Genomic DNA, 54,288 nt, shown 5'->3' on the forward strand with positions numbered 1-54,288 from the left:
TCACCTGGAGACTCGTTACCCAGCTCTGTGAGGGCGGCTGCGGGCACACCTCGCCCGTGGACCGGGCCCCCCGCGCGGTCGCCCCGCCGCCGGTCGCGGCCGACTCCGGGGCGTGGGCCGGGACGCACGGTGCCGTGCACGGCGGGGAGGCGCTGGTGCGGATCACGGTCCAGGGCCGGTCGCCGTCCGACGCCGTCGTCCTCCATGCCCTGCACGTGCGCGTGGTCGACCGCGCCGCGCCGCTGCCGTGGAGCGTGTACCGGATGGACAACGGCTGTGGAGGCGCCGTCACCCCGCGCCACTTCGCCGTGGACCTCGACCGGCCGCGCCCGCTCGCGAGGCCCGTCGACGGCCTCGACGCCTCCGGCGCCGAGGTCCGGAAGATCCCGGCCGTCTCCTTCCCGTACAAGGTCACCTCCTCCGACCCCGAGGAGCTGCTGGTCTCCGCGCGGACGGCGGGCTGCGACTGCCGCTGGTACCTGGAGCTGGAGTGGAGTGCCGGGGGCCGTACGGGGATGGTGCGGATCACGGACGGCGGGAAGCCGTTCCGCACGAGCGGGACCAGGGGGAGGCCGGCGTATGTGCACGACTCCGCCGATGGGCGCTGGATCACAGACTCGGACTCTGGACAGACCAGGTGACCGATGAGTAACTTCGACTGACATAGGCTGAGCAAGCGCTTAGACACTCCTTTCTCCATCTCGGATATCGCACGCCTAGCGGTGAAGCTCCTCGGTGACGACTGGCACGCCGAGTCCGGCTACTGGGGCGTGCCCGGCGAGATCACCACCCTGGACGGCGCCCGGTTCATCGTGGGCGTGGACCACAAGGGCGACGTGGCAAGACCCACCGCTGCGACATATTCGACCGCAATGGCAACATCGGGCCCACCGTCACCCGGGGTGTTGTTCGAGGGCGACGACCTGGGCAAGTGGCTTCAGCGGCAGAAGAACCCGGGCACCTGGGCGCAGCTGTCGAGCGAGCAGCAGGAGCGGCTGTCGAAGCTGGGCGTGCAGCCCGCTCAGGCGCCGTCTCCCGCCCCGGCAGCCACGCGCACGACGAAGGGGTCCGAACAAGGGCAGCGTTCCAACGGGGCCTGGCAGCCCTCACACAGTGGGTCGAGCGGAAAGGTGACCGGCCGGTGCCGAGGGGCACAGCGAGCGGCTCGCGGTCGACGGTGAGGCGGAGCCGGTGACCGTGAAGCTGGGCATAAGGATTACGAACACGAAAGCGAGAAGGAACCGGCTGGACGCCGAACAGCTCGCCGCGCTCGCGAAGCTGGGCATGCAGTGGGTGAGACCGGTGCCGACCATCCAGGCCGTCCCGGCTCAGCCCGCGCCCTCGAAGCGCCTGCCGCAGCGTGACCACCACGATGAGTGCGACAAGATGCTGCACGAGGGCGGCACGTGCACCTGCGACCTCATCGAGCGGCTGGGGCCGCCGTCCGAACGCGAGGACCCCTACTGGGACAACCTCTGACCACAACCACCACGCCGACCGGACCCCGGGCCTCTTGAGGCCCGGGGTCTCGTACGTCACGGCACCGGTGGGTCGGACGAGGCGGCCGGTCACGCGGCGCGGGCGGCTCCCCCGGCTCGGGTCTGCTGGCGCAATGCGGAGCGCGCGGTCGGCACCGAGGGAGCACTCTCCCAGTAGGGGTGCCACCACAGCCGTACGGACAGGCGCAGCAGGCACGGCGAGGGGCGGTGGTATCGCGGGGGCGGGGGGCGGCGAGCGCGTTGTAGCCACGGAGCAGCGGCGGGTCTCACGGGCTCTCCTGTCGAAGTGCCGTCTTGGGGCGTGGGGAGAGCCCTGCGGCTGGCGCCGCGCGGATGCGTCGCTCCGGAACGACTCCGGGTGCGGGAAGCGGTCCGGGGAAGCGGGCCGGTCGGAAGACCGGAACCGCGCCCCGGGCCAACTTCACAGTTCCCCCTGAGCCCCGCCGAGTCCCTGATGGGCCTGTGACAGGTCAGGCCGCCCAGCTTCCGTTGGAGAGGGCATCGGAACGGAACTCGAAGGCGAACAGTGCGCCGTCTTTCACGTCGGTGGCGATGGTGGTCCACTGCCCGCCGGTGGTCAGGGTGTAGTTGGACTGGCACTGCAAGGCTGCGTTGACCTCGAAGCACACCTTCACATACCGGTTGGTGTTGGACTTGATGTTGATGTCTGAGCAGGCGCTGGACGTTTTGAAGAGGGTGCCAGCAGGCAGCCAGTTGGTACCGGCGGGCTTGCTGTAGCTGTTGGCGTAGCTGTAGCAGGAGGTAACGGCGGCCTGGGACGCGGGGGCGAGCATCACGCTGCTGGTGACCAGGGCGGTCGTCGCGGCGGCGGTGGCGGTGATGCGGCGTATGTTCATGGCGCTGGTTCTCCTCGAAGTCCGTGCACGGATGTTCTACGGTGATGCCCGTTGGTCCCCGGCCCCCGGCGGGCTTGCCCGGCTACGAGCGGGAAGGCAGGAGGGGCAGGGATCAGACCGATGCGTAGGCTGAGGCGCAACGCGCTCCGGTGCTTCCGGGGGATTTCGTGCCTAGGCAGACGTAGACGCGGACCGAGGTGCTGGCGTTGGTGCCCTCCCACGAGTCCAGGGTCGTTCCGCCGGAGGTCGAGGTGTCGTCCACGCCCAGTGGGCCGTTCGGGGTGAAGCTCCCGTGCTGGATGTAGGCGCGGGCAGCGACGCCGTCGGCCTGGTAGTCCTCGACAAAGTTGTAGTAGGACTGGTTGAGGCGCCAGTAGTACGGCGCGGAGGAGCTGGAGCACAGCGTCGCCTGTACGTGGCCGCCGGGAGCTCCCGCCGAGTTGGCCACAGTGGCCCTCAGCGTCGTGCAGCCCGCCGCTGCGTGTGCGGAGGCGGGCAGGGCGAGTCCCAGGCCGGCCAGGACTGTGAACGAAGCGGCGACAGTCGCGCTCTTCCGTCTCAGGTATCGGTTGGACAGTCGAATGGGCACAGACTTCTCCCTCGAAGGAATCTCACTGGAATTCGCCGACCGCACCCCCTGCGTGGTGGGTTCGGCGAGAGTGGACGTGCTGGAGGACGGTGCGGCGTTGCGGTGAGGCTGGCCAGGGGGTGACTCACATGGTTGCAGCGCGCCCGCTGGCTGGAGGTTGGCGTTGCCACGTCGGTAGGTGCGTGGGTGTCTGACGGCGCGTTGGGGTGTGCTGGGGCCGGGTTCCGGCCCGATGCTCAGCTCCGGGTGGGCTGGTGGCTGTTCTCGGCCCGGTTGTTCAGGCCCTGGTGGGAGCGGTGCTCGATCGAGGGCATCAGCTCCCGGTGGGCGGTGCCGTAGAAGCGGAGCTTGTCGGTGACCAGCACCCTGGGCACCCGCTGCTGCTTGTTCACGAGCTTGGCCAGGAACCGCCTGGCGGCCTTCGCGTCCCGCTTGGACTGCAGCAGGACGTCGAGGACGTTGCCGTCCTGGAGATGCTGCCGCACACCGTTGATCTTGACGAACACTTCGTCGAGATACCACGTGTCGCCGGGCCGGGGCCGCCGGCGGCGCAGTCCGTCGGCATAGGACCGGCCGAACGTGGCGCACCGACGACGCACGGTCTCGTGGGAGACGAGCACGCCGCGCTGAAGCATGAGCTCCTCGACCTCGCGGAAGCTGAGCAGGAAGCGGAAGTACAGCCACACGCAGGGGGAGATGCCCTCCACCAAGGTATCGGTGCCCCTGGTACGACGACGGCGCGCTGTCCACGGACGACCCCGCCCCGCATGACCAATCACAAGATCATCCCAGGCCGGTCAGTCAACGTGACAGTGCCCCAGGGCGAGTCCCGGAGGGCGCAGCGGATACGCATGAGGTTCCCTTTCGTCGAGGTGACCGGGCGGTGCCGGGGCACCGCCGGGCTATTCCGGGCGGCGGGCCGCCCGGTTCTGGACACGTCGGCAACGATGTACGGCCGACCTTGCGCAAACCTTGCGAGAAACCCTGCGCGGCAGGTCACAGTGGTGCCTTCCGGGTCGGTACCGGCGTGAAGGGGGAGCAGGGCATGCTGGAGTTCCGGTTACTGGGCACGCTCGAGGCATGGACCGGGGGGCAGCCGGTGGCCCTGGGGCATGCGCGGCAGCAGTGCGTTCTCGCGGCCCTGCTGATCGACGTCGGCCGTCCGGTGTCGGCCGGCCAGCTGCTCCACCGGGTGTGGGACGACCGCGCGCCCCACCGGGCCCGGGACACGCTCTACGCCTATCTTTCCCGCCTGCGCCGCGGGCTGGAGCCGCACGGCGTCCGGCTGGTCCGCCGGTCCGGCGGCTACGTGCTCGACCTCGGCGAGGCCGCGGTGGACCTGCACCGCTTCCGGGACCTGTCGGACCGGGCCCGACGGGCGGCTGCGGACGAGCAGGCGGAGGCACTGGGGCGGGAGGCGCTGGGGCTGTGGCGGGGCAGCGCGTTCGCCGGGATAGACGCCCCTTGGTTCAACGCGCAGCGCCAGCTCCTCGACGGCGAGCGGTTCGCCGCCCAACTGGAGTTGGTCGAGGTCCGGTTACGGATGGGACAGGCTGATCGGCTGGTGAGCGAGTTGGTGGCCCGGGCCGAGGCGCATCCGCTCGACGAGCGGGTGATCGGGCAGCTGGTCCTCGCCCTGTGCCGGTGCGGGCGGCAGGCGGAGGCGTTGAAGGAGTACGAGCGCGCCCGGCGGCGACTCGCCGACGAGCTGGGGGTGGACCCCGGCGCAGCGTTGCGGCAGCTGTACGGGCGGATCCTGGCCGGGGATCCGGATCTGTCCGGCGATCTGGATCCGGCCACCGCCCGTGTGGACGCGCCGTTCACCGGCGAGGAAGCGGAGGACGACAGTGGCGCTGTGGCGAACCCCGTGCCGGGGCGGCAGCTTGTGCCCCGGCTGCTGCCGGCGGACCTCTCCCTGTTCGTCGGCCGTGACGCCGAGGTGGACGAGGCCTGCCGGCTCCTGGGCGCGGACGGGCCGGGGCCGCTCACTCTGCTGGTCACCGGCCCCGCCGGGGTGGGCAAGACGGCCTTCGCCGTACGCACGGGCCACCGGCTCGCCTCCCGCTTCCCGGACGGTCAGCTGCATGCGGACCTGCGCGGCTTCGGCGACGAGCCGGCCGATCCGTTCACGGTCCTGGGCGCCTTCCTCCGCGCGCTCGGTGTCCGCGGCGGGACGGTGCCCGCGGAATTGACCGGACGCATCCATCTCTACCGCTCCCTGCTGGCAGGGCGGCAGGTACTCGTCGTCCTGGACAACGCGGCCGGGGCCCAACAGGTGCGCGACCTGCTGCCGAGCGGCGCGCGGTGCGCCGCCGTCGTCACCAGCCGCACGACGCTGGCGGAGCTGAGCTGCCGCCGGCTCCCCCTGGACGTGCTGGACTTCGAGACCGGGCTCGTCCTGCTGCGCGAGATGCTGGGCCCGGAGCGGACCGACGCGGAGCCCGACTCGGCCCGCTCCATCGTGGAGACCTGCGGTGGCCTTCCGCTCGCGGTGTGGGTAGCCGGCGCGCGCCTGGCCGCACGACCGCACTGGCCCCTGGCCCACGTGGCCCGCGCCCTCGCCGACGAGGAGCGCAAGCTCGACGAGCTGGCCGTCGGCCACATCGCCGTACGGGCCAGCCTCGCGCTCACCTACCGGCAGATGGCCGCGCCGGCACAGCACGCGCTGCGGATGCTCGCGCTGCTGCCCGGCCCCGACTTCACCACCTGGGCGCTGACCGCACTGCTGGCCGTGGACCTGTCCGAGGCGGAGGCCGTTCTCGATGATCTGGTCGAGGTGCACCTGGTGCAGATCGGATCGACCGGCGCCACCGGAATCCGCTATCACCTGCACGACCTGGTACGGCTGTTCGGCCGGGAACGAGCAGACCACGACGTCCACCACCAGGACCGCGCGGCCGCACTCACCCGGCTGCTCGGGGCCAGCCTCCACCTCGCCGACCTCGCCGCGGACACCCTCAGCGTCGACTTCCAGGGCATCTCGCAGAAAGAACTGGTCTCCTGGCGGCTCTCCCCGGCGGACACAGGCCATCTGCTCGCCGACCCGCTGGCCTGGTTCACCGACGAGCGCCAGTTCCTCATCGCCGTGGCGGAGCAGGCGCTGGACAGAACGGAAGCCGCACCCGCCGCCGGGCTGGCCACCGCCCTGACGACCCTGTTCCAGGTCGGCGGCCACTTCGATGACTGGGAGCGGCTGCAGAACCGGGCGCTCGAGGCGGCTCTGCGCAACGGCGACCGGCACAGCGCCGCAAAGCTCCACCGGTGCCTCGGCGAACTCACCACCATCCTCGACCGGTACCCCGAGGCGCTGAACCACTTCGAGCAGGCGCTGCTGCTCGCCGAGGAGCAGGGGCCGACCTACCGGGCGGGGGCGACCGCCGGGCTGGCGTACGTGCACCGGCTCCTCGGCCAGTACTCCTCGGCCGTGTTTCACTTCGAGAGGGCTGCCGAGCTGGCCAGGCAGGCGGGCAACGTCAACTGTCTCGTCTACGCCACCAACGGCCTCGGCGTCATCGACCTCGAGCAAGGCCGTGTCGAGGCAGCCGTGGAGCGGTTCACGGAGTGCCTGCGGGCCAGCCGGGTCGCGGGCTACCGGCCCGGGGAGGCTCAGGCGCTGCGCTGCCTGGGCCAGAGTCACCGCGCGCTCGGCGCCTACCCGGCCGCCGCCGACGCCTACCGGCAGGCGGTCGCGATCAGTACGGACCTCGGCGACCACCTCACCGCCACCCACGCCGCCTGCTGGCTCGGGGACGTCCTGGTCCGCCAGGGTGAGCATCACACAGGGCGCCGTCTGCTCGCGCAGAGTCTCTGGACGTACCGGGAGTTCGGCAACCTGTGGGGCGAAGCGGCCACGCTGTACGCCCTCGCAGAGGCACAACTCGCGGCCGACCGCCCGGCGCTCGCCCGCAGACGCGCCGAAGCCGCGGTCGAGCTCTGGCGACAGATCGGCTCCCACACCTGGCTCGCCGTCGCCCTCGACACCCTGGCCACCGCGTACACCCAGGCCGGCGACCACCCGGCCGCGACCCGCGCCCGCGACGAGGCCGCGGGACTCCGGAAGCCTTGAGCACGCCGCGGGAGGGCGGGAAACGGGCCGGCCCGGCTGCACTCTGCCGGCTTCATGCCGGCAGACCACCTGGGGATCCATCGCCTCATGACAGTGGAATCCACTGCCCGTGTCATCCCCCAACCACCCAAACCCGGGGGACGGCCGGATCCAGCCGAAATCGGTGGTCCGGGCGGAGAATCAACCCGATGACCACATACCGCCGCCCGCTGGGCACCGGATCCTTGCGCACCGACACCGACAACCCCGGGTTGGCACCCGGCCCGGGCGTTCACGGTGTCGGCTCTGACGGCGTAGCGGTCGGTGTGGGGCAATTGATCCGCTGGGTGGGCATCACACCGCCTGCTGACGAGGCGACGCGTAGCTGACCCTTGTCTGGTTACGGGCGGCTTCGAACTGTCTATTCCGCTGCGGACCAGGTCCGATGCGCGGCATCATGACGCCATGCGAGGTGACGGGCGCCACACATACGCAGAAGCACCAAGGCGGCCGCCATCTCGTGCTTGCGCAGGCATTGCTACGAGGGATGCCGCACGGTTGCACGGAGCGGCCGCCTACGTCGACGTGGGCGCGTATGTGGCACAGGTGATGGTCGCCGCCCAGGGCGCCTGGATGATCGCCGATATCGAGACCACCACCGCCCTCACCTGCGAGCGGGTGATCCTGGTCGACGTGACCGACGGGCGGCGCGACTTCTACGTCACCGAGGGGGCCGCCTTCCGAACGGGGGTCCGCGCCCGTCACGAAGCCTTCCTGCGGCAACAGGGCGGAACCCGCCCCCGCAACCTCAACTCGAACCACACAACGGTCCGCCCCCGCACATCGCCGAGTGGCGCGGCGCAAGCATAGTTACGCTCCGGTGGTGCCGGAAACGACGCAGGGGGAAAATTCGCTGCCGGCGCGTCCCGGCATGAGCCCCGGACACACCTCGTCTCCGGTACGCACGGCCCGGCAGCACCGAAAGAGGAAAGGGGCGATCATGTCGACCAGCAGTGCACACTCCCCCGCCATCAGCCTGTCCAAGGTCATCGAGCGTGCTCCTGATCTCGTGAACCTGTACAAGGCGGCCGGTGGCAGTGTCCGCTCGCACGGGCTGGAAGGAGTGCGGGCCGCGGTCTACCTGGTGCTGGACCGTTCCGGGTCGATGCGCCCCCACTACCGGGACGGCACCATGCAGCACCTTGCCGAACAGGTGCTGTCGCTGTCCGCGCACCTCGATGACGACGGAGTCGTGCCGGTGGTGTTCTTCTCCACGGACGTCGACGGATCCTCCGACCTGACGCTCGGCCGGCACCACGGCCGTATCAACAAGCTCCACGAAAATCTCGGCCACATGGGCCGCACCAACTACCACTGGGCCATGGACGAAGTCATCGACCACTACATAGCCTCCGGCAGCAAGGACCCCGCACTCGTCATCTTCCAGACCGACGGCGGACCCACCAGCAAACTCGCCGCCGAACGCTACCTGTGCAAAGCGGCCCGCCTACCCCTGTTCTGGCAGTTCATCGGCTTCGGCGACCCCGACGACAACGAATTCGCGTTCCTGCACAAGCTCGACACCCTCGCCGTCCCCGCCCACCGTATCGTCGACAACGCTGGCTTCTTCCACGCCGGCCGCACCCCCCGCACCACCGAAGACCACCAGCTCTACGACCAACTCCTGCACGATTTCCCCCAATGGCTGACCGCCGCCCGCACCGCCCGCATCCTGCAATAGACAGAGAGCACCAACTCGCAGTACGTGCACCACTCGGCCGACAGAGCGAGACGTCCGACCAACGCCCGGTGATACGCGCTACGTCCCGAGCAGCTGTATGAGCGCGTTACCCGGAGGGGGCTGACCACAAAGATCCACCTGGCCTGCGAAGCCCACTGCCGGCCACCCGTCTTCGACGCGCTCGACGACACATACAAGCAGCGCAACTCGGATGCCGCTCCGGATCGGGCCGCCGGGCGGTGGCTGAGTTAGGGCTCGTGGAGGCGGCACGGTCGTCGGCGGTACACCGACCTCCGGCGTACCGCCGACGACTGTCCCTGGTCAGAGTTGGGTGGCTTGGGAAGACCTGCGGTCCCAGGCGGCCCGGTGCGCCGAACGCCGCGTGCAGCATGGGACCGTACCCGCACCTATCAGGTCGGCTTTGCCGCGTACCTGGCCGACGCGCTGGACTTCTACGGACAGCAGCCGACTCTCTCCGAGACCGTCTCCTGGGAAGCCATGAAAGGAGCCCATTAGGTTGCGTGCTACGGCTCCGAGGGCTGACCTCGATGGCGACTTCGATGTCCTCCTCGACGACGGTGGGGCCTTCGATCGGCGGGAATAGCTGGCGGCCCCGGCCTGTTCGGTCAACAATGATCCGGCGGACGCGCCGACGGTACGCCGCGCGGGAGAGGGTGACATGCAGGGGGCGATACTCGGCGGCCGCTATCAGTTACGGGAGCCGCTCGGCGCGGGCGGCATGGGGACCGTTTGGCGGGCCAGTGACCAACTGCGCCGGCGCAGTGTCGCTGTGAAGACGCTGACGGGTTTCGTCGGATCGGAGACCTCCGAGCTGGCCCGCAGGTTCCGCCGGGAGATCCAGGTGGCCTCGCTGCTGCGTGACCCGCACATCGTGGAGGCGCACGACTCAGGCGAGGCGTTCATCGACGGACGTCCACTGCTGTACCTGGTGATGGAGGAGATCCCGGGTGAGCCGTTGAACCGGCTGCTCGGTGCCCGCACCCCGTCTCTCACGGAGATCACCCGCTGGGGCGACGGGATCTGCGCGGCGTTGTCGGTCATGCACCGGGCGGGGGTCGTGCACCGTGATCGCGGGAGATGTACCGCATCGCCGACTTCCGGCTACGCGGGACGTCCCGAACCCCACCGCCCGGCGTGTGAGCGACGGTTCTCCGACGTACTGCGAAGACCCGGCGCGATGCTGCTGAGCAAGGGAGCGCCCCATGGCCCGAGTTGTGGCCTCTGACCGGCTGCCGCAGTGTTCGCGGTGTCGCAGCCCTCTGCTCACCGCCCCCGACCCCTCCGGCCAGGGAAAGAACCCCTACCTCTACGCCGAAGGCGACCCCGTCAAATGCATCGACCCCAGGGACTCCTCAGCCTCGGTCATAGCTGAGGCGGTCACTCTGTGGGGAGACATTGAGACTGCCTACGCATTTGGAAGGCGTACCAGGGCGCCGGCCCTGCGATCCGTGTCCCGATCCGTGGCAAGCACCTCCTCGGCTGGCGCCGAACCACGACTCGGTGATCGTTCCACCGCCAGCCCCGGCCACCCAGAGGTGGCAGATGCGACTCCAGCAACGACCACTCGCGGTTCGTCAGATCCCCCCGCCCCATGCCGAACCAACGAGCAACCAGTCAGAAGGTCACATGATCCGCCGGACACCGTCTAGGGCGCCGGTGTTAACGGGACGGTCCCGCTCCTGAGTTCACTCCTCCGGCTCGGCTGCCACGATGCCCAGCAGCCCAGGAAACCGCTGCTCGATGTCGGCCCGGCGCAGGGTGGCCATCCGGCTGTTGCCCCGGTCGACCTGCCGGATCAACCCGGCCTCGCGCAGTGCACGGAAGTGGTGCGTGACGGTCGCCTTGGACACCGGCAGCCCGAAGGAGCTGCACGTTCGCGCCGCACCGTCGGGTTCGGCCGACAGCTCACGCACCACTCGGCGGCGCAGCGGATCTGCCAGCGCGGAGAGTACCGGGCCGAGCTCGATCTCCTCGACGCCCGGATGGCCTTCACTGTCGGGCATGCGGGACACCTCCCTTCAGGTATGAATTGCATCGTACCTGCAAGTTCGCTAGTGTCCGACAGGTACGAGATTCACTGTACCTATCTAGGGAGAGGAACCTGCATGACTCAGCCATTCGCACTCGTGGGCACCGCACGCCCCAAAGCTGAACGCGCCGAGGAGTTGAAGCAGCTTCTGCTCTCGTTCGTCGAGCCGACACGACAGGAGCCCGGCTGCCTGGAGTACCACTTACACGAAGATCGCAATGACCCCGGCGTCTTCGTCTTCTACGAGGCGTGGCGCTCCCAGGCCGATCTCGACGCCCACCTGGCCCTCCCCCACATGCAAGCCTTCTGGGAGCGGCGCATGGACTATCTGGAGACCGACCTCGACGTTCACTTTCTCACCATGCACAGCCCCTACCAGTCGGCCGGCCGGACAGGAGCGCGGCCTCAGGCACCCCAGTGACGCCGCGCCGATTCGAGAGCCTCAACCGATCTCGCCTCTGCCGTGCAAGTCGGCCGCATCCAGTGCGGCGGCACTCTGAGCGCGATGACGTGAGAATCCGCCAGCACGGCTGAGACCCCGCAAGAATCCGCCAGCCGGGATGCGACGGGACACACGGCGACTCCCTTTCTCGGTAGTGGACGTGATCACGTAACGGTGCCTCGGTGAACATGTCGTAACCGAAGGTGTCCGCTGGTTGCGGGCGCACGCCTGAGAGGGAAGATCCGTGCATTCGTGAGTACGGGTCAGTCGACCTGGACGCCGATTACGCAGGTGTCGTCGTCCGTGTCTGCTCGGCTGTGGGTCAGCAGGCGGTCCAGATACGTCTCCAAGTCCGCCGTAGGAGATCCGACCGTGTCGATGAGCTGATCGAGGGAGTACTCGACCGAACTGTCCCTCCGCTCGATGAGGCCGTCGGTGTACATCAGTACGCGGTCTCCGGACAGCAGGGTTACTCTCTGTTCCTCGTACGGGGCCTCGGGGACGGCGCCCAACAGGATGCCACGTGGCAGAGGCAGGGGGGCCGCCTTTCCGTCGCGTACGAGGACGGGCGGCGGGTGGCCGGCCCGCGCCCAGCGCAGGCTCCTGCTCTTCGGGTCGTAAAGGGCGCAGATCGCGGTGGCCGTGACATGCTCGGTGAGGTGGTGTGCCACGGTGTTGAGCCACGTCAGGAGCTGACCAGGGCCGGCGCCGGTCACCGCCAACCCTCGCAGGGCGTTGCGCAGGACCACCATGCTCGTCGCCGCCGTGATGCCGTGCCCGGCCACATCCCCCACGCACAGCAAGATTTGTCCCGACGACAGCCTGACCAGGTCGTACCAGTCTCCGCCGACCAGGTGGTCCGTCTCCGCGGGCCGGTACCGGACAGCCGCGCGCAGTCCCTCGGAGAGCAACGGTCCCCGGGACGGCGGCATGATGGCGTGCTGCAACTGAAGCGTGAGGCGGCTGCGCTCCGCCGACTGCTGCTCGGTGTGGGCGAGTTGGTCACGGGTGGCGGCGAGCGCCATCTCGGTCCAGTGCTGGGACGAGATGTCCTGGTAGGCGCCCCGCACGGAGACGACGCTTCCGTTCTCGTCGAGGACGGGCTCGGCGACGACCCGGATGTGACGGGTGACGCCGTCGCTGCGCCGCAGCCGGAACGCGGTGGACGCGGGGCGATGGTGGTGGAAGAGCATACGCAGGAAGCGGCCGAGGGCGGTCCCGTCGTCGGGATGGGCGTGCGCGGGGAGTTGTTCGAGCGGAACCGGGCCGGCTGTGGTGGGAAGGCCGAAGAGGGCGTACATCTGGCTGTTCCAGGTGACCTCGCCTGTGTCGCCCTGCTCCTCGAACCCGCCCAGCCGGCCGAGGCGCTGGGCGTGGTGGAGCAGGCTGGCCAGCCGGGCGGCCTCATCGTGAACCCGCCAGACGAGCAGCAACTCGTCACCGTGCCGGCTGATACTGATTCGGACCGAGACGGAGATCGGCAGGTCGTCCACGAACGAGGTGAGGGTCATACGGTCGGCACGGAACGGCTCTCCTGTCGCGTACGCGTACTCCAACTTGTCGAACAGGCCGCCGCTGTCGCCTGCGAGCGGGTAGGTCTCCAGCAGGAGGGCTCCGCTGACGGCACTCCTCGGCCGGCCGGCGAAGTCCGTGAATGCCGGGTTGACGTGATCGATGACGAAGTCGGTGAGGGTGCCTTGGGAGTCGAGGCGCGGCCGAAGGATCAGCACGGCGTCGCTCAGCCCGTCGGCGAGGTCGACGAGGTCCGCCCGGGAGCGGCCCGGGTCGGCGTCGCCGGCCCGGTGGGCCTCGTTTGGGGTGGGTCGGGAGTCCAGTGTGTGGGCGCACAGATCGGCCAGTGCCTGGATCTGTCTCTGGAGCTGGGGTGGTTGCGGTGCCAGGGGGGAGGGCCAGCTGATCTCCAGTACGCCGAGGATGCGCCCACCGGTCCCGGCGGGAACGGTGACGCGGCCTCCGTCAGGGTTGACACGCTGGCCGATGGAGGGAAGACCGGCCTGCGAGAGCGAGGTGACCCACACCGTTTCGCGCTCGGTCAGAGCGCGACGGGCCGGGGTCGCCACCCCGGGCGGTACGTAGTGCCAGCGCCGGGCCTCCTCGTCGGTGAATCCTGCCACGCCGGCCAGGGTCAGCGAGGCGTCCGGCCCCGCCGACCAGACGGCCACGCCGGTGGCTCCCAGGGGTGTGAGCGCGTGCTCGAGGATGGACCGGGCCACTGCCTGGGTGTCGTCGGCGGCGAGGGCGCCGCTCTCCGCGCTGCGCAGCCGCACGGCAAGGGTCGCGGAGGAGGTCCCTGTGTCGCCGGCCTCGGTGAGGAAGCGGTTGGCGGCGTCGGTGACCCGGTCCCGGGCCGCCTGATTGACGATCTCCGCCGCAAGTTCCAACTGAGGTACTTGCGCCTGCTCCGCGAGATGCTGCAGTTCGCGGGCAGCCTGTTGGGGGCCGCAGCGCAGACGCTCGATGAAGATGCCCTTGGCCAGCTCGACGAGGGCGCGTCCGTCGGCGGCAGCGTGAGCTTCGCGTACTTCACGCCGCAGCCGGTCGACGGTCGCGGCGAGCCGCCCGATGTTGGGTGTCACGTCGGACGACGCGGCACCGAAGGAGGCGCCTCGTTCGTTCTCCGCCGGTTCCTGGCCGGAGCCTTCGGGGAGCTGGTGAGGGTGCATGGGAGTGCTGCTCCAGTGGTGAGTTCATCTGTCGCGGTGCCGGCGAGGCGAGGGACGTCGGCCCCCCGCCCGCTCAGACTCGGAGCCAGTGACGCACGCGCGTGATCAGATCGTCGGCGTCCACCGGCTTGGTGACGTAGTCGCTGGCGCCCGAGGCCAAGCTCTTCTCACGGTCGCCCGGCATCGCCTTGGCCGTCACGGCGATGACGGGCAGGTCCGCGTACTCGGGCATGCCCCGGATTGTGGCAGTCGCGGCGTATCCGTCCATCTCCGGCATCATCACGTCCATCAGCACGAGATCGATGGCGGGGTGGGTGGTGAGGATGTCGAGCCCGCGGCGGCCGTTCTCGGCGTGGAGCACGTGCATGCCGTGCAGTTCCAGAATGCCGCTCAGGGCGTAGACGTTGCGGGCGTCGTCGTCCACGACCAGCGCCGTACGTCCGGCGAGCGCATCGTCGATCTCCGGCGCGGTGGGTCGTGCGCCCTCGTCGGCACGGACAAGGGACAGAGCGTCGCCCGGCTGGTCGGCGGACAGGTGCAGGGCGATCCGCTCGCGCAGCTCGTCCAGGCTCGACAGCAGTTCGAGCGGCTGCCGACCGGCCCGGTCCAGCAGGGTCCGTTCCCAGTCAGGCTCAAGGCGACGACTGTTGTGTGCGAGGACGGGCACCCCGCGTAGGGCGGCATCGCCGTCCATCGCCGACAGGAAGCGTGCGGCGGCGCCGTCGGGCATGTCGAGTTCCAGGACGACGCAGTGGCACGGGTCCATCGCGAGGACGCGCGCCGCCTCCTGACTGCCGACGGCCGTGATGATCTCCGCGGGGCCTCGCGCATCGCCGAGGTCGCGGGTTCCGGCGACATCGGCCGCGGCGCTCTCCGCGACGAGGGACAGGAGGCCGTGGGGCCTCTCCTCGAGGACCAGTAGCCGCTTGCGCGGCCGGGGCGGTTCCTCCGCGACCGGCTCGGGCGCGCCGGAGGCACGGCTGGGAGCGCCGGAGACCAGTTGCCGTTGGCCGCCCTCGATCACGAGGCGTCCCTCGCCGGAGTCGTCGAAGCCGGGGCGTTCAACAGGAAGGTACAGGGAGAAGACGCTGCCCTCCCCGGGGACGCTCTGCGCGGTAACGGCGCCGCCCAGCAGGTACGCGATCTCCCTGCTGATCGAGAGGCCCAGCCCGGTTCCGCCGTACTTGCGGCTGGTCGTTCCGTCTGCCTGCTGGAACGCTCCGAAGATCGTCTCCAGTTGGCGCTCCTGGATGCCGATGCCGGTGTCCTTCACGCGGAAGACGACGGCCGGGGAGCCGGGGCGCACGTTCTCGGGCAGGTCTTCCGGGAGAGCCGGTTCGATGAGCAGCTCGACCCGGCCCTGCTCGGTGAACTTCACCGCGTTCGAGAGGAGGTTGCGCAGCACCTGTCGCAGCCGTGAGTCGTCCGTGACGAGTTCCGCCTGCACGCCTTCGGATGTACGGATCGCGAATTCGAGGCTCTTCTGGGTGGTCAGCGGCCGGAAGGTCGCTTCGACGTAGTCCAAGAGCCGCTGGAGCGAGACGCGCTCCGGCATGACGTCCATCTTCCCGGCCTCGACCTTCGAGAGGTCCAGGATGTCGTTGATCAGCTGGAGTAGGTCGGACCCGGCGGAATGGATGATCCCGGCGTACTCCACCTGCTTGGGGCTGAGGTTGCGGGTCGGGTTCTGTGACAGCAGCTGGGCCAGGATCAGGAGGCTGTTCAGGGGGGTCCGCAGTTCGTGGCTCATGTTGGCCAGGAACTCGGACTTGTACTTGGAGGCGAGGGACAGCTGCTGTGCGCGGTCCTCCAGCTCCTGCCTGGCCTGTTCGATCTCGAGGTTCTTGGTCTCGATGTCCCGGTTCTGGGTCGCCAGGAGCGTCGCCTTCTCCTCCAACTCAGCGTTCGAGCGCTGGAGTTCCTCCTGCTGCACCTGCAATTCCCCTGACCGCGACTGCAGTTCTGCCGCCAGGCGCTGGGACTCCACCAGCAGTTCGTCCGTCCTGGCGTTGGCGACGATCGAGTTCACGTTGACACCGACGGTCTCCATCAACTGGCCCAGGAAGTCCCGGTGCACGGCAGTGAAGGGGGTGACCGACGCCAGTTCGATGACACCGAGGACCTGGTCCTCGACCACGATGGGCAGGATCATCAACCCCGTCGGCTGGACGGAGCCCAGGCTGGAGGAAATGGCGACGTAACCGGCGGGCAGTTCGTCGACCGCGATCGTACGGCGACTGCGGGCGGCCTGCCCGACCAGGGACCGCCCGAGCGTGAACCTGGTCGGCAGCGCTTGGTCGGCCGGGTATCCGTAGGAGCCGATGAGTTCGAGCTCGGTGTCACCCGCCCGGTCCACCGCCAGGTAGAAGGCTCCGTACTGGGCACTGACGAGCGGGGTCAGTTCGTCCATGACGAGTTCCGCCACGACGACCAGGTCCCGGTGCCCCTGCATCAGGCCGGAGACCCGGGCCAGATTGGTCTTCAACCAGTCCTGGTCCCGGTTGGCCCGGGTGGTCTCCCGGAGGGACTCCACCATCGAGTTGATGTTGTCCTTGAGCTCCGACACTTCACCGGAGGCATCCACGGTGATGGAGCGGGTGAGGTCACCCTCGGCGACCGCGCTGGCAACCTCGGCGATGGCGCGGACCTGCCGGGTGAGATTGCCCGCCAGCTCGTTGACGTTCTCCGTGAGCCGTTTCCAGGTGCCGGAGACGCCCTCCACCTCGGCCTGACCGCCCAGCCGGCCTTCACTCCCGACCTCGCGGGCGACGCGGGTGACCTCGGCGGCGAACGCGGAGAGCTGGTCGACCATCGTATTGATGGTCGTCTTGAGTTCGAGGATCTCGCCCCGGGCGTCCACATCGATCTTCTTGGAGAGGTCGCCGTTCGCGACCGCCGTGGTCACCTGGGCGATGTTGCGGACCTGCCCGGTGAGGTTGTTCGCCATCGAGTTGACGTTCTCGGTGAGGTCCTTCCACGTACCCGCGACGTTCGGCACCCGGGCCTGGCCGCCCAGCCGCCCTTCGGTGCCGACCTCGCGGGCGACCCGAGTCACCTCGTCCGCGAAGGCCGACAGGGTGTCGACCATCGTGTTGATCACTCCGGCGAGCGCCGCCACCTCGCCCTTGGCCTCGACAGTGATCTTCTGGGAGAGGTCGCCGCGCGCCACGGCCGTCGCGACCTGGGCGATGGACCGCACCTGGCCGGTCAGGTTGGAGGCCATCACGTTGACGTTGTCCGTGAGGTCCTTCCAGGTCCCGGAGACGCCTCGTACGGTGGCCTGCCCACCCAGGTTGCCCTCGGTACCGACCTCGCGGGCCACCCGTGTGACCTCGTCCGCGAACGCGGAGAGCTGGTCGACCATCGTGTTGATGGTCTCCTTCAACTCCAGGATCTCGCCTCGGGCGTCCACCCGGATCTTCTGGGAGAGGTCTCCCTGGGCGACAGCTGTCGTGACCTGGGCGATGGACCGGACCTGCGCGGTGAGGTTGTCCCCCATCACGTTCACGGATTCCGTGAGGTCCTTCCAGGTGCCCGAGACACCCTTGACGTCTGCCTGACCGCCGAGCCGCCCCTCCGTACCGACCTCGCGGGCGACGCGGGTCACCTCGTCCGCGAACGCGGAGAGCTGGTCGACCATCGTGTTGATGGTCTCCTTCAACTCCAGGATCTCGCCGCGCGCCCTGACCGTGATCTTCTGGGAAAGGTCTCCCTTCGCGACCGCCGTGGCCACCTGGGCGATGGACCGCACCTGCGCGGTGAGGTTCCCCGCCATGAAGTTGACGGAGTCGGTCAGGTCCCGCCACGTGCCGGAGACGCCCTTGACGTCCGCCTGGCCGCCCAGGATTCCCTCCGTTCCCACGTCGCGGGCCATCCGCGTCACTTCGTCCGCGAACGAGGAGAGCTGGTCGACCATCGTGTTGATGGTGTTCTTGAGCTCCAGGATCTCACCGCGGGCGTCAACGGTGATCTTCTGGGACAGGTCGCCCTTGGCGACGGCAGTGGTCACCTGGGCGATGTTGCGGACCTGGTCCGTCAGGTTGCCCGCCATGAAGTTCACGGAGTCCGTCAGGTCACGCCAGACCCCACCCACCCCCGGGACCTGGGCCTGGCCGCCGAGCCGCCCTTCGCTGCCCACCTCTCGGGCGACACGCGTGACTTCGTCGGCGAAGGCGGAGAGCTGGTCCACCATCGTGTTGACGGTGTTCTTGAGTTCCAGAATCTCGCCCCGGGCATCCACGTCGATCTTCTGGGAAAGGTCACCCTGCGCCACGGCCGTGGCCACCTGCGCGATGTCGCGGACCTGAGTCGTGAGGTTTCCCGCCATGGCGTTGACCGAGTCGGTGAGATCGGCCCACGTACCGGAGACGGCGGGGACCTTGGCCTGGCCTCCGAGTGTTCCCTCGGTACCCACTTCTCGGGCCACCCGGGTCACTTCCGACGTGAACAGCGACAATTGGTCGACCATGCCGTTGAAGACCGTAGCGATCTCGCCGAGCAGGCCGTCGGCCTCGTCCGGCAGGCGCGTGCCGAAATCCCCGTCCCGTACGGCCGTGAGACCGGCCAGGAGCTGCCGCAGCTCCGGCTCGCCGACCGCACCGGCCGCAGGTACGCTCTTCCCCCGCTTCGCTGCCTGCGAGCTACCCACCGACATACTGCCTCGTTCCTTCGGTCCCGGCCCGTCCATCCGCCCCCCCAAGTATTGCCGACAAGTATTGCCGACTTCGACCATGCCACCGGGGTGGGGAGGAGGGGCAATCTGTCCACCGGGCGGACCGGAGGAAGACGCCTGCGATGCGGTGTCCGGCCAGGTAGATGGTGGGGGTCTTCTCGTAGCGCGTGGCGATGCCCCGCCACTGTTTCAGGCAGTTGACGCACCGCTCGACGATGTCGTGCTGCGTTTAGGTCTCGCGGCCGAAGGCCGGCGGCCTGCCGCCTCGGCTGCCCCGACGAACCCGGTGCCTGCGCTGGTCCGCGAGGGCGGGGATCACTACCCGGATGCCGTGTCGGCGCAGGTGGTGGCGGACCGCGCGGGATGTCTTGTCGGCCAGGATCGGATCCGGCCTGGCTTCCCCAGTGATAGCAGTCTCCTCCCTGACCTTCGTCCGCCGAGGATCCGGGGGTAAGCGGAGGGTGGCGGGATCGACGCACGGGGGCAAACCGACGGAACGGACAGCGCACGGTGAGGACCGGCAGGCGCTACGGGGCGACGTCATCTCGGCGTCCGGGGTGTTCGAGGGCAGCGAGGACATCGCCATTGCCCGCGGTCTTGTCCTCAGCTTCCTCGCCGGCGTGCAGGCCACGCACGGGCTGCCGGTCTCCGAGCGCGCGATGGGCACAGTGCGACTCGTCGTCGGTGAGCTGGTGACCAATGCCCGTCAATACGCGCCCGGCCCCCGCCTCCTGACCCTGGAAGTCAACGGCGGCAGCGCAGCCGAGGTGACCGTACGGGACAGCGACCCGACTCCGCCGGCGATCCTCCCGCCCGACCCGACCGGACGGCGACGCCCGCCGCGGCCCACGCGGCCGGTGACCCGGTCAAGGGCCGGCCGAGGCGCCCGAGGGTCGTCCCCCGGACGTGGCGGTCTCCAGCACGGGCGGCTCGCGCCACAGGACCTCGGGGGGGTCGGGACGGGCGCGAGGGCCATCGCCTCGACGTCGATACGCGCCTGATCGGCGTCCACCTTGAGGAACACGTCACCGACGCGCAGAGTCGCGCGCTCGGAGTGGGCGATGACGACTCGAACCTCGTCCATGGGCGACGAGTATCCCGGCGACGGTCGCGGAAGTCGCCGGGTCTACCGCGCGCGCCCACGCGGCTGCCGGAGTCCTGGAGGGAGCCGTCCAGCCCCCCCTGCCGCCCGGACCGCGCGACGCCTGATTCGCGCACTCCAGCCCTGAACTGCCGCTCGTAGCGGGCCCATTGACAGAGGCAACTTCTGACGGGATTCTGCGAGAGCGCTCTTCTATCGATGGAAATTGGCACCGCCACCATCGCCATCGCCATCATCGGATCCCCCCACCCAGGAGCGAGACCATGAGCGACCCCACGCGCAAGCCCAGGAGACCCTTCCGCCACCCGTCCGCCCTCGGCGCACTCGCGCTGGCCGGGGCCCTCGCCGCGACACTGGTCCTGTCGCCGCCCGAGACCGCCCAGGGCGCGCCGCCCGCCCCGGAAGCGGCTCCGCAGGGGCAGACCGGTCTGCGTGCGGCCGACCCCAGCGTGCTGAGGGTGGGCAGTACGTACGTCGGTGTCCAGTCGACCGGCGGCGGCATCGTCGTACGGCAGGCGTCGTCCACGGACGGGCTGGCCACCTCGCCCGCCCGGCAGGTCTGGGCCGACAGCAGGGGGCGCGGGGAGGTCTGGGCTCCTGAGATCGTGATGGACGGCGGCCGGTACTACATCTACTTCACGGCCGGTGCCGGCGCCGCCCACCGCATGTTCGTCATCAGCTCCGCCTCGCCTGACAGCGGGTACGGGGCAGAGTCCCAACTCGCCCTCCCCGAAGGCAGATGGGCCATCGACGGCACTCTGTTCACCTTCGAGGGGCAGCGCTGGTTCGTCTGGTCCGGGTGGGCGGGCGACACCAACGTCGAGCAGAACCTCTACATCGCCCGGATGAGCAGCCCGACCCAGCCCACCGGCGCGCGGTACGTCATCTCGCAGCCGCGCGAGAGCTGGGAGCGGGTGGTCGGCAACCCGTTCATCAACGAGAGCCCCGAGGCGATCAAGGACCCGAACGGGCAACTGCACATCGCATACTCCGCGAACGGTAGTTGGAGCGAGCAGTACTGTCTGGCGGACCTGCGCCTGCGCAAGGGCGGCGATCCCACGTACGTGTGGGACTGGTACAAGTCGAACGGGTGCCTGTTCGGCTCCAACCGCGCGACGATGATGGCCGGTTGGGACCCGACGCTGTACGTGAACGGGCCCGGCCACCACACCTTCGTCCTGCTGCACGGCGACATCGACACCAGCCCGCCGGCCGGCCCGAGGTTCCCTTCGATGTACCACGCGGTCGCGAAGGGCACCCCGTACTCCTGGGCGAACCGCCACTGGTACACCGGCACGTTCGTCTGGTGGGGCGACACCACCTACTCCCGCGCCAACGTCCCCGGTCCCACGTCCGACAAGGGGTGGAGCCTGAAGTTCTTCGAGTGACGCCCCCCGGAGCGGCGCACGCCCTCAGGCTTCCGCCTCGCCCCACCCCTCGACCGCCACATCGTCGCCCACCGGCAGTTTCCCCGGCCGCACCACGGCGAACTTCGCACCGAACACCACCCGTCCCGCCGAGAAGCGCCGGTAGTCCGCGAGCATCCGCAGCGGCTCCGGCCCGCCCCGGGGCCCCGGCCTCCTGGTCGACCAGGGTGACCGCGCAACGCACGGCGAGCTTGTAGCCCAGCTCGGCCGCGCCGATGGTCGCGCGGCGGATCCGGTCCTCGGCGTGGGGTTCCACCGCCCAGTCCCCCCTGGCGCCCCCCGGGGACGCTGTCGACGACGATGTCGGGCGGAAGCGGTCCATGGCCAGGGGCGGGGCGCCGCGCTCGGCCGGCCGCGTGTGCAGGCGGGCGAGGGAGGCGCGGGAGAGCACGTGGACGGCGCCGCTGTCGGCGTAGCCCGTCATGCCGGGGGTCAGGCCGTCGGTCTTCCGTCGGGCTCCGGCGGTACGCGGACCAGACGGCTCGGGGTGCCGAGGAAGTCCGTGAGCCAGGCGGCGGCCTCGTCGCCCTGGTCGATGCCCTGGTACGTCGCACCGAACAGGTCCATGCCGCAACGCCCTGCCCGCGGACCTGCTGCCGTCGGGTCCGCGGGCAGGGGGTGCCAGGCCACGCACACGATGATCGACGGGTTCTGCGCCACACCAAGAGAGAACCGCACGTGCCGTCCGGACCAGCCCCATTCCACCCCGGAGAGCAGAAGCGGCGCCGGCCACCAGCAGCCACCCTCCATGGCGGACCATGCACGTCACGGAGGCCACGGACGCGAGTTCGACCCCCACCCCTCGCCCCGTGTCCGCGCTGACGCCTACGAAATAAAGGATTCTTCAGTCAGCCGGACCACAGGAAATGCCTGAAGCCTGATCTCACCCTTACTGCCGCCCGTCGAGAATTCAGCCAGGATCGCCGTACTTGCGGCGATCCCCACAACCCCGGAGACGGGGCGCCTATGACTCCCCTTCCTCCCACGACTCATCCCCAGAACCCTCATTACGTGCAGAACATGTGACCGACCAGCGGGCTTCAAAGATCTGTTAAGACTTGGTCCACGACCGTAAAACTGGCGGAAAGCGTTTTGGGATGGTGAAGCGGACATCACCAGGGCAAGGGTTGAGCATAGGAGTTGTCCAGGTCGGGTGCATTTCACTGCTGTGATCTCACCGGCCATGTGATGATCCGGTCCCGTCGGCAGAGCAGATCGCCGGAGCGGGGAGGCCGTCCGATCTCACCGGAGGTCACGCCCCTCCCCGGCGCCCGCCCCTCACCCTTTCCGGAACAACCCCTCGATCTCCCCCGCGAAGCCCCGTGCGATCGCGTCCCGATTCAGCTTCAGCGGCGGCGTCAGGTGACCGTTCTCCTGCGTGAAGTCCACCGGCAGGACCGTGGACTTGCGAATGTACTCGGCGCGCGAGAGCAGGCGGTCGGCCTCGTCCACCGCCTTCTGGAGCGTGGTGCGCAGATTCTCGTCGTGGACCAGGTCGCGCATCGGGATGTCCTGCTTCTTGGTCGTCCGCCGCCAGTGCTGGAGGCCGTCCGCGGGGTGGTGTCGGTGGTGGTGAGAGTCAGTCGCGCTGGTCCAGGAATGGGGGTTACGGGGCTGGTACAGGCCTTCCGTGGTGCCTTTCCATGCCACGCGTTCGGACTTGCGGACATGGCACCACGGAGGGCCTGAAGGGTCACGCCTCTTGCGGGTGGCCGCCGTCTCCTTCGACCACCAAACGCTCGCTCCCGGCCTCTTCATCGCCTTCGGCGATGGTGACGTCAATCCGTCCGTCACCGGTGGTGTCGAACTGATAGAGGTCGGCTTTCCCGTCCCCAGTGGTGTCGATCATCCACACGTCGGGCTTCCCGTCACCGTTCGCGTCAGCACTGAGAACGACATGATGCTCATCGCCCTGAGTCTCGATCACTTCTTCACCCATACCCGTTGTGGTGTCCATGACGGCCGGATGCCCGCGGACGAGGAGCCGAAACGAGCACCTTCAGACCAGGTGAGGAGACGACGCCCCGTCGCCCGCTTCCGGAAGCGGCTATGCCCCCGAGCTCACTTCACGGGCAGCTGCTGCTGTGGGGGCGTCAACCACTCCAGGTGACGCAACGCGCATGGGACGGCTCGCACCGTTCGGACTCGATTTCCCTTTGATACGCCTCGTCCACATTGACCGACTCCCCACCGCCACTGCAGGCGAAAACACAAGCTGGGTAGACCGGCTGCAGCCATACCAACAGGTGGTTATCAGGGGAGTCAGCCCTAATGCAACAAAGGGGTACATCCACGTAAGAGGACCCGCGGCAGGAAGGATCCCACCGGAAAGCGTACGGCCGGAACCTTCCCACCCCGCCCCTACGGGACCTTCCCACCGACGAGCCCTTCCTGGCATTCCCCATCGTTGACGTCGCCGGCCGAATCCGCCGCGCTCCCCCACCTTGGGAGCGCGCTTCCGGGCTGGATCTCCAGCCCCTTTCGGCGCCCACTGCAAGGGCTTGGCCATACAGCGGACGGCGGGCGGGGCAGCTCGCCCGTGTCGCGTTTCTGTGTAGCTGATGCATCAGCTGGATGCGGCAACTGCCGTTGGCGAAAATCATGCGGCGCCTAAAGACCTTCTCGGCAGCAAGAATATCTCCTCCGAACCGAAACGGTGGGTCCGAAAAGAAACCCGTGAGAAATGGACTCCAGATATCAGAAATCCGAATTTCCACCGTGCGGAGGTACCGGAGCCGAACGGCCCCAGGGCCGGGCGGCGGAACCGCCCACTGGGGTCGGCAACGTCTCCTGGCTTGGGAGCGTCACGGCGGGGCGCGTCCCCGGCTGTCTCACCCTCTCAGACCCGGACCGCCATATTCGAGCGCTACCACCGCGGGTCGCGCCACGACCAGGACCAGCTCACCACCTGAGCCCCGCCGCCCGGCGTGCCAGTACCTCCACCTGGGCAGTGGTCGTGGCCGGCCCGGCTCCCGCCTCGGATACCGTGTAGCACTACGGGGTGCCATAACGGATGTGACGCCCCTCACCGGAGGTAGTCAGCGTATGAGTTCAAAGCGCAGCAAGAATCCAGCCCTGCCCGTACTTGACGACGCATTCCGACTGGCGTCGGTCAAGGACGCCGAAGAGTCCACCCGTGACTTGGCCGCGCGGCTGGCCACCACCGAGCTGCGCCGCGTTTCCCACCCGGGCCGGCTCACCTGGGAGCCCACCGATGAGGCCGAGCCCGTGCCGGTCCCGCCGACTGTGGTCGACGGTGACGGGGACCTGTGGCTGCGGGACCGGGGCACTGGCACCTGGACAATGCCCGAGTTCGACCCGAAGGAGTTCCCGGCCCGCTGTGGCGAGGTTCTGACGTGGGACCAGCTCGCCCGCGAGTTCGGCCCGCTGACCGCACTGGCCGACGACCGCCGCATCGGCGGCGGCCGGCGTCGCTGACCGCGCAGCCTTTCAGGATGGTCGCGCCCCCTGGAGCTCCCGCTACAGGTAGCTGGGAGCTCCAGCTCACCCCGCAGCCCGACGATGGCGGCGAGCAGGTGAGCGTGGTGGCATGCGACCGCCTCGAGCAGCGCGGTGCGGGCCTGGCGCCACCCGATGTCCTCGGTGCGGCCGGCGTCGGTGGACCTGGCGGGTAGCGGTCGGCCTCCAGTTGGCGTGGTGAGCGCGCGGCCCGGCTCGCCGATCGACTGCTGCCAGTCGGCCAACTGCCCGAACAGGCCGCACCAGCTCGTCGAGGGCGGCCTCCGGGCCGGCGCCGGAGACCAGCGCTTCTGCGCCGGTCTCGGCCAGGCCGTCTTCGTCCAGGTCCTCGAGGGCCTCACGCCACGGAGCGGCGCAGCATCGAAAGGGGCCAGGGCAGCAGTGCCTGGAGCTCGTCAGCGTGGGCAACGATCCACACCGCTTCGCGCAGCTCCGCCTCGCAGGCGGCGGCAAGCTCGGCTTCGGCCACGTCGAGAGCCGTGCACACCGACCGGCGGCACAACCGGCTGCCAGAAACCGCTTGTGGTGGCTGAGGGCTGGGACCTGTCGGCGGGCTCGGCTCCCATGACGTTCAGTGCCACCTGGCCGACGGCTCCGCCGGTGTGTTTCGAGGACCTTGTCTGCGGCAGCGGCGTTCGACAGCACCGTCTCGGCCGCGCCGATCGTGCGGGCCGACTTCAGCGTCTCCTCACCCCGGGCCGGGGCCGTCATCCGCTACAACTGGATAGTGACGTGGTCTCGCCCACCCGCGAGTGAGCCTCGACGCCCGACTACGGGGAGCCCTGTTCCTGCCGCCTACGCCAGTACATGGACGCCCGGCGCGGGTGCTGGCGCTGGCCTGGGCCAACCGCTCCAGCAGGCGGGCCGTGTGTCGGGCCGCCGGGAGAGGGCGGGTGCGCGGAGAGTGGAAGTATGCTTCCGGACATCCGTCGTCGCTGGACCGCCCGTCTCCGTAGAGCAGCCCGGTGGCGTGGTCTGCCACCGGGAGACGAGCGCGAACCTCTGCTCGTGCGCTACGGCAGGGCGGCCTGGATCCTTCCCGCAGCATTCCTGATCACCATGGTGCTGGTCGGTGAGCTGACGGGGCCCTCCATCCGGGTGGGCAACTGGCTGATGATGGCTCCCCTGCTGGCAGCAGGAGTGGCCTCCCCCAAGGTCACCACAGCGTTCGGTCTCCTTGTGCTCATCCTCAACAGATGGGCCGACGCGACCTTGCCGACGACAGACCTACGGACCGAGGACTTCCTGCTGGAGATTTTCGCGGTCCTGCTCGCCATTGTCATCGCGGTGCTGCGCGCACAGGCCCATTCCTACGTACTCCATCTGCGGAGCGCTGCGGATACCACCCGCCAGGTGCTGCTGCGCCCCATCCCACAGGGCTGGGGCGGCATGGAGTCGGCCGCCCGATACCTTGCGGCCGACGTCGAGGCCCGGGTGGGCGGCGACTTCTACGAGGTGCTGGCCACCCCCCACGGTGCGCGCGCCCTCCTGGGAGACGTCCAGGGAAAGGGCCTGCCGGCCGTCTCCACCGCAGGGGCGGTCGTGGGCGCCTTCCGGGAAGCCGGCTACCACGAGCCCGACCTCCACGTAGTGGCCAGCCGCATGGAATGGGGACTGCGCCGGCACAACTCGCTGCGATCCGCGTGGGGAGATCAGGAAGAACGCTTCGCCACTGCCGTGGTGATCGCCTTTCCACCCAGTGTGGACAGCATTCAGGTGGTGAACTTCGGACACGAGGGCCCACTCGTGATCGGCCCCCGCGGCGTGCGGCGACTACCGCAGGAGCAGGGCCCGCCGGTCGGTATGGCAGAGCTTACCGACAGCCCGCCAGTGGTCTGCCGACTGCCTTTCGACCAGCAGGAGACCATCCTGCTCGTCACCGACGGCGTGACCGAAGCACGCAACCGAACCGGCGAGTTCTTTCCCCTGCGCCAGTGTCTCGAGCAACTGCACGTCGCCCACCCCGACGGAATCGCCCCCTCACGCCTGCTCAGCCTCATCGTCGACGCCCTCCTCCACCACACCGGTGGCCGCCTCACCGACGACGCCGCCCTCCTCGCCCTGCGTCCGCTTCCCGCACGAACAGGTCACCACAGCCGCGGCCATGACGGTACGAACTACAGTTAGCGCCGTTCGTTCGGTCCACTTCCGACGCAGCAGACCGGACAGGTTCCAGCAGGTCCGGATCACCTACCGCGGCTTCCTCTCAGAACTGCTGAGGACCCAGTGCGACGACCGGGCCCGCGCAGGACGGAAAGGCAGCCGGCGCCCGTTCCCGTCGGGCACGAGGAGGGCCTTGACGCCGAACCAGGACCTGGGCGGCTTCCACAGCAGCAGGTGACCAGCACCCCGGTACTGCTCGACTACCAGCATCACACCTGGCTGGAGAACACCGCCCCCTGGCCCAGGTCATCGCCGAGGAGAGCGGCCTTCCCGCCGACGACCCAGCCAGCACCGCCCTCGCCCGCTTCGCCCTCGAAGCACCCCGCATCGCACGCGACCACCCCGACACCGCCGCGGCTCTCAACGCCGCCTTCGATCTCCTCGAACACGGCTGGCAGAACACCGCCCTGGCCCGACCGGCGCAGCAGAACGAGCACGTCACCACATTGTCCTGAGACCTGCACGAGCAGGTACCCGAGTGGGACAAGACCTTCGGCGACGCCCGGCTCTGCCCGGCCATCGCCGATCGCATCACCTTCCGCCGCACCCTGATCCGGACCGGCACCGATTCCTACCGGTTCCAGGCCACTTAGATTCCCTCTTCCCACCACAATGAACCCGGAAGAACATCCGCCGGGAGAGGCACAGCAATGCACAGCAAACCGGAGAACGGCGTCATCGGAGGCGACCTGACCTGCCTCATCCCGGCCACCGAAGCACATCTGTCTCTGCTCGCTGGCTGGTTCGCCGACCCCGAATTCGTACGAAACTGGGGCGGACAGCCCCTCACCCGCGACGAAGTCGCCGCGAAGTACACGGGACGACGCCGCCCCGACGTGGAGTCCTTCCTGATCCTCGCCCGGACCATCCCGGTCGGCTATGCCCAGTACGCACCCGCAGGCCCCGGCCAGGGCAGCATCGACATGATCCTTCTGCCTCAGGCCCAGGGCAGAGGCCTCGGCCCCGACGCAGCCCGCGCACTCGTCCGGCATCTTCATACGGTCCTGGGCTGGACGCAGGTGACCGTCGATCCCGAAGCATCCAACACCCGCGCCATCCGGGCCTGGACAAGAGCGGGCTTCCGCCCGGTCAGCCGGCAGGGGACCCAACTGCTGATGGAATGCCGCCACGACCACAGCATCTCGCCGACGGAGACTCACGGCGAGACCTTCCCGCCCGGGGCCTGAACATAGACGGGCCCCAAGCCACGTCTCGCCAGTGAGGCAGCCCAGGGCCCACCCCCCGAACACATCGACACCCCCACAGCCTCGGCTCCGGACACTCCACTCAGCGGGGAGCGCCCCGGGGCGCTCCCATCCCCGCCGGCCCCACCGTGAGCACCCTCCAGACCACCTTCGTCCCTACCACCGGCCTTCAGGACTCCTTCCTCTCCCTCGTGCGGCACCGCAGCCACGAGACCGCGCGCATCCGTGCCTTCTGCCAGCCCTGGCCACCGTCGCCGACGTCCCGGGGTGACCACGCGGCCCCGGATACACGGTGTCTCTGGCCCGTCGCATCCCCGAGCTCCCCACCCCGGAGCAGGCGCGCGGCCGCCAAGTGCCCGAGTTCAACGTCCCCTCACGCCACACGGTCGTGACGTCGGTGTCGCCGGCGAAGCACCCACGGACGATGGCGGCCGGGGTTGCCGACCGGGGCGGGGCAAGGCTCTTGTCTCTTGCGTCGCCGACGGCGTTATGGAGGCCGGCACCCACATCGGCAAGATCATCGTGACCGTCCCACACTGACAGGGGACAGTCGCCCCCTACCGAACCGGAACGGATCCGCAGGGACGACGTGATGCGTCAGACGCATCCCCACACCTGCTACCTGATGGGCTCCTCGATGACCGGCTCCCGGTCGTCGTCGACGTCGACGTCGACGTCGGCGAACTCCGGCTGCGGAGCGGGGACGACGGCGGCCGGGCGCGGCGCGGGGAGCACGACCGGGGTCACCAGCTCGTCCACGACGACGACGACGTCGGCGGGCGGCGGCGGCCGCGGCTCGAACTGGCCCCAGCAGCAGTGATGCGGCCGGCCGCCGCAGCCGCGTTGATCTTCATCTCAGAAACTCCGCACCTTCCCTTCGTCGAAGAGCTGGATATCTCGTCCGGGCTGCCGCGGGGTCCCGGCCGTGAGGAAGCCGCACCAGCTCGGAGTCGTCGTCGGCCTGGTACAGGTAGAGCCGCACGGGGCGGCCTCACAGGGACATCCAGCAGTAGAGCTGATCGCCGGCGTCGTGAGCCCGTCTAGCAAGCAGGATGAGCTCTTCGGCCAGTGGCTGCATGTCTTTGACGCGTGCTCCCCGCAGTTCCTCGGCTCGCACCCACCTGGCGACGACAGTGGGTACTTCGGAGTCGCGTACTCCTGCCAGAGTGTCTCGTGCCAGGGGGCGGAGTTCCGATACCCACGGTCCCGTCACCCACGGGTCATCCTCAGTCTCGGGGCTGTTCGGGCCGGGAGCCGGGACGGTCGGCCACACGGTCGTCCCTTCCACCAGATCCACTCGCCACTCGATCTGACGGATAGCAGCGATCAGCAGGGCCAGGATGACGGCCGGATCCACGCGCTTGGCTTCGACTCCGTCGAACACGGGGGGCTTCGTGCACAGTGGTGACCCACCATCCGTCTGCTCCAGCGCCCGCACAACCGACGCGGCATCCACCGCGCGGAAGTAGTCAGCCAGACCGCCCATCGCTCTTCTCCCGTTCTCCGGTTCAGCCCTTGACCGTCCGCGCCGAGACCCCCTCGCCCAGCACGAGCAGTTCGGCCGCCTTCGCCCGCTCGCGTTCCGCCGGCGAACGGCAGACCGAGTCGTACTCGGACTTGACCCGGGCCCCGGCCGGGGCATCCGGCCGTGATGGCGGTGTTCACACCGTACGCACTGAAACAAGCGTGCTCGACAACTGGTGGCAGTGTTCACCGGCAAGCACAAGGACCGCCTGGTCAAAGCCGCCGGGGTGGCCTCGGTCGATCTCGTCCGCGCAGGCGACACCTGGCGGGCCGCCCACTCCCGGTGCACCCGCCGGCACGACATCGTCCCCTGCCGGCCGGTAAGCCGCCGGTGAGGGCCGGGACCTGCAGCCGGTCAGCTTGACCGGTCCTCTGCCGGCTCTCAAGCTCGCCAACTGGTCCGCGGAACGCGTGGCCACTCCGTCGCCACTCCCACGAACGGGCGGTCCACCAGCGGGTCTCCAACGCTGCTGCCACGATGCTGGACCATGTGGACCTCAAAAGAGGCGCAGGGCAAGTCGATCCCGCCCATCGTCATCGACGCACGGCTCGGCTCCGAGTGAGGTACCGCCGCGGGCGCCGCCGCGTGGCGCCCGCGGCTGCACGTGGTCCTGCTCGATCGGGGCCGGCGCATGATCCGGGACAGAGACGGCTCCGGGAGGCACCACGGCCAAAGGCCGAAGCCACCTTCGGCCGCCGGCGATGCGCAGCGGCCGAAGGGGCTCCCGGGTCTCGGTTCAGCTCGGTGAGGGTGTGGGCGCGACAGGCCCCACAGCGTCGTCGATCACGGCCTGGGGCACCTCAGCGGGCGGCTTGCCCTTCTCGATGCGGTCGACGACGGGGGCGATCGCGTCGTACATCCGCTGGGAGAGCTCCTTGATGGAGCGGTCCGCGTATACGCCCTCGCTGATGTCTTCCTCCAGGGTCTTGAGGTAGTCCACGAGCTGGGCGCCTGTGAGGGTGATCTCGACCAGGCGCCGGTCCTTCGCGGGCCCGCTGAGACTGCGAGGCTTGGCGTCCTCATGCGAGTCAGCGTTGACGCGACCGGGTTTCGTCCGGTCCCACAGGTCCTTGGTGCAGACGATCTTGAAGGAAGCGACTCCGGCGGCCTTCCGGAGGCGCTCCGAGTGCCCGGCGGGCGGATCATCCGCGCAACCGGTTACAAGAGTCAAGGCGGTAACGGCGGCCAGAACGACGGCGGCGGCACGACGGTGACGGCTGCGGATCAGGTTGGTGAGCACCGGCCGATCATCTGCACCCGAGCGTCGGGCCGAACGGAGTTTGTCGCGAGCTCACCAGAACGGGTGACGTGGCGGACTCGGCCTCATCGACGCACAGAGCGGTGGCGTGCTCCGCTCTTGCTCCGGGCCCGCTCCGCCACACGAGCTGGGACGTGCCGCACAAGGCCGCCGTACCCCATACGTGATGAACTGTGGTCCGGCTTCGAGACGTTGATCTCGTCTCGAACAAGAGAGTGGGAGGAACCGTGGACCTTGGTGGGGGGACGTGGCAGCGACTGACCGCCTTGGTGCTCGTCATGGTGGTAGCGGCCGGGTGTACGGGGCAGGGCGAAGGCGCGGGCGGCGGAAACGACGAAGACCTGCTGCGGAACCACGACTGGACGCAGATGCCGGGCACCATCGCGCGGGACGACATCCTGCGGGTCAGCGCATCGGATCGGCACATCGTGGAGCAGGACTCCTCCGGCGGCCAGCCCAACCCCCCGCTGAACCTGGCCGGCCCGCATCTGAGAACCGATGGCGACTTCACCGTCACCGCGCGCATGTCCGGTGTGGGTGACGATGACGGCGACTCATGGCTGCGGCTGTACGGACGGGTACCGGTCATCTACGACGAGTGGCGGCAGGAGCGGCCCTCACTCCGCGTCGGCGTGACCGCCGACGGACAGGTGAAGGTACAGATATGGGACGGCGAGGGCGATGAGCCGGCCACCTCCAAGGATTTCGACTGCGGCTGCTCCGGGACGGTGACGCTCGCCGTGTCGAGCATCGGTGACACCTTCCGCGTAGAAGCCGACGGGCGGCGGCTGGGAACCGTGCAGGACCCGGGGGTGTTCGCCGAGGGCACTGTCTGGTTCGGTCTGGAAGCGGACGCGGGCGAGGACGAGCGCCGCGAGGGGTGGCGTCTGACGCAGTTGACCGCGCGGGCGGAGAGCGGTGACTCGCTCCGCGTGATCAGGGCGCCGCAGCTACGCCAGGAGCGGTCCGACGACTCGCTGCGGGCGCGGGCCGCAGACGTGGGGCGGCCGTTCGACGTCGGCGCCGCCCTGGCCGAGAACCCGCTGTTCACCGACTCACGTTACCGGGCGCTCGCGGGGAGCCAGTTCTCCATGCTCACTCCGGAGAACGCGTTCAAACCACAGTTCCTCCACCCACGCCGGGGCCTCTACGACTTCCGCGACGCCGACCTACTCGTACGCTTCGCCCGCGCGAACGACATGAAGGTGCACGCGCACACCCTCGTCTGGCACGAGGCTCTGCCCGACTGGATGCGGGAGAACGACGACCCCGAGGAGGTGCGCCGGGCCATGCTCCGGCACATCGCCATGGTCGCCGGGCACTTCAAGGGAAAGGTCGCGGAATGGGATGTGGTCAACGAGCCCATGTCCGACGACGAGAAGAGCTACACCAACGGGGATCTCGGTCTGCGCTCCGAGCAGAGCCCGTGGTTCGAGGCCATGGGCGAGGAGTACATCGACGAGGCGTTCAGGGCCGCCCACCGGGCCGATCCGAAGGCGCGGCTGTTCCTCAACGAGTACGGGGTCGAGGAGGAAGGCGAGCGGTGGGACGCCCTTTACGATCTGGTCGATCGGCTCAGGGAACGCGGCGTACCGATCGACGGCGTGGGTTTCCAGAACCATGAGTACGCACCCGGCGACCGCACCGACCCGGAGACCTTCCGCAGCCATGTGCGGGATCTGGCCGAGCTCGGGGTTCAGGCGCGGGTGTCGGAGATGGACGTCTCGATAGGTGAGGACGAGGAGGACGGGCGGCAGACGCAGGCTGATGAGATGGCGGGCAAGCTGCGGGTCTGCCTGGAGGAGCCGAACTGCACATCGTTCTCCACATGGGGATTCACCGACCGGTACGGTTCCACCGCCGACACCAAGGTCTACCCTCCGCGCCCGGCCGATTCCCTGCCGTGGGACGCGGCTCTGCGGCCGAAGCTGGCGTACGAGCGCCTGCTCGAGGCCTTTGACGAGGCGTGAGGAATCAAGGCGCGATCTCTCGGCCGAGTGGGACCGGCTGTCCGCGGAGGCCCGCCGGGAGGTGGACATCCTCGTTCCGTGATCACAGATCGGAGCCGTCCTGGAGGGCCCCTATCACCGGCCTGAGCCGGCGGCAGTCCGGCAAGCTGACGATGGTGGCGGTCGCCTCGGGCCTTTTGGGACCGTGCCTGAGCACGGCCGTCGACGATCGCGGCCCTGTTGGTGACGGCGAAACAGTCTCGATTCGTTGCACGATGTCGGCGCTGGTCGCGCTCGGCTGATGGTGCGGCGGTCGGGGATCTGTCGGGCAGCCCGGTCTCGCCGTGCTTGCCCCAGCGGTTCACCCATGTGGGCGCGCGTGCGCGGGAGATGCCCGCCTGCGCGAAGAGGGGCGCGTCGGAGTGGGTCATAGCTTGCCCACGAAGAAGCTGGTGCTGGCTATCGCGAGGAGCAGGTAGCCGCCCGGGAAAGCGACGTTGTGGAGGACACCTGCGTGGACGTGAGCCAGGACCGCGCCGATGAAGAATGCGGTCAGGCCAGCCCCTGCCGCCAGGCCCAGCCAGTGGACCCCGAGAAGTCCCACGAGAAGGCCGACAGCGCCCGCGAGCTTGAGGGTCGCCAGGTACGGCAGCGCAGCTGCGGGGAGTCGAACCTCTGCGGAATTCGCCAGCACGAACGGTGCTCGCGCGTAGTCCGCGATCGCGATGAACGCGTTCGCGACCACGCAGCCAACAGTGGCGATGACCAGCACGGAGCTCATGAGTGGTACGCCTCGACGAGGGTGAGCGGTTCTGGTGGAACCGGCCCTCCCCCAGCCGGGCTGATCAGTTCTCGCAGCTGAGCGGCTTGCGACGCTCCCCCCGTCGGAATATGTGCTGCCTCCTCCATCTCGAGGGTCATGAAGTCCGGCCCCGACTTGCTGGAGAACGCCGTGCAGCTCACGCCCTGGGGTGATGTCGCCTGAAGGAAGGTGAACACCTTCGCGATCTGCGACCGGACCTCGGCAGCTGTGCCGCTGTAGGCGCCGGACCGAACCATCTGTAGGCTCATGATGTTGTCATCTCCTCGGGGTGCGAACAGGAATGGGTTCAACCGACCGTCCTGACGTCCGCCAGCCCGAAAAGGTGACACCCATGCCGATCACGGCCGAAGAATTCGAGACCGCACGACCGCGTCTGCTGTCGGTTGCCCACCGCATGCTCGGTTCGGCTCATGACGCCCAGGATGCCGTCCAAACGGCATGGTTGCGGGCTGTGACGGCCCGATCCTCACCATCGATCGACAACCCGTCGTCCTGGCTCACGACCGTCACCGCCAGAGTCTGCTTGGACGAGCTGCGTGCCCGACGCCGTCGCGACGAAGCGCCACTGCTCGCGGACGCCATCCCGGCCGCGGAACTGGCCGCGGACGAGACAATTCTCCGCACAGAGGACGTATCCCGGGCGCTCATGGTCTTGTTGAACCAGCTGACCCCACCTCAACGGGTGGCGTACGTCCTGCACGACCTGTTCTCTGTGCCATTCGACCGGATCGCGCACGTACTGGGCGGGACAGTGTCCAGTGCCAAGAAACACGCCAGCAGGGCCCGACAACGCCTCGGCAGCGGCGAGTACGCCTCGGAGTCGAGCGGTCGACCGGATCAGCGGATCGTCGATTCCTTCATGACAGCAGCCCGAACCGGGGACACCCGCAGAATGATCCAGCTGCTCGCGCCCGACAGCGTCCGCGACGCAGACGCAGCACTCCTGCCTCGCGGATCCCGCACCGCCATCATCGGTGCTGGCGACATCGCCTCCGAGACCGTGCACTTCCGTCATCGCATTCAGGCCGCCTGCAGACTGACCGTCAACAACAGACCGGTGTACCTGATCGCGCCAGGAGGACATCCCCTCGCCACGATCGAGATCAGTACGGCCGACCAGAAGGTCACAAGAATCACGTTGCGATCGGCCCGGACCGACAACCATTTCACGGCCGCCCTACCGTAAAGAAACCCCCTGCCCCACAACACGTAGCAGTAGCCGGACTTGCGGGACCGTCCCTGCAGGCGCGGGGAGCACATCACGCCGGCCGCCGGTGCCGCCGCCGGGACCATCCCCGCGAGCGCGAGGATCACCCGGCGATGACTTTGGCCAGGGGCCCCGGCAAGGGGACCATCCCCGGGGGCGCGTGGAGCACTCGTCGTCGTCCTCGGCGTCGGCCTGGCAGGGGGTGGCGACGACATCCTGGACCTGGCCGGACGTGCGGTTCGCGTGCCCGACACGGCGAGCTCGTCCAGACGGCTGGGCGTGCCCTCCAGGCCGTACGCCCTCGGCCACGGTCTCGACCGCTTCGACAAGCCGGGCGGCCACCAGCCCCGCCTTCTCCTGCGCGCGGACCGGGGTTTGCGTACGGAGAAGCCGGGCGCCGGTCTGTGGGTGGCATCCCGTCGTCAACCGCCGCGTGGTCTCCTTCCCCTCCTCGTCCAGGGCCGAGCCTTCGGTCAGCCCGACCGCCGCGAGCCCGCTGTCCATCCACGCGAGAGCCGCGTCGTCTTCCTTCTACAGCGGGTACTCGGGCGCCGGGTCGGCGGACTCCAGACCAACGTTGCCGGACACCACGACCGAGCAGCCGGCCTACTCGTTCAGCCGGTGCTCGACCTGCTCGGCATCGCGAATCGCTGTAACCCAGGCCACCGATCGCTCCCACCCGTGCGCGCCCTGTCGGCGGGGACTGTGTGCTCGCGCCTCTCCGACATTCCCTGGGGCCTCCCTCGGGGAACCCCCGCCGTAGTTCTTCTTCTGCCTCATTCGATCGTGCACCGGAGCAGATTTCGCCTGTGGTCCGGTGCCACCTGTCGGGCGGTATCAGGGGGGCAGTGCGTTCCGAGGGGTGACGTCAGTGGTTCCGACGCAAGGTGCGCGTCGGTCGTCACGGAAATTGTCAGCGGTTCTGCCGCAGGACGAGTCATGCGAGGGATCGAGGGTAAAAGGCCGATGGCAGTCAGGGCATACACGGGGGCGGGGCGAGCGGCGTGAAGCAGGCAGCAGACCATACGGGCCGGCAGTCGCTGCCGCAGAGCGTTCTCTCGGTGTCCGGGGTGTTCGAGGGCAGCGAGGACATCGCTGTCGCCCGGGACCTCACTCGCAGCTTTCTGGCCGATGTCCAGGCTGTGCACGGACTGCCGGTGTCCGGACGGGCGATGGGCATGGTCCAGCTCGTGGTCAGTGAGCTGGTGACCAACGCCCGCAAGTACGCACCCGGCCCGTGCCTGCTGACGCTCGAAGTCGAGGGCGGTTCGGTCGAGGTGACCGTGTGGGACAGCAACCCGACGCCACCGGCCATCCTGCCGCATGACCCGACCCGGATCGGCCAGCACGGGCTGGAGCTGGTCATGGCGATCGGTCAGAGCTTCGCGGTGCACCGCGAACCCGTGGGCAAGCGGATCACCACAGCCGTCATGCTGGCCGACGATCCGGGCGGGGACGTCACCGGCCGCCAGCCCTGACGTCTCCACGCCAGTCATGGGCGGACGGGGGGCACCTGCGGCTCCAGACGGGCCGCCAGGGGGCGGCGAACTCCTCAGCGCGGCCCAACCGGACCCGCCGCGGAGAGCGGGATGGGTGTCTTCCGCGAACGACACCCAGCCCGTCGTCCATCACAACCGGCCAGGGCAAAGACGCGGGGACCAACAGCGGGGCTCCGCGCCCTGTCCCGTAGCCTCTGGTCAGGTTGAGATGATCTTGTCGTGTCTGGCCTGATCACCCCGTCGCAGCCCTCCTGAACAGCCCCCGTTGAGCGGGCTGAGCCCACGCCAGTTCGGCGAACTGATCACCGCGCTCCGGCGAGAGGATGCGTATGCGGTGCGTAAGGGCCGGCCGTACACTCTGCCGCTGGAAGACCGCGTCCTGCTGGCCGCCGCCTACTGGTGCACCCCGACCCTGCGGCAGCCGGCCGCCGCTCTCCGGGTGCAGCCATGATCCCAGCAACGCCGGTGCGGCCGGAGATGTCGTGGAGGGCCTGACGGCTGTGGGGACCACGGACGCTCTGACCGTTGTTCTCTCAGGTGCGGGGCGGGTGAGTTGCGGTGTTGAGGTAGAAGGCGTCGATGCTCTGCACGGCCTGCTCGAAGTCTGCGAGGTTGACGGGCTTGGTGACGTAGGCGTTGGCGTGGCTGATGTAGGCGCCGTTGACATCGTCGGGGGCCGCGGAAGTCGTGAGGACGACGACGGGGATGCTCTGCAGGTCCTCGTCCGCTTTGAGGATGCGCAGCAGGTCGCGGCCGTTCATGCGGGGCATGTTGAGGTCCAGGACGATGAGGTCGGGGCGGACACTGCCTGGGGTGCGCAGGTATTCCAGGGCGGCGACTCCGTCGGTGACCTGGACGAGGTTGCGGGCCCCGCGCTCGCAGAGGGCCTCTTCTATGAGCATGGCGTCGGCGACGTCGTCCTCGACGAGCAGGACATCGAAGGCGCGGGCGGGGGTGGACATCATGATCGGTTGCTCCGAGGGGGCTTCGTGGGAGTGGCGGAAGAGGTCGGGCCAGCGGCGCCGGGCGCCCTGGCGGGTCATGCCGCAGGCGTCGCCGATCTGCGGGTAGCCGGCTCCCGCGCGGGCGGCATCGACGGCTGCCTCCCGCTGCAGGCGTTCGGCCGCCTTCTGGAGCTGTTCCAGTACGTGCAGAAGGCCCAGGGCCTGAGCGGGATCGTCCGCCGATGGCGGGGAAGGAGTTTCCAGCAGACGAGGAGCCAGACGCTGGGCAAGGTCGTACACCTCGGCGTCCACGAGCGCGGCCGCCTGAGGAGGTGTGGTCCGCAGTACGAGGTTCTTGCCAGGCATACCCGCACCCTAGTCTCCGACGCCCCTCGACAACAACTGTTGTCGAGTTCCCTCTAGAGTGTCTCCGCCGCACTCTTGTGCGGGCGGGCGTCCGAGCAAGGAGTGAACAACGATGACCGGCGACGAGGATCGGCCGCAGGCGCGGAAACCTTCCACGTGGACGACGCAGCGGTGGCTTCGAGTCGGTGTGGCAGTGTCTTTCGCCGTGCTGGCTCTGCTGGGGGTCAGCGGTGCGTGGATGCTGCAGCAAACGGCGTCCATCAGCAAGGACCTGGTCGACGTCAAGTCGCCGGCGCTGAACACAGCGATCCGTCTGGAATCAGCGCTTCTGAACCAGGAGACCGGAATCCGTGGCTACGGCCTCACCGGCACCAAGGACTTCGTCGCCCCCTACGCGCAGGGCCTCGCCGACGAGAAGACCTATGCCGGCCAGCTCACCGAACTGCTGCGGGACGACGCTGCCGCAGTGGGTGACCTGAAGGCGGTGCAGAGGGCCGTAGCGGCGTGGCAGGAGCGGATCGCCCGCCCGGTCGCCGCCTCCCCTCCCGGATCGCCCTCCCCCCTTGCCACCCAACGCGCCGAACAGGGCAAAACGCTCTTCGACCAGGTCCGATCCGCCACACGGAGCCAGCAGGAACGGCTGCGCACGGACCGAATGCAGGCGCGTGACGACCTGATGGCCACCACCCGTCTGCGCAACTGGGTGTTCGCAGCGATCGCCGCCCTCATCGTCCTTCTCGCCGGGCTGGTCTTCGAGGGTCTGCGTCGCGGTATCACCACACCGCTGGACCGGCTCGCCGCGGACGCCCGCGCCGTCGCGGACGGTGACTTCGACCATCCCATCACGCCGACCGGTCCCGCCGACATGCGGCAGCTGAGCGGCGAGATCGACTTCATGCGCCGCCGTCTCGTCCGGGCACTGGCGTTCAGTGAAGAGGCACGACTGCGCCTGGACGCCCAGGCCGCAGACCTCCAGAGGTCCAACGCCGAACTCGAGCAGTTCGCCTACGTGGCCTCCCACGACCTGCAGGAGCCACTGCGTAAGGTTTCCAGCTTCACGCAACTACTGCGCCGCCGTTACGGAGGGCAGCTCGACGAGCGGGCGGATCAGTACATCGACTTCGCCGTCGACGGCGCGAACCGCATGCAGGTCCTCATCAACGACCTGCTCGCCTTCTCCCGGGTCGGCCGCATCCACACCGACCAGAAGACCGTCGACCTGGACGCCGTCCTCGATCGAACCCTGTCCGCTCTGAGCGTCAGCATCGAGGAAGCGGACGCCCGCATCACCCACGACCCACTGCCCAGTCTGATCGCCGACCCGACACAGATGGGAATGCTGTGGCAGAACCTCATCGGCAACGCCGTGAAGTTCCGCCGCCCGGGCGAGAGCCCGAAGATCCACGTGACAGCGGCGCAGGAAGACGCACTGTGGCGGTTCACGGTCACCGACAACGGCATCGGTATCGCCCCGGAGTACGCAGACAAGGTCTTCGTGATCTTCCAGCGCCTGCACACCAAGGACGCCTACGCCGGCAGCGGTATCGGTCTGGCGATGTGCAAGAAGATCGTCGAATTCCACGGCGGCACCATCTCCATCGATCCGCACTACACGGAAGGCGCCCGCATCACCTTCACCCTGGCGCCCCGACCCCCTGCCGACCCGGCCACATCGACGCTTCCCGAAGCGACCCTTTCCGAGGCGGAACTGCTGCCATGAGCACAGCCGCCGTCCGGTCGTCGCGGCGACGGGTTCTCTCGTCAGGCGGGGTCCAGCGGTCCCAGCAGCCACACGCCGGTGGAGGTGGGCTCTGCGTCGAAGTAGAACTCGCGGATCGCCTGGAGCACGTCGTCCCGGCTGATCAGCCCGTCGGCGTCCCGGTCCAGGCGGCCGAAGACCTCACGAGCGTCCACTCGTACCCGGCGTCGAAGGAGCCCGGCGTGACCAGCATCCCGGCGGCGAACGCCGTCCGGTATTCGGTGAGGCTGATGCGCCCGTCGCTGTCGATGTCCGCGGCCTGGGACAGGTGCTGCCACAGGCCGTCGCTCAGCTCTCGCATGCGTGTGAGCGCGGGCGCTCGGGGCGTGAGCGTCGCAGGCCGACTCGAAGTCGGCGCGGTCGATGTAGCCGTCACGGCATGCGATCGACGACCTCCTGAAGCCCGCCGAATGATCACGACATCACACAGACCCTAGTCGGGGATTCCTGGCATGCCCCACCGGGCCGCTCTGTTGCTGACTTCGGCTTTCCGGCAGGTACGGCGCCATGTCGTGAGGGCTGGGGGATTGCCCGGGCGTCCGAAGAGGAACTGCCCGCTGTGCAGGCTCAGGCGGACTTTTGCCAGGTCGTGGACGTTGTCGTGGATGATGAGGACGCGGGCTACGTGGTGGGGGTCGTGTTCGGTGATCTGTCCGCCGGCGCGGCGGAGGCGGAGTCTGGCAGGACCGTCGGCTTCGCCCGGGACGATGCTTGCCTCGACCAGACGCCGTCGGTCCCACGCCCAGTACGCGATCTCCCCGAGTAGGTAGAGGACACCTGCGCAGAGGGCCCATGGGGCGTTCGAGCCAGTCCACAACAGCAAGCCGAGGAAGCCGAGGCAGCCGACCGCCACCCCGATACGCCGGAGCCGCGGAACCATCTGCATGCTCTTGTGGTTCGCGTCCCAGAGCAGGGCTTCGCTGGCAGCCATACCGCCATCATGGGCCTTGCCCGTCATCGTGGAAAGCCTGGAGCATGCCTTCAAGGACGGCTCGGCCCAGGGGACTCGATTCAGACTGTGCTACGCATCGGTCCGGCCCCGCGCGGGCTGCGCGGTGATCCGTCCCGGCATCGGGGCCGATGCAGCGGATCGTGGAAGGCTGCCCGCAACCAACAGGAACCGGCGAACCAGTTTCTCGAAGGAGACCGGCACCTCTTCGACCTGCTGGAGGAGTGGGACATCGAGTAGGACCGCCTGGAATAAGACCGCGCACCCAGGATGCGTATGTGGCTGTGATTGTTCTGGGAAGTTGCTCTCACGGCGCAGTCCGATCCGGTAGGCCGTGTTCCGTGACGCGAGTGCAACGTTCGATGCGGAGTGGCAGTTCATCGAGCCGTACCTGCCTGTCGGCGAGTAGGGCCCGTGCCCCGAACGGCTGCGCCAGCGGTTCGAGGGCGCGATCCGGCACTTCGGGAGCGGCAGCCGGTGGCGCGAAACGTCCCGGGAGTTCGGTGCCTGGTCGACCGTCCACTACCGGCTCCGGCAATGGAGGACGCTGGCGCCTTCGAGGCCCTGCTGGAGGGCGCGATCGCGGAGGCAGCCAAGCGGGGCCAGGTGGACTCGTCTCTGGTCAGCGTGGGCTCCACCACGGTCCAGCCCATTACGACGCCGCTGGGATGTACCTGGGCCCCGACGCCCTGGCGGCCGTGGAGAAAGCCGCCGAGGAGGCGGAGAAGGCATGACACACACGAAGTCGTTGTACGAGCGGTCCTGCGCTCCGCCAGAGCTGGTCCAGGGCGAAGCCCAGAAGGGGGAGCGCCGCGGGTTCCGTGCCGTGGAGCGGTGGAATCCATCCACGTCGGCGACAGCGTGCGCATCCTCCCGGCCGAGTGGCATTGACGCGGCACCGCTCCCCCCGATCTTCATTACCCTCCTGGCTGTCCAGGAGGTTGCCAGGAGGGTCACGAAACCGAACGTGACGCAACCCGTGACCAGCACCGAGTACCTCGCCGGTCCGCCGACCGTCTGATCATCAAGAAGGGCAACCCCCTATGTACGCCAAGCAGTACGAGATCACCCTGCCCGCCGACTACGACATGGAGATCATCCGCAAGCGGGTGGCCGCCGGCGGCCACGTCCTCGACGACCGCGCCGGACTGGGCCTGAAGGCATACGTCATCCGCGAGCGTGGTATCGACGGCTCGCCGGTCAATCAGTACGCGCCCTTCTACCTGTGGAATGACACCGACGCGATGGCCCACTTCCTCGTCGGCAGGGGTGGATTCCAGAACATCGTCCGCGACTTCGGGCGCCCTGTCGTGCTCCACTGGGCCGGCATCGCCTGCGAGGCCGGGCCCGCCCGCATGGCATTCCCCCGAGCAGCCTCCCGTCGCCTCACTCAGATCCCTGCCGATTCTGACCCCGACGCCACCGGCCTCGGCCTTGCCGCGCTGATCGACCGGGAGGTCGAGGAGCTTCGCGGGATCGCTCGCCGCGAAGACGTACACACCGTCGCCCTGGCCTTTGACCCCCAGGCATGGCAGCTGATGCGGTTCGTCTTGTGGATGGACGCTGTGGCACCGGAGGAAAGAGCCACCGAGTGCTACGAGGTACTGCACCTGTCCGCTCCCGGCGTGACCCGCCTCCTGGAAGGACGAGCCTGGTAGGGCCTGACGGGCCGAAACGCCCGAGTGGACGGCCCTCGACGCGGGAGGGACCGTACTCCTTCGGTCCCTCGTCCCTTCAGTCACTGCACAAAATACGCAGGTCACAGCGATGTGCTCGGGACCGAAGGGACAACTGCTCTCACCATCAGTCGCGTTAGGCCGGGGCCCTGCTCCGCCGGCCAGCGCGGTGCAGAAGCCTTGGATGTCATCGCCGAGCACCCCTTGGATGCTCTGGCCGTCCGCCGCTGCTGCTTCCGGCAGCCCCAGGGCAGAATCGAGGATCGGCCCCTCGGATGCGCCGGTCAGTCCGACGTGTGTGGTTCCGATGGAGAGGCGGTGGCAAAATCGTCTGGAACATATGACTTGCTGCGGCATCACGAGGTCGGACTGCGACGTTCCCGCCCGGTTGGCCACTGCCACCCCGGCCGGCTCAAGGCCCGGCGGAACGCCAACAGGACGCGCCCGACGGGATCACCTGCGACCGGGGTCGGGTGTCGAGCGACCCAGCGTCTTCAAGCCGTTCACGCGCAAGGCCGCACCGCCCCGGCGCCCACACCCGCATGATGACTCTCGCGTCGTCCAACCCGCCCCACCGAGAGGACACCTCCGTGCGCCGCATCACCCTGCTTCTCGCAGCCGTCAGCTTCACCGCCGCAGCCTCACTCAGCCTCGCGGGCACAGCCTCCGCGACGCCCAGCCCGGTCACCCCGGTTCGCTGCCTCCTCGGTGGCGGCAACATCCTCATCACCGCCGGAGTCGTGCCCATCTGCAAGGGCGGCACGTACGACGGCGCTCCCCTGATCCTCGTCTGAGCCACCTCTGCCCCCAAGTCCCTTCTGCGCGCCGACGCGCCCCTCTCCCCTGCCACTTACGGCTCATGCCTTCTACGGGACGAGAAGCGCTCGGGCAGTCCCTCGGAGCCTGGGAGGTTTGTGGGCTGGCCGCAACCCAAACGGCAGAGCGGGACGCCTTGCCCGACAGTTGGAGACCTTCTGGTGGTACCGAAGTCGAGTACATCCACACCAGCCTGGGGCCCGCTGGTGGGCGTCACCGCACCCCACCTCGTCGCCCTCGTCCCGGCAGGCGCCCGCTCAGAGAGTGGTCACCTCGTGGAACGGCCGGAAGGCAAGGCAGCATTAACTCCATCGTCCCCCGCGGCGCCGGACCCGAACGGAGCGTGCGGAAGCATTGGGGCGAGCCCTGCCTCACAGACGCTCACACCCTCACAGCTCAGGCCATCCACCTGGTGACTCGTCCTGTAGAGCACATAGACCTGCCAAGGCGGGGCTGTGCGTGACACCGGTGCCGGTTGTCCTGTGACACAGAACCCGGGCCGTGGGTCAGTGGTCTCGGCTTCGAGCCCTTCGAAGTGACGCAAAGCCGAACCGCCGGCCCCGGCCTGCCCGCAGGCGCACGTCTGCAAGCACTGGTTGACTCCTTTGACCGCTCCTACACGATCCTCGACTGAACGCCCGCAGCACCATCAGTCAGCAGTCCAGCTTCAATGGCGGGCATCACGACCTCGTAGGTGTGCCCTTCGTCCGACGCTGTGAGGGTGGAGGTGAGAACCTCCACGGTCGCTCGGACGCCAACGGTTTCAAGGCGCCGGGTTCCCGCGCGGTTGCGGTCGGCCAGACGCCAAAGCGTGATACCCGCAGGAACGCATACAGCGGTGGTGAGCGCGCCGACCAGCAGAACGATCCAATGACGATCGGGAAGCAGCACCGCGGCAGCGAGTACGGTCGGCCCGCAGGGGACCACCAGGGCTGCTACAGCCTTCATGAACACCGCACCGACACCGGTGAGGGTCGAGACCTGGGCAGGTTGGGCCCGGCTGCTGGTGACCATCCCCGTAAGTTAGTCGACCGGTCCGGGTGATGGCCACAGCGCAGAAGTCCGCGACCACAGACGGTCCAGGTGCAATGTCAGCGGACACCGGTCTTCGCGGACGAAGTCGTCTCGCATACGGTCGCCTTCATGAGCAGCGACGGCGTAGTGGTGGATGAGGCGGTCCGTGCGGCGTGGGACGCCTACCGGGTCCTGGAGAAGCGGACGCCCGCAGAGGAGCGTGAGGAGGCGCAGCAGCGGCTGAGGGCGACGGTGGACTCCGTCGGGCGTGAGGAGGTCTCCCGGGGCACGGTATTCCTGGTGGGGGTGCTGACCGGGTACTTGATCGCCGAGCCGCCCGGCGGCGGGGAGCGGCTCGATCCGCTCAATGACCTCATCCCTGCTGTGATCCGTCGGCTGCCCTCCTTCGAGATGGCCGATCCGGAGCAGGTGCCGATGGTGACCGGAGTCCTCATGGCCGCCGCCATGGGCATGGACACCGTGGTCTGGCGCGACCGGTTCGGGACGATCGAGCCGGAGGAGGCCATGGTCCACGGCTTCGTACTCTGGCTGCTCGCGGACCTCTTCGACTCCCTGGCCGAGAGGCCGGGAACCATCGACCAGCTGATGCGCGGAACCTTCGGGACCATGGGCACCTCGGACGGCTGACGCAGCACGGACGGCTGTCGACGTGTGGCGTCGCCACTGCCGCGGGTGTCGACCTCCGATGAGCTGTAGCCGAGTGGCGCCCGGACGCGGGCGGCGTGGGCGGCTCGGACCAAGGCGGCAAGCACCGCGACGGAGCGCCGGACGTCGTCCATCACCGCGCGCAGCCCGGCCGTCATCTCCCGGGCGTGCTCTGCGGTGAGCGGCGGCCGTGCGGGGTCGGCGACGTCGTTCCGGTCCTGGTCGCCCGTGCCCATGACTCCATCGTCCCCTGACCTCGGGGTCGGCGGGCACCACCAGGGCGTACGGAAGCGGGGCCGCGACCGCGCACAACCGGAGCCGGGCCGGGTGCGGAGGCGTAAGACCCGCGCCGTTCGCACGTACCGCAGCCATGTCACGGCAAGCCGCGATCCAGCGGCACGCACGAGTCCACCGTCTGACGAGATCGCGCGGAAGTACGACCACAGGAGGAGCCCGGCCACCCCCACGGTCGCACGGCCTCCCACATGGGCGTGGATCGAACTGCGACTCCGGCTGTACACGATGGCGACCCGAGGGTGATGTGCCGGCGCGTGCCCTGCGCCGAACATGGCCGGGTGACCGAGAACATCATGGGACTGCACATGTCCCTTCCGGAAGTCCTTGTCCTGCTGGGTGCCGTCGTGCTCGTGGTGGCGCGCTGGCTTCCCCCTGCCCTCCGCCCACGCATCACGATCGCGGCGGGAACCGTGTCCGTGCTGTCCGCGCTCGTGCTGAGCGTGGTGGGCATCCGCTGGCAACTGCTGCCGGTACTGGCAGGCACTGTCCTCGCGTTGCCGTTCGCCCTCTCTCCCCTGCTGCGACGCCATACCGGCCGGCCGACGTGGCGGGCCCGGTGGTGGCTGGCCCTGCCCGCGTCGGTGGCCTGTGTCGGCCTGATCGTCACAGGCCCGGTGGCCGCCTGGGCCTTTCCCGTACCCGTGTTCCCCGAACCGTCAGGCCGTTTCGCAGTCGGCACCCGCGTGGTGCAGTGGACCGACCCACGCCGCCCCGAGACCTTCACCGCCGATCCGCACGACCGGCGCACGGTCGTGGTCCAGCTCTGGTACCCCGCGCAGAAGAGCCCCACAGGCACGCGGCGGGCCCAGTACCTCGGACGTACGGAGCACGAGGCGCGCACCGTCTCCGTCGCTCTCGCCCGCGCGGTCGGTCTGCCCGGCTTCCTGGTCGACGGCATCCCGCGTGCCCACACCCGTTCGGTCTTCGACGCCCCGGTGGCCGACGGGGGCGGACGCTTCCCGGTCGTGCTGTTCTCTCCTGGATCGGGCGGAGTGCGCACCCAGAACACCGCCTGGGCGGAGGAACTGGCCAGCCACGGCTATCTGGTCGCCGCCCTCGACCACCCGTACGACTCCGCCACCGTCATCCTCACCGACGGCCGAGCGATTCGCACCAGGACCACCTCCACCGGCGACCGGGACAAGGACAACAAGCTGGCGGCCGGTTGGACGACTGTTCGGGGCGCCGACCTCAGCTTCGTCCTCACTCAGCTGGACCGTGTGGGCAGAGGTGAGATCGCCGGCCCGCTGACCGGACGCCTGGACACCGGCCGGGTCGCGGTCACCGGCCACTCCATGGGTGGTGCCGCCGCTCTGCAGGCAGCCCGGCAGGACCATCGCTTCGACGTCGTCATCGATCTGGACGGTTACCCCCACGGTCCTGCCTCCCCCTCCCTCCACCAGCCGACGCTCGCGCTCACCCAGGCCATCACCCCCGCGACCGACCCGCACTACATACCCCGCCTCACCAAGGCCCTCAAGCGCAACACCGCGACGAGCTACCGGCTCACCCTCCCCGGCGCCGCACACCTCACCTTCATGGACGGCCCCCTGTACCTGCCACCCGTGCCCTCGATAGTCGGCTCCTTGGGCCGCACCGAGAGCCCTCGCGTTGTCGCCGCAACCACTCTCGCCTTCCTGGACAGCACCCTGCGGGACGAACCCGGTGACCTGGCCGGCGTCCTGTCGGCCCACGGCGACCTCAGCGTCTACCGCCCGAGGAACAACCGCTGATCGGCCGGACGGCGGCAGCCGACGGCGCGGCCGTCCCCCTTCCCAGCCGGAGTGCAGTCCGCGGTGCCGTCCCCACCGAAGACCAGCGCGCCAGGTGTTCTGGCCAGGGTGCAGGGGCGGCCGGCGGCCAGGTGGACCGTGACGGCGTCGCCATCGCAGGTGGCGGGCTCGGGAGGCGGGGTGGGCCGAGCGCGGTGACGACGACATCACGCAGCACGTCGGCGGCGGGGCCGCCGGTGGGGGCCGGGGTGCCGGCCGGGTCCCGGAACTACTCGCCGTCGGCGCCGGACTGGGAGTCGAGCACCCAGGTGTTCCCGCCCGCGGTGAAGACTATGTCGCCGTGGCGGCCGGAGTCGGTGACGTCGCTGGTGTCCGGGTGGGCCTGAAGGATGTCGGCCGGGCGCGTGGCCTCTTCGGCCACGGCTGTCAGTGGGCTCTTGTCGCGGTCAATGGCCGGTGTGCCGAAGCACGATAGTCCTCACTGGCAGAGCCGGCTGACGTGGCCAATGCGGCCGGTCGAGGCAGTCTGCTTGTCACCCTGGATGCACGGGGCTTGTCACATCCGCGCGTGCAACAGCCTTTCTGCCACTGGTGGCAGAGATCGGGTCCCCCTACTTGCGGCGGACACACACAAGGTCACGGTGGGTATCCGCACTGGCTTCGAGATGGCTGGTGCGCCGATGGCAGGCTGTCCGGACCTCCGGTAGGTTGCGGCTCGCGAACCCGGTTCCCCGCGGAGGAGGTGCGATGTGAGCACGTTGGAGGCAGGTGAGGTCCCGCATCGCTTGGTGTTGTCGTACGCCACGGGTTTCGGTGAGGAGGGGATAGCCTGGATCGCCGGACTGCCAGCTCTCGCGGCGGGCATGCTGGAACGCTGGGATCTGAAACGGGACGGCGCCGCAAGGGCCGGAGAAGCCTCACTGGTACTGCCGGTGCTGCGCTCGGACGGTACCCCCGCGGTCTTGAGACTCCAGATGCCCCGGCAGGAGACCACCGCCGCACTGATTGGCCTCCGCGCCTGGAACGGCAAGGGGATGGTGCGACTGCTCGATCACGACCCGATGGGCAGCAGCATGCTCACGGAGCGGCTGAACGGAGCCCGCACGCTGGCCTCGATCAACGATGACGACGTGGCGATGAGCATCCTCGCCGAACTGCATGCGCGGCTGGTCGCATTCCCCGCACCGCGGGGACTGCGCAGTCTAGGCGACATCGCCTCCGAGATGCTGGATCAGGTCCCCCAGGCGATCAGGAGGCTGGCCGACCCGGCCGACCGTCAGCTCCTGCACAGCTGGGCATCGGCGGTGGCCGAACTAGCCGGTGAGCCCGGGGACCGGATGCTGCACTGGGATCTGCACTACGACAACGTTCTCGCAGCGCAGCGCGAGCCGTGGATCGCCATCGATCCCGAGCCACTCGCCGGCGATCCGGGATTCGATCTGTGGCCCGCCCTGGACAGCAGGTGGGACGACGTCGTGGCGAAGGGTGACACCCCGCGTATCGTGCGGCGCCGCTTCGACCTGCTCATCGATGTCCTCGGCCTGGACCGCGCACGCGCGACCGGCTGGACCCTGGGACGGCTGCTGCAGAACTCACTCTGGGACGTCGACGACGGTAAGACCAGGCTCACTCCGTCCTCCGTCGCGATCGCGGACTCGCTGCTCACCCGGTGACCTTCCGCCAACGGCGGGCCGGTGACAACAAACCTGCCTATTGGCAACCATCCACCCCGCTCACCGGCGTGCAGGGCCGGTGGTCCTACTTCTGTGGCGATCGGTCCGACTTCGCCGTCACGGGACAGCGGTGAGGAACGCGGCGAGCGCGCTGGCGGCTTCGGGCTCGGTGGTGGTGAGCCGGGCCGCGAACGCCGGCTCGTCGACGGCGGCGCCGGGGACCAGGCGGGCGAGTCGGGCGAACAGCGCGGCGTGCGCGAGGACGCCCTCTGCTCGTCGCTACTCCCCTCGACGAACCACAGGACTTCGACCAGAGCCCAGGCCGGGGCGTGGGTCAGAGACGAGTAAACAGGCACCAACGCGGACTCCCAGCAGGTCGCGGCCGCAAAGGCCGGCCATGCCGCCGCACACCACTGACATCACACTCGGCCAGCCCCCCACGGAATCGTGAGCCAGAACCCCACTTCGGGAGGCACCTGCTTTCAGCTCCGTCCGATGTTCATGGCCCGGAAGCACCCCGAGTGGGGCAGTCGCGATGGACCGGCCGGGCTCATGGCTTCGAGTCGTCGGAGCAGGCCCGTCGGCCGGCGGCCCCGGTCCGCCGACGGAGGGTCATGACATCCGGCCGACAACTCCGTTGTACGGGGTAGACGTTATGGGAGATCATGTGCATTCGTGACCTCACGAGCAGATGAACCCGTCCCCGACACGGCCCCACCCGCCCCCGCCGTGGCCATTACCCCCTCCGCTGCGGTGCACCGGGACGGCAACGTCCTGCGGTGGCTGATCGCCTACACCTTCTCCGTGGTCGGTGACGCCGCCTACTTCGTGGCGCTCGGCTGGGCCGCGCAGAAGGTAGCGGGACCGGCCCAAGTCGGCCTGGTGATGGCAGTCGGCGCCATACCCCGGGCGATCCTCATGCTCGGCGGCGGAGTGATCGCCGACCGGTTCGGCCCGCGCAGGGTGGTCATCTCCTCCGACGCGGTCCGCGCTGTGGTGATCCTCACGGCCGCCACAGTGCTCGCGTTCAGTACCCCCGGCCTCTGGTTGCTCGTCGCGCTCGCCCTCGTCTTCGGCGTCGTGGACGCTCTGTTCATGCCGGCGGTCGGAGCCATGCCGCCCCGGCTCACCGGCCGCGACCAGCTGATGCGGCTGCAGAGCCTGCGCAATCTGGTGCAGCGGTCCGGCCACATCGCCGGTCCGCCACTCGCCGGGTTCTCGATGGGGCTCGCGGGCCCAGCAGCCGCGTTCGCCGTGACCGGCGTCCTCTTCACCCTCTCGCTGTTCCTCCTGATCGCGGTCCGGCTCGCCCCGCTGCCGCCCGAGGAACAGCCCGCCGCGGACTCCACCGCCCGCCGCGACCTGGTCGACGGCATCGTCTACCTACGCCACGAGCCCGTCGTCGGCCCGCTCGTCCTCTCCGGACTGCTCTCCATGATCGGCTGCATCCCGCCTATAGCAATCGGCGTCATCATGCTCGCCGAGGAACGCGGCTGGGGCCCATCCGGGGGTGCCTGGGTGAACGCCGCCCTCAGCACCGGCGTCTGCACGACGTCCCTCCTGCTCGTCGTGCGCGGCCGCTTCCCCCGGGCCGGCCACTGGCACAACATCACCCTGCTCGTCGCCTCCGCCGGCATCGGCCTGATCGGCGTCATGCCGAACCTCGCCCTCGCGGTCGTCGTGGCGCTCGTCTCCGGCCTGGTCTCCGGCCTTTGCGGCGGTCTGGCCCTGGCCCTGATGCAGGCCAACACCGCCCTCGCCTTCCAGGGCCGAGTGGCCTCCGTCCAGGCGCTCAGCGCGGTCGGTATCACCCCGGTGATGTTCCCGCTCTTCGGCCTCCTGGTGCAAGGGTGGGGGGCCGGCCCCACCTTCCTCCTCTTCGGCTGCATCAGCATGCTCGGCGCCACGGTCTCCACCGCCTCCCCCGCCGTCCGCCATGCCGACCTGGACTTCACGAAGACCACAGGCTGACTCCGGCCCCCGGCCGGGACCCCTGACGCGCGACTGCTCGGCGACACTGTGGTCACGGGTGGGGGCGAGGGTGCCGCCCACTATGAGCACGGCGTCCGTGCGGAACCGCTTGCGTTGCTGGAGTGCGGGAGATGGCCGGGTCAAGTCGGAGAACCAGCACGCGGCGACCAGCAGCACGCCCCCGGCGACCGCACACATTGGCGTGGACCTCTCACCCGGCTGATCTCAAGGCAGCACGCTGAACGCGAGAGAGAAAGATCCGAAAGAGATGGCCCAAGAGCCGCCCCCGTCTCATGACCCCTGCTCGCGGAAGTGCTCGCGGAAGTGGTCAGGCAGTTCCGGCGTACGCGATGGTGAGGACAGTCATCGTCGACGTGTCGTGTCCGAGGAGAATCACCGCGGTGACGTGGCCCTGGGCAACGGTGCGGATGATGCCGTCGTCCTGCCCGTAAGGCTCCGAATGAGCGATCGGGTCACGCTGAGCGTCGACCAGGGCGAGCGCGAGGTCCCGACGAGCGAGCTCGGGCAACTGTTTGTACGCATCGAACACGTCGATAGGGAAGTTGAGCCGGTAGGTCACGCCGCTCCCCGGCCGCGGTCGTCCCGGTTGCCCTGACGCGGCTCGGCGTCCCTGAGCACGTCGGCGGTGACATCCCTGGTCTCCAGGTCGTCAGGGAGAACACCGCGAAGCTTCGTATGGGCGCGGGCGGCCTCGATGCGGGGGCGGGCCGACTCGAGCTGCTCCGCGGCCGCAGCCCACCCGTCGAGGACGGCGGGCAGGCCCTCGATCGGGGTGAGGTTCACGTCCTGGAGCAGCTGCTGCCGGGACGCCGAATGCGGCAACGCAACATGTAGCCGGTCCACGGTCCAGTCCTCGTGCGCCATCTACCCCTCCTGCGGTCGTCCCCGGAGTGCCAGAGTAGCGCCAAGGGACGCTGCTCCGGCCGCAATCCCGGACGCAGCACCACGATGGCGCCCCCTCCCCACTCGGTGCCACGATGTTCGGCACCCCCCGTCCCATGAAACGCACTGCGGCGCGGGAGTGCACGGCATCGTCCGCACGACGCGCCCCCTACACGCGGTGACGGCGCGCGGGTGCCCGGGAGGGAGAAAGCCCCCCTCCCCACGACGGACATCGCGGGCCCGCCGGCGGCAGGCGGACCTGTTCAAGAGGCGGGCACTGAGGGTGCGAGGAGGGCCGGGTGCGGCGCCTCCTCGCTCCCTGCGCTCTCCGCGTGGGACCGGGAGGCTCGGCAAAGGGCCCGGGTGATCGTGAAGCGCTGTGCGCCTCTGCGGTCCACGCGCCGAACCTCGTCAGTCGGCGAGTGCCGCCCGTGCCCGTTCGACGACGCGAAGCGCGGCGGTTCGCTCGGCGATCAGTGTGTCCTTGTCGCGCTCGATCGCCGCTTCCTGGTAGGCGGCTTCGACCGCGAACCACTGGCGGACGACGCCGGAGGACCGGTTGCACCGTACTTCCGCGGTGGCCTGTGCCCGTTCCGCGGCCTTGCCCGCAAGTACCTTGCCGGGTGTGTCCACGGGAGAGGTGCGGCCGGGATAGCCCCGCGCACTCATGCACGAGGACCATCTGGCCACCGCCGCGACGACGCGGGGGTCCTTGGCAGAAGCGTCCCACGTCGTGCGCTGCAGTTGCATGGCGTAGGGCGTGTCCCGCGCCCTGGAGTCGTCACCGAGTTGCCGTGCGGCCCAGCCCACACAGCCTTGTGGCCGCTCCTCGGAAGCGCCGTCGTAGACACGGCGCTGGGCCGTCGTCAGCTTCGGCGCAGAGGGGGGTGCGGCGTGTCCGGACGGAGGAAGCCCGTAACCGTACTGCTCGGCCTGTTCCAGGTCGGTCAAGCCGTAACGGCGTGCCAGGAAGTCCTTCAGCGGCGGCCGTACGTGGGTCAGCGCCTTCACTGGCACGCCCTGTTCACGCATGCAACGCTCCACCAACCCTTCGTACGCCCTGTTCAGGTCGTCACGCTGCTGGTAACTGAGCAGGAACGCCTGCACGGGAAGTCGCGCCCGCTCCGTACCGGTCTCCTCCCTGCCGGCGGCGGTCGTCGCGTATCCCACGGCGCCGCCGACAGACACGCATACGGCAACAGCGCATGCCGTGATCACGGGCCTTCTGGTCACGGGCCGAACCGGACCGACGCGTCCTCGTTCTTCGTGTTCGGCAGACCGCTGAGGTAGTTGGTCGGAACGAAGTCACTCGATCCGAGGTAGTTGAACCGGTAGAACACGGTGGCGGCGTAGAAGCCGTTCGTATTCCGCGCCGATCCGGCGTTGTTCCAGACGCTCTGCCCGATCCCGTTGCAGTTCGTACCGCAGGCGTTGAACTTGGTGTTCGTCAGGTTGGGGATGTCGCCGCCGATCCTGACGAACGCTCCGCCTCCGCCCGAGTTGTAGTAGAGGCAGAACCACCCGTCGACGCAACTGTCCGCGCTCGCCGGGGCGGCCGCCGCTACGGAGCCCGCTGTGAGACTCATCGCGGCCAGTGCCGTCAGTAGCAGACCTCGTCTGCGCATGTTCACTCCTTGGTCGTGAGATGGGCCCTGGCCGTGCCGAACGAGAGGTCTCGCGCGCGGTTTGGTTCCTTCCGCACCCGAGCGCATGTCGTGCACTGCCTTTGCCCCCTGCGAGAAGTCTGCGTTCGGCCGCCCGCCGGCGTCATTGGCCGCCGGCGCAGTCTTTCTTGATTCTGCGCGCAGAAGGGGTGGGGCCGTCGGGGGCGGGAGCGTGGGCAGCGGGAACGGGCAGCGTCGCTCGCCGGTGCTCCCCGGGGGTGATTCCGTAGGCGCTGCGGAAGGACCGGCTGAAGGTGACGGAGTCGGCGAAGCCCCACCGCGCGCCGATGGCGTGGACGGGCAGCGCACACAGCGCGGGATCGCTCAGGGCCAGGTGGCAACGCGCCAGTCGGCGGCGCCGGATAGTCGCCGCGACAGTCTCCTGCTGCTGCCGGAAAAGATAGTGAAGCGTCCGTATCGAGATGCCGTGATGGGCCGCGACGGCCGCGGGAGACAGACCGGGCTGAGCCAAGTTGTCCTCTATGAACGCGTTGATCCGGGCCAGCAGCATACGACTGCGGGCCTCGGGTGGCAGCCGGTCGTGGGCGCCGAGGTGGTGCGCGAGGAAGGCGGCGGTGAGTTCCCAGGCCGCCGTGCCCATGCGTTCCAGCTCCGTCCGCTCCAGCGACGGCGCCTGTTCGACGACGCTCCGCAGGAAGGCGGCCAGCACCCCGCCGGCACCGGTGCCCCCCGCCATGGCACGTGCCAGGATCGCGTTCACTCTGCCGCTCGGCAGCGGAAACCCTGAGCGCGGTAGGTGGAGCACGATGCCCCGCAGAAGCGCGTCGCCCGTTCCGCCCAGTCCCTGCCCCTCGTACGGCAGTGACGTGCTCCACAGGGCGAAGTCACCGGTCGACAGTCGGCTCTCCTGCCAGGACTGCGAGATCCACATCTCGCTGTCCAGGATGAGTGCCAGTTCATAGTCCTCGGGATCGGACTGCCGTATCAGAGCCGGCGTGCGCAGCGACCTGATGGGAGGAAAGGACATGGTGGTCAACTGGACCGCTCCCAGATCCAGGGCACCCGCGTCGGCCAGGAAGTCGGAGGTGTGCCGACTCTGGATCCGTACCGGTGCGACATCACGGTTTATCAGCTCGCACCACCAGTCGAAGCGTTGCTCAGGCGGGACGCTCGTGCTGTGCAGAACGGTGTACGCCACAGGACCCTCCGCTGATCGCTCCTCCGTTCGATAAGCCTGCCCTGCGGTAAATGGGCAGCACACCCGCATTCTCGCCAATCCGTCCGACACGCCCCGGAAGGTGGTGCCATCCGTCCGCGTCCCGCCGGCGTGGGCGCGGCGGCGGGCCCCCGCGCACCTCGGTACGGAGCAGCCGGGTGGTGACCTCACACCGCTGACCTCGGAGACCCTGCGAGGACTGTCCATCCGCATGGTGAAGCTACGTACGTCCCCGTGGTCGTGCGTCGCTGTGGTCGGGGTGATGTCCACGTTGTTCCCCCGTGGGCATCGCATCGTCGCCCCACGTGAGCTTGTTCCGCTTTGACGGACACCATTGGTGTGGTGGTCAGGCTGCGAGTGCGGTCTCATACTCGGCGGGGCTGACGTAGCCGAGGCTGCTGTGCAGTCGGTGCAAGTTGTACCAGCCTTCGATGAAATCGAAGATCGCGGTGCGGGCGGCGGC

Annotated in this window: 45 protein-coding genes and 12 pseudogenes; 26 read left to right on the plus strand and 31 right to left on the minus strand. The window is 68.9% G+C overall.

Annotation, left to right across the window (positions count from 1 at the left end; genetic code table 11):
* A pseudogene (locus tag ABZ371_RS02530) lies at positions 1-641 on the plus strand (XRE family transcriptional regulator); the annotation flags it as partial.
* A gap of 255 nt (positions 642-896) precedes the next feature.
* A pseudogene (locus ABZ371_RS02535) lies at positions 897-1,479 on the plus strand (helicase associated domain-containing protein); the annotation flags it as partial.
* A 490-nt stretch (positions 1,480-1,969) separates the two neighbouring features.
* Here the strand turns inward: ABZ371_RS02535 and ABZ371_RS02540 are convergent.
* The 3 genes and pseudogenes from ABZ371_RS02540 to ABZ371_RS02550 all read right to left on the minus strand — a co-directional run.
* Positions 1,970-2,356, minus strand: a complete 387-nt coding sequence (locus tag ABZ371_RS02540; protein ID WP_358672740.1) for a hypothetical protein — start codon at positions 2,354-2,356, stop codon at positions 1,970-1,972.
* A 112-nt stretch (positions 2,357-2,468) separates the two neighbouring features.
* Positions 2,469-2,945: a hypothetical protein gene (locus tag ABZ371_RS02545; protein ID WP_358672741.1), complete on the minus strand. Its 477-nt coding sequence runs from the start codon at positions 2,943-2,945 to the stop codon at positions 2,469-2,471.
* A gap of 242 nt (positions 2,946-3,187) precedes the next feature.
* Positions 3,188-3,695 (minus strand): annotated as a pseudogene (locus tag ABZ371_RS02550) (IS6 family transposase); the annotation flags it as partial.
* A gap of 295 nt (positions 3,696-3,990) precedes the next feature.
* On the opposite strand from ABZ371_RS02550, the gene ABZ371_RS02555 reads away from it, so the two are divergent.
* The 4 genes from ABZ371_RS02555 to ABZ371_RS02570 all read left to right on the plus strand — a co-directional run bounded on the left by ABZ371_RS02555 (position 3,991) and on the right by ABZ371_RS02570 (position 9,977).
* Entirely contained in the window at positions 3,991-7,011 is a 3,021-nt protein-coding gene (locus tag ABZ371_RS02555) for a BTAD domain-containing putative transcriptional regulator (RefSeq protein ID WP_358672742.1), read from the plus strand.
* 537 nt (positions 7,012-7,548) lie between these two features.
* Positions 7,549-7,860, plus strand: coding sequence for a hypothetical protein (locus ABZ371_RS02560; RefSeq protein WP_358672743.1), 312 nt, complete (start codon positions 7,549-7,551; stop codon positions 7,858-7,860).
* Between the two features lie 130 nt (positions 7,861-7,990).
* Complete coding sequence (locus tag ABZ371_RS02565) at positions 7,991-8,731, plus strand: VWA domain-containing protein (RefSeq protein ID WP_358672744.1); 741 nt, start codon at positions 7,991-7,993, stop codon at positions 8,729-8,731.
* A 679-nt stretch (positions 8,732-9,410) separates the two neighbouring features.
* On the plus strand, positions 9,411-9,977 hold the full coding sequence (locus ABZ371_RS02570) for a protein kinase (RefSeq protein WP_358672745.1): 567 nt from the start codon (positions 9,411-9,413) through the stop codon (positions 9,975-9,977).
* A 263-nt stretch (positions 9,978-10,240) separates the two neighbouring features.
* On the opposite strand, the pseudogene ABZ371_RS02575 reads toward ABZ371_RS02570, so the two are convergent.
* Positions 10,241-10,345 (minus strand): annotated as a pseudogene (locus ABZ371_RS02575) (IS5/IS1182 family transposase); the annotation flags it as partial.
* 92 nt (positions 10,346-10,437) lie between these two features.
* A complete protein-coding gene (locus ABZ371_RS02580; protein WP_358672746.1) occupies positions 10,438-10,755 on the minus strand; it encodes a helix-turn-helix domain-containing protein in 318 nt (105 codons plus the stop codon).
* A 102-nt stretch (positions 10,756-10,857) separates the two neighbouring features.
* On the opposite strand from ABZ371_RS02580, the gene ABZ371_RS02585 reads away from it, so the two are divergent.
* A complete protein-coding gene (locus ABZ371_RS02585; protein ID WP_358672747.1) occupies positions 10,858-11,202 on the plus strand; it encodes a putative quinol monooxygenase in 345 nt (114 codons plus the stop codon).
* Positions 11,203-11,486: 284 nt separating this feature from the next.
* Here ABZ371_RS02585 and ABZ371_RS02590 read toward each other — a convergent pair whose 3' ends face one another.
* From ABZ371_RS02590 to ABZ371_RS02600, 3 genes and pseudogenes are all read right to left on the minus strand, one after another.
* A complete protein-coding gene (locus ABZ371_RS02590) occupies positions 11,487-13,907 on the minus strand; it encodes a SpoIIE family protein phosphatase (RefSeq protein WP_358672748.1) in 2,421 nt (806 codons plus the stop codon).
* A 73-nt stretch (positions 13,908-13,980) separates the two neighbouring features.
* A complete protein-coding gene (locus tag ABZ371_RS02595; RefSeq protein WP_358672749.1) occupies positions 13,981-18,561 on the minus strand; it encodes a HAMP domain-containing protein in 4,581 nt (1,526 codons plus the stop codon).
* A gap of 172 nt (positions 18,562-18,733) precedes the next feature.
* Positions 18,734-18,973 (minus strand): annotated as a pseudogene (locus tag ABZ371_RS02600) (IS5/IS1182 family transposase); the annotation flags it as partial.
* A 67-nt stretch (positions 18,974-19,040) separates the two neighbouring features.
* On the opposite strand from ABZ371_RS02600, the gene ABZ371_RS02605 reads away from it, so the two are divergent.
* On the plus strand, positions 19,041-19,580 hold the full coding sequence (locus ABZ371_RS02605; protein ID WP_358672750.1) for a hypothetical protein: 540 nt from the start codon (positions 19,041-19,043) through the stop codon (positions 19,578-19,580).
* A 364-nt stretch (positions 19,581-19,944) separates the two neighbouring features.
* Entirely contained in the window at positions 19,945-21,069 is a 1,125-nt protein-coding gene (locus ABZ371_RS02610) for a glycoside hydrolase family 43 protein (RefSeq protein ID WP_358672751.1), read from the plus strand.
* Positions 21,070-21,093: 24 nt separating this feature from the next.
* On the opposite strand, the pseudogene ABZ371_RS02615 reads toward ABZ371_RS02610, so the two are convergent.
* From ABZ371_RS02615 to ABZ371_RS02625, 3 genes and pseudogenes are all read right to left on the minus strand, one after another.
* Positions 21,094-21,675, minus strand: a pseudogene (locus ABZ371_RS02615) (MOSC domain-containing protein); the annotation flags it as partial.
* A gap of 711 nt (positions 21,676-22,386) precedes the next feature.
* Positions 22,387-22,659 (minus strand): annotated as a pseudogene (locus ABZ371_RS02620) (long-chain fatty acid--CoA ligase); the annotation flags it as partial.
* A 142-nt stretch (positions 22,660-22,801) separates the two neighbouring features.
* Positions 22,802-23,065, minus strand: a complete 264-nt coding sequence (locus ABZ371_RS02625) for a hypothetical protein (protein WP_358672752.1) — start codon at positions 23,063-23,065, stop codon at positions 22,802-22,804.
* Positions 23,066-24,153: 1,088 nt separating this feature from the next.
* On the opposite strand from ABZ371_RS02625, the gene ABZ371_RS02630 reads away from it, so the two are divergent.
* The gene (locus tag ABZ371_RS02630; protein WP_358672753.1) at positions 24,154-24,546 is read left to right on the plus strand and encodes a hypothetical protein; all 393 of its coding nucleotides are present in this window, start codon (positions 24,154-24,156) and stop codon (positions 24,544-24,546) included.
* 379 nt (positions 24,547-24,925) lie between these two features.
* Here ABZ371_RS02630 and ABZ371_RS02635 read toward each other — a convergent pair whose 3' ends face one another.
* Positions 24,926-25,075, minus strand: a complete 150-nt coding sequence (locus ABZ371_RS02635) for a hypothetical protein (protein WP_358672754.1) — start codon at positions 25,073-25,075, stop codon at positions 24,926-24,928.
* 521 nt (positions 25,076-25,596) lie between these two features.
* Here ABZ371_RS02635 and ABZ371_RS02640 point away from each other — a divergent pair.
* The gene (locus ABZ371_RS02640; RefSeq protein ID WP_358672755.1) at positions 25,597-26,715 is read left to right on the plus strand and encodes a PP2C family protein-serine/threonine phosphatase; all 1,119 of its coding nucleotides are present in this window, start codon (positions 25,597-25,599) and stop codon (positions 26,713-26,715) included.
* Positions 26,716-26,960: 245 nt separating this feature from the next.
* Here the strand turns inward: ABZ371_RS02640 and ABZ371_RS02645 are convergent, their stop codons facing one another.
* The gene (locus ABZ371_RS02645) at positions 26,961-27,188 is read right to left on the minus strand and encodes a hypothetical protein (RefSeq protein WP_358672756.1); all 228 of its coding nucleotides are present in this window, start codon (positions 27,186-27,188) and stop codon (positions 26,961-26,963) included.
* A 42-nt stretch (positions 27,189-27,230) separates the two neighbouring features.
* On the opposite strand from ABZ371_RS02645, the pseudogene ABZ371_RS02650 reads away from it, so the two are divergent.
* The 4 genes and pseudogenes from ABZ371_RS02650 to ABZ371_RS02665 all read left to right on the plus strand — a co-directional run.
* Positions 27,231-27,344, plus strand: a pseudogene (locus ABZ371_RS02650) (ATP-binding protein); the annotation flags it as partial.
* A 57-nt stretch (positions 27,345-27,401) separates the two neighbouring features.
* Positions 27,402-27,938 carry a GNAT family N-acetyltransferase gene (locus ABZ371_RS02655; protein WP_358672757.1) on the plus strand — a complete coding sequence of 179 codons (537 nt, stop codon included), beginning with the start codon at positions 27,402-27,404 and terminating at the stop codon, positions 27,936-27,938.
* A 113-nt stretch (positions 27,939-28,051) separates the two neighbouring features.
* Positions 28,052-28,195, plus strand: a pseudogene (locus tag ABZ371_RS02660) (LysR family transcriptional regulator); the annotation flags it as partial.
* 53 nt (positions 28,196-28,248) lie between these two features.
* Positions 28,249-28,347, plus strand: a pseudogene (locus ABZ371_RS02665) (peptide-methionine (S)-S-oxide reductase); the annotation flags it as partial.
* A 227-nt stretch (positions 28,348-28,574) separates the two neighbouring features.
* Here the strand turns inward: ABZ371_RS02665 and ABZ371_RS02670 are convergent.
* From ABZ371_RS02670 to ABZ371_RS02680, 3 genes are all read right to left on the minus strand, one after another.
* Positions 28,575-28,715: a hypothetical protein gene (locus ABZ371_RS02670; RefSeq protein WP_358672758.1), complete on the minus strand. Its 141-nt coding sequence runs from the start codon at positions 28,713-28,715 to the stop codon at positions 28,575-28,577.
* Positions 28,716-28,947: 232 nt separating this feature from the next.
* Positions 28,948-29,442: a hypothetical protein gene (locus tag ABZ371_RS02675; RefSeq protein WP_358672759.1), complete on the minus strand. Its 495-nt coding sequence runs from the start codon at positions 29,440-29,442 to the stop codon at positions 28,948-28,950.
* 775 nt (positions 29,443-30,217) lie between these two features.
* Complete coding sequence (locus ABZ371_RS02680; RefSeq protein WP_358672760.1) at positions 30,218-30,721, minus strand: hypothetical protein; 504 nt, start codon at positions 30,719-30,721, stop codon at positions 30,218-30,220.
* Between the two features lie 245 nt (positions 30,722-30,966).
* On the opposite strand from ABZ371_RS02680, the gene ABZ371_RS02685 reads away from it, so the two are divergent.
* Entirely contained in the window at positions 30,967-32,709 is a 1,743-nt protein-coding gene (locus tag ABZ371_RS02685) for an endo-1,4-beta-xylanase (protein WP_358672761.1), read from the plus strand.
* 406 nt (positions 32,710-33,115) lie between these two features.
* Here ABZ371_RS02685 and ABZ371_RS02690 read toward each other — a convergent pair whose 3' ends face one another.
* Both ABZ371_RS02690 and ABZ371_RS02695 read right to left on the minus strand, forming a co-directional pair.
* Complete coding sequence (locus ABZ371_RS02690; protein ID WP_358672762.1) at positions 33,116-33,469, minus strand: DoxX family protein; 354 nt, start codon at positions 33,467-33,469, stop codon at positions 33,116-33,118.
* The gene (locus ABZ371_RS02695; RefSeq protein ID WP_358672763.1) at positions 33,466-33,759 is read right to left on the minus strand and encodes a hypothetical protein; all 294 of its coding nucleotides are present in this window, start codon (positions 33,757-33,759) and stop codon (positions 33,466-33,468) included. Before ABZ371_RS02695 ends, ABZ371_RS02690 begins: the two co-directional genes overlap by 4 nt.
* 83 nt (positions 33,760-33,842) lie before the next feature.
* On the opposite strand from ABZ371_RS02695, the gene ABZ371_RS02700 reads away from it, so the two are divergent.
* The 3 genes and pseudogenes from ABZ371_RS02700 to ABZ371_RS02710 all read left to right on the plus strand — a co-directional run.
* Positions 33,843-34,697 carry a sigma-70 family RNA polymerase sigma factor gene (locus tag ABZ371_RS02700; RefSeq protein ID WP_358672764.1) on the plus strand — a complete coding sequence of 285 codons (855 nt, stop codon included), beginning with the start codon at positions 33,843-33,845 and terminating at the stop codon, positions 34,695-34,697.
* Positions 34,698-35,779: 1,082 nt separating this feature from the next.
* Complete coding sequence (locus ABZ371_RS02705) at positions 35,780-36,196, plus strand: ATP-binding protein (RefSeq protein WP_358672782.1); 417 nt, start codon at positions 35,780-35,782, stop codon at positions 36,194-36,196.
* A 240-nt stretch (positions 36,197-36,436) separates the two neighbouring features.
* A pseudogene (locus ABZ371_RS02710) lies at positions 36,437-36,644 on the plus strand (IS5/IS1182 family transposase); the annotation flags it as partial.
* A 106-nt stretch (positions 36,645-36,750) separates the two neighbouring features.
* Here ABZ371_RS02710 and ABZ371_RS02715 read toward each other — a convergent pair.
* Positions 36,751-37,527, minus strand: a complete 777-nt coding sequence (locus ABZ371_RS02715; protein ID WP_358672765.1) for a response regulator — start codon at positions 37,525-37,527, stop codon at positions 36,751-36,753.
* 112 nt (positions 37,528-37,639) lie between these two features.
* Here ABZ371_RS02715 and ABZ371_RS02720 point away from each other — a divergent pair, with 112 nt between their 5' ends.
* On the plus strand, positions 37,640-39,247 hold the full coding sequence (locus ABZ371_RS02720; protein WP_358672766.1) for an ATP-binding protein: 1,608 nt from the start codon (positions 37,640-37,642) through the stop codon (positions 39,245-39,247).
* 41 nt (positions 39,248-39,288) lie between these two features.
* On the opposite strand, the gene ABZ371_RS02725 is transcribed toward ABZ371_RS02720, so the two are convergent.
* The 3 genes from ABZ371_RS02725 to ABZ371_RS02735 all read right to left on the minus strand — a co-directional run bounded on the left by ABZ371_RS02725 (position 39,289) and on the right by ABZ371_RS02735 (position 40,217).
* Complete coding sequence (locus ABZ371_RS02725; protein WP_358672767.1) at positions 39,289-39,441, minus strand: EF-hand domain-containing protein; 153 nt, start codon at positions 39,439-39,441, stop codon at positions 39,289-39,291.
* Positions 39,390-39,587: an EF-hand domain-containing protein gene (locus tag ABZ371_RS02730; RefSeq protein ID WP_358672768.1), complete on the minus strand. Its 198-nt coding sequence runs from the start codon at positions 39,585-39,587 to the stop codon at positions 39,390-39,392. The genes ABZ371_RS02725 and ABZ371_RS02730 overlap by 52 nt, the downstream gene beginning before the upstream one ends.
* Positions 39,588-39,719: 132 nt before the next feature.
* The gene (locus tag ABZ371_RS02735; protein ID WP_358672769.1) at positions 39,720-40,217 is read right to left on the minus strand and encodes a hypothetical protein; all 498 of its coding nucleotides are present in this window, start codon (positions 40,215-40,217) and stop codon (positions 39,720-39,722) included.
* Between the two features lie 1,061 nt (positions 40,218-41,278).
* Between ABZ371_RS02735 and ABZ371_RS02740 the strand changes: the two genes are divergently transcribed.
* On the plus strand, positions 41,279-41,893 hold the full coding sequence (locus ABZ371_RS02740) for a DUF4865 family protein (protein WP_358672770.1): 615 nt from the start codon (positions 41,279-41,281) through the stop codon (positions 41,891-41,893).
* Between the two features lie 608 nt (positions 41,894-42,501).
* Positions 42,502-42,705: a hypothetical protein gene (locus tag ABZ371_RS02745; protein WP_358672771.1), complete on the plus strand. Its 204-nt coding sequence runs from the start codon at positions 42,502-42,504 to the stop codon at positions 42,703-42,705.
* Between the two features lie 637 nt (positions 42,706-43,342).
* Here ABZ371_RS02745 and ABZ371_RS02750 read toward each other — a convergent pair.
* The gene (locus tag ABZ371_RS02750; RefSeq protein ID WP_358672772.1) at positions 43,343-43,741 is read right to left on the minus strand and encodes a hypothetical protein; all 399 of its coding nucleotides are present in this window, start codon (positions 43,739-43,741) and stop codon (positions 43,343-43,345) included.
* Between the two features lie 129 nt (positions 43,742-43,870).
* Between ABZ371_RS02750 and ABZ371_RS02755 the strand changes: the two genes are divergently transcribed.
* The gene (locus ABZ371_RS02755; protein ID WP_358672773.1) at positions 43,871-44,389 is read left to right on the plus strand and encodes a hypothetical protein; all 519 of its coding nucleotides are present in this window, start codon (positions 43,871-43,873) and stop codon (positions 44,387-44,389) included.
* Between the two features lie 557 nt (positions 44,390-44,946).
* Entirely contained in the window at positions 44,947-46,437 is a 1,491-nt protein-coding gene (locus tag ABZ371_RS02760) for a hypothetical protein (protein ID WP_358672774.1), read from the plus strand.
* Between the two features lie 268 nt (positions 46,438-46,705).
* On the opposite strand, the gene ABZ371_RS02765 is transcribed toward ABZ371_RS02760, so the two are convergent.
* On the minus strand, positions 46,706-46,858 hold the full coding sequence (locus ABZ371_RS02765) for a hypothetical protein (RefSeq protein ID WP_358672775.1): 153 nt from the start codon (positions 46,856-46,858) through the stop codon (positions 46,706-46,708).
* Between the two features lie 328 nt (positions 46,859-47,186).
* Here ABZ371_RS02765 and ABZ371_RS02770 point away from each other — a divergent pair, with 328 nt between their 5' ends.
* Complete coding sequence (locus ABZ371_RS02770; protein WP_358672776.1) at positions 47,187-48,110, plus strand: aminoglycoside phosphotransferase family protein; 924 nt, start codon at positions 47,187-47,189, stop codon at positions 48,108-48,110.
* A gap of 729 nt (positions 48,111-48,839) precedes the next feature.
* Positions 48,840-50,081, plus strand: a complete 1,242-nt coding sequence (locus tag ABZ371_RS02775) for an MFS transporter (protein WP_358672783.1) — start codon at positions 48,840-48,842, stop codon at positions 50,079-50,081.
* A gap of 27 nt (positions 50,082-50,108) precedes the next feature.
* Here the strand turns inward: ABZ371_RS02775 and ABZ371_RS02780 are convergent.
* The 7 genes and pseudogenes from ABZ371_RS02780 to ABZ371_RS02810 all read right to left on the minus strand — a co-directional run.
* Positions 50,109-50,207: pseudogene (locus tag ABZ371_RS02780) on the minus strand (IS5/IS1182 family transposase); the annotation flags it as partial.
* Between the two features lie 202 nt (positions 50,208-50,409).
* The gene (locus ABZ371_RS02785) at positions 50,410-50,661 is read right to left on the minus strand and encodes a hypothetical protein (RefSeq protein ID WP_358672777.1); all 252 of its coding nucleotides are present in this window, start codon (positions 50,659-50,661) and stop codon (positions 50,410-50,412) included.
* Positions 50,658-50,966 carry a hypothetical protein gene (locus ABZ371_RS02790; protein ID WP_358672778.1) on the minus strand — a complete coding sequence of 103 codons (309 nt, stop codon included), beginning with the start codon at positions 50,964-50,966 and terminating at the stop codon, positions 50,658-50,660. The genes ABZ371_RS02785 and ABZ371_RS02790 overlap by 4 nt, the downstream gene beginning before the upstream one ends.
* A 429-nt stretch (positions 50,967-51,395) precedes the next feature.
* Complete coding sequence (locus ABZ371_RS02795) at positions 51,396-52,172, minus strand: hypothetical protein (RefSeq protein WP_358672779.1); 777 nt, start codon at positions 52,170-52,172, stop codon at positions 51,396-51,398.
* 41 nt (positions 52,173-52,213) lie between these two features.
* Positions 52,214-52,609: a peptidase inhibitor family I36 protein gene (locus tag ABZ371_RS02800; protein WP_358672780.1), complete on the minus strand. Its 396-nt coding sequence runs from the start codon at positions 52,607-52,609 to the stop codon at positions 52,214-52,216.
* Positions 52,610-52,751: 142 nt separating this feature from the next.
* Positions 52,752-53,807 (minus strand): helix-turn-helix domain-containing protein, encoded by a 1,056-nt coding sequence (locus ABZ371_RS02805; RefSeq protein WP_358672781.1) that lies wholly within the window; start codon positions 53,805-53,807, stop codon positions 52,752-52,754.
* A 364-nt stretch (positions 53,808-54,171) separates the two neighbouring features.
* Positions 54,172-54,288: IS3 family transposase (locus tag ABZ371_RS02810; RefSeq protein WP_358672784.1), on the minus strand; the 117-nt coding region annotated here is incomplete at its 5' end.

It is taken from the genome of Streptomyces sp. NPDC005899, assembly GCF_040629645.1.
Lineage (GTDB): Bacteria > Actinomycetota > Actinomycetes > Streptomycetales > Streptomycetaceae > Streptomyces.

Coding starts and splice junctions, on each gene's coding strand:
- ABZ371_RS02540 (WP_358672740.1), bottom strand. CDS start 2,356: ATGAACATACGCCGCATCACCGCCACCGCCGCCGCGACGACCGCCCTG.
- ABZ371_RS02555 (WP_358672742.1), top strand. CDS start 3,991: ATGCTGGAGTTCCGGTTACTGGGCACGCTCGAGGCATGGACCGGGGGG.
- ABZ371_RS02565 (WP_358672744.1), top strand. CDS start 7,991: ATGTCGACCAGCAGTGCACACTCCCCCGCCATCAGCCTGTCCAAGGTC.
- ABZ371_RS02570 (WP_358672745.1), top strand. CDS start 9,411: ATGCAGGGGGCGATACTCGGCGGCCGCTATCAGTTACGGGAGCCGCTC.
- ABZ371_RS02580 (WP_358672746.1), bottom strand. CDS start 10,755: ATGCCCGACAGTGAAGGCCATCCGGGCGTCGAGGAGATCGAGCTCGGC.
- ABZ371_RS02585 (WP_358672747.1), top strand. CDS start 10,858: ATGACTCAGCCATTCGCACTCGTGGGCACCGCACGCCCCAAAGCTGAA.
- ABZ371_RS02590 (WP_358672748.1), bottom strand. CDS start 13,907: ATGCACCCTCACCAGCTCCCCGAAGGCTCCGGCCAGGAACCGGCGGAG.
- ABZ371_RS02595 (WP_358672749.1), bottom strand. CDS start 18,561: ATGTCGGTGGGTAGCTCGCAGGCAGCGAAGCGGGGGAAGAGCGTACCT.
- ABZ371_RS02610 (WP_358672751.1), top strand. CDS start 19,945: ATGAGCGACCCCACGCGCAAGCCCAGGAGACCCTTCCGCCACCCGTCC.
- ABZ371_RS02625 (WP_358672752.1), bottom strand. CDS start 23,065: ATGGACACCACAACGGGTATGGGTGAAGAAGTGATCGAGACTCAGGGC.
- ABZ371_RS02630 (WP_358672753.1), top strand. CDS start 24,154: ATGAGTTCAAAGCGCAGCAAGAATCCAGCCCTGCCCGTACTTGACGAC.
- ABZ371_RS02655 (WP_358672757.1), top strand. CDS start 27,402: ATGCACAGCAAACCGGAGAACGGCGTCATCGGAGGCGACCTGACCTGC.
- ABZ371_RS02675 (WP_358672759.1), bottom strand. CDS start 29,442: ATGGGCGGTCTGGCTGACTACTTCCGCGCGGTGGATGCCGCGTCGGTT.
- ABZ371_RS02690 (WP_358672762.1), bottom strand. CDS start 33,469: ATGAGCTCCGTGCTGGTCATCGCCACTGTTGGCTGCGTGGTCGCGAAC.
- ABZ371_RS02695 (WP_358672763.1), bottom strand. CDS start 33,759: ATGAGCCTACAGATGGTTCGGTCCGGCGCCTACAGCGGCACAGCTGCC.
- ABZ371_RS02700 (WP_358672764.1), top strand. CDS start 33,843: ATGCCGATCACGGCCGAAGAATTCGAGACCGCACGACCGCGTCTGCTG.
- ABZ371_RS02715 (WP_358672765.1), bottom strand. CDS start 37,527: ATGCCTGGCAAGAACCTCGTACTGCGGACCACACCTCCTCAGGCGGCC.
- ABZ371_RS02720 (WP_358672766.1), top strand. CDS start 37,640: ATGACCGGCGACGAGGATCGGCCGCAGGCGCGGAAACCTTCCACGTGG.
- ABZ371_RS02730 (WP_358672768.1), bottom strand. CDS start 39,587: ATGCGAGAGCTGAGCGACGGCCTGTGGCAGCACCTGTCCCAGGCCGCG.
- ABZ371_RS02735 (WP_358672769.1), bottom strand. CDS start 40,217: ATGGCTGCCAGCGAAGCCCTGCTCTGGGACGCGAACCACAAGAGCATG.
- ABZ371_RS02740 (WP_358672770.1), top strand. CDS start 41,279: ATGTACGCCAAGCAGTACGAGATCACCCTGCCCGCCGACTACGACATG.
- ABZ371_RS02750 (WP_358672772.1), bottom strand. CDS start 43,741: ATGGTCACCAGCAGCCGGGCCCAACCTGCCCAGGTCTCGACCCTCACC.
- ABZ371_RS02755 (WP_358672773.1), top strand. CDS start 43,871: ATGAGCAGCGACGGCGTAGTGGTGGATGAGGCGGTCCGTGCGGCGTGG.
- ABZ371_RS02760 (WP_358672774.1), top strand. CDS start 44,947: ATGTGCCGGCGCGTGCCCTGCGCCGAACATGGCCGGGTGACCGAGAAC.
- ABZ371_RS02790 (WP_358672778.1), bottom strand. CDS start 50,966: ATGGCGCACGAGGACTGGACCGTGGACCGGCTACATGTTGCGTTGCCG.
- ABZ371_RS02800 (WP_358672780.1), bottom strand. CDS start 52,609: ATGCGCAGACGAGGTCTGCTACTGACGGCACTGGCCGCGATGAGTCTC.